47 protein-coding genes and 1 riboswitch (1 of these 48 running past the window's edge) are annotated in these 52,229 nt (G+C 44.6%); of the genes, 33 read left to right on the top strand and 14 right to left on the bottom strand.

Translation table 11 applies throughout. The features are described 5' to 3' along the window. Window positions 1-121 precede the first annotated feature (121 nt). Entirely contained in the window at window positions 122-268 is a 147-nt protein-coding gene (locus K1I44_RS06125) for a hypothetical protein (RefSeq protein ID WP_219985613.1), read from the bottom strand. Window positions 269-357: 89 nt separating this feature from the next. Continuing rightward, complete coding sequence (locus K1I44_RS06120) at window positions 358-948, bottom strand: SCO family protein (protein WP_219985612.1); 591 nt, start codon at window positions 946-948, stop codon at window positions 358-360. 143 nt (window positions 949-1,091) lie between these two features. Between K1I44_RS06120 and K1I44_RS06115 the strand changes: the two genes are divergently transcribed. The 9 genes from K1I44_RS06115 (at window position 1,092) to K1I44_RS06075 (ending at window position 17,030) form a co-directional block, all read left to right on the top strand. After that, window positions 1,092-2,339 (top strand): M48 family metallopeptidase, encoded by a 1,248-nt coding sequence (locus tag K1I44_RS06115; protein ID WP_219985611.1) that lies wholly within the window; start codon window positions 1,092-1,094, stop codon window positions 2,337-2,339. 209 nt (window positions 2,340-2,548) lie between these two features. After that, window positions 2,549-3,835, top strand: a complete 1,287-nt coding sequence (gene aceA / locus K1I44_RS06110) for an isocitrate lyase (RefSeq protein ID WP_219985610.1) — start codon at window positions 2,549-2,551, stop codon at window positions 3,833-3,835. Window positions 3,836-3,932: 97 nt separating this feature from the next. Further along, window positions 3,933-4,451: a competence protein ComK gene (locus K1I44_RS06105; protein ID WP_219985617.1), complete on the top strand. Its 519-nt coding sequence runs from the start codon at window positions 3,933-3,935 to the stop codon at window positions 4,449-4,451. Window positions 4,452-4,517: 66 nt separating this feature from the next. Continuing rightward, window positions 4,518-5,120 carry a TVP38/TMEM64 family protein gene (locus tag K1I44_RS06100; protein WP_219985609.1) on the top strand — a complete coding sequence of 201 codons (603 nt, stop codon included), beginning with the start codon at window positions 4,518-4,520 and terminating at the stop codon, window positions 5,118-5,120. Window positions 5,121-5,135: 15 nt separating this feature from the next. Further along, a complete protein-coding gene (addB, locus tag K1I44_RS06095) occupies window positions 5,136-8,600 on the top strand; it encodes a helicase-exonuclease AddAB subunit AddB (RefSeq protein WP_219985608.1) in 3,465 nt (1,154 codons plus the stop codon). Between the two features lie 4 nt (window positions 8,601-8,604). Continuing rightward, entirely contained in the window at window positions 8,605-12,219 is a 3,615-nt protein-coding gene (gene addA / locus K1I44_RS06090; protein ID WP_219985607.1) for a helicase-exonuclease AddAB subunit AddA, read from the top strand. A 1-nt stretch (window position 12,220) separates the two neighbouring features. After that, a complete protein-coding gene (locus K1I44_RS06085) occupies window positions 12,221-13,384 on the top strand; it encodes an exonuclease SbcCD subunit D (RefSeq protein WP_219985606.1) in 1,164 nt (387 codons plus the stop codon). Next, window positions 13,381-16,740 (top strand): AAA family ATPase, encoded by a 3,360-nt coding sequence (locus K1I44_RS06080; protein ID WP_219985605.1) that lies wholly within the window; start codon window positions 13,381-13,383, stop codon window positions 16,738-16,740. Before K1I44_RS06085 ends, K1I44_RS06080 begins: the two co-directional genes overlap by 4 nt. 11 nt (window positions 16,741-16,751) lie before the next feature. Beyond that, window positions 16,752-17,030 carry an HNH endonuclease gene (locus tag K1I44_RS06075; protein WP_003395554.1) on the top strand — a complete coding sequence of 93 codons (279 nt, stop codon included), beginning with the start codon at window positions 16,752-16,754 and terminating at the stop codon, window positions 17,028-17,030. Here K1I44_RS06075 and K1I44_RS06070 read toward each other — a convergent pair. The 7 genes from K1I44_RS06070 to K1I44_RS06040 all read right to left on the bottom strand — a co-directional run bounded on the left by K1I44_RS06070 (window position 17,027) and on the right by K1I44_RS06040 (window position 19,131). Beyond that, entirely contained in the window at window positions 17,027-17,248 is a 222-nt protein-coding gene (locus K1I44_RS06070; protein ID WP_003395552.1) for a spore germination protein, read from the bottom strand. The genes K1I44_RS06075 and K1I44_RS06070 overlap by 4 nt on opposite strands. Continuing rightward, complete coding sequence (locus tag K1I44_RS06065) at window positions 17,223-17,621, bottom strand: spore germination protein GerPE (RefSeq protein WP_003395550.1); 399 nt, start codon at window positions 17,619-17,621, stop codon at window positions 17,223-17,225. Before K1I44_RS06065 ends, K1I44_RS06070 begins: the two co-directional genes overlap by 26 nt. Continuing rightward, a complete protein-coding gene (locus K1I44_RS06060; protein WP_003395548.1) occupies window positions 17,618-17,815 on the bottom strand; it encodes a hypothetical protein in 198 nt (65 codons plus the stop codon). Before K1I44_RS06060 ends, K1I44_RS06065 begins: the two co-directional genes overlap by 4 nt. After that, window positions 17,812-18,384, bottom strand: a complete 573-nt coding sequence (gerPC, locus tag K1I44_RS06055) for a spore germination protein GerPC (protein WP_219985604.1) — start codon at window positions 18,382-18,384, stop codon at window positions 17,812-17,814. The genes K1I44_RS06060 and gerPC overlap by 4 nt, the downstream gene beginning before the upstream one ends. A 72-nt stretch (window positions 18,385-18,456) precedes the next feature. Continuing rightward, complete coding sequence (locus K1I44_RS06050) at window positions 18,457-18,669, bottom strand: spore germination protein GerPB (protein ID WP_006319008.1); 213 nt, start codon at window positions 18,667-18,669, stop codon at window positions 18,457-18,459. A 12-nt stretch (window positions 18,670-18,681) separates the two neighbouring features. Further along, entirely contained in the window at window positions 18,682-18,903 is a 222-nt protein-coding gene (locus K1I44_RS06045; protein WP_003395542.1) for a spore germination protein, read from the bottom strand. A gap of 3 nt (window positions 18,904-18,906) precedes the next feature. Next, window positions 18,907-19,131, bottom strand: a complete 225-nt coding sequence (locus K1I44_RS06040; RefSeq protein WP_003395540.1) for a spore germination protein — start codon at window positions 19,129-19,131, stop codon at window positions 18,907-18,909. A gap of 139 nt (window positions 19,132-19,270) precedes the next feature. On the opposite strand from K1I44_RS06040, the gene K1I44_RS06035 reads away from it, so the two are divergent. Both K1I44_RS06035 and K1I44_RS06030 read left to right on the top strand, forming a co-directional pair. After that, the gene (locus K1I44_RS06035; RefSeq protein WP_219985603.1) at window positions 19,271-20,863 is read left to right on the top strand and encodes a long-chain-fatty-acid--CoA ligase; all 1,593 of its coding nucleotides are present in this window, start codon (window positions 19,271-19,273) and stop codon (window positions 20,861-20,863) included. A 71-nt stretch (window positions 20,864-20,934) separates the two neighbouring features. After that, entirely contained in the window at window positions 20,935-22,044 is a 1,110-nt protein-coding gene (locus K1I44_RS06030) for a DUF418 domain-containing protein (protein ID WP_219985602.1), read from the top strand. Window positions 22,045-22,049: 5 nt separating this feature from the next. On the opposite strand, the gene K1I44_RS06025 is transcribed toward K1I44_RS06030, so the two are convergent. Then, the gene (locus tag K1I44_RS06025) at window positions 22,050-22,229 is read right to left on the bottom strand and encodes an aspartyl-phosphate phosphatase Spo0E family protein (protein WP_219985616.1); all 180 of its coding nucleotides are present in this window, start codon (window positions 22,227-22,229) and stop codon (window positions 22,050-22,052) included. A 183-nt stretch (window positions 22,230-22,412) separates the two neighbouring features. Between K1I44_RS06025 and K1I44_RS06020 the strand changes: the two genes are divergently transcribed. Beyond that, window positions 22,413-23,276 carry a fumarylacetoacetate hydrolase family protein gene (locus tag K1I44_RS06020; protein WP_003395532.1) on the top strand — a complete coding sequence of 288 codons (864 nt, stop codon included), beginning with the start codon at window positions 22,413-22,415 and terminating at the stop codon, window positions 23,274-23,276. Window positions 23,277-23,298: 22 nt separating this feature from the next. Here the strand turns inward: K1I44_RS06020 and K1I44_RS06015 are convergent, their stop codons facing one another. Next, window positions 23,299-24,489, bottom strand: coding sequence for an ornithine--oxo-acid transaminase (locus K1I44_RS06015; protein WP_003395530.1), 1,191 nt, complete (start codon window positions 24,487-24,489; stop codon window positions 23,299-23,301). Between the two features lie 153 nt (window positions 24,490-24,642). On the opposite strand from K1I44_RS06015, the gene K1I44_RS06010 reads away from it, so the two are divergent. Both K1I44_RS06010 and K1I44_RS06005 read left to right on the top strand, forming a co-directional pair. Beyond that, window positions 24,643-24,999 carry a YisL family protein gene (locus tag K1I44_RS06010; RefSeq protein ID WP_003395528.1) on the top strand — a complete coding sequence of 119 codons (357 nt, stop codon included), beginning with the start codon at window positions 24,643-24,645 and terminating at the stop codon, window positions 24,997-24,999. Between the two features lie 116 nt (window positions 25,000-25,115). Further along, complete coding sequence (locus tag K1I44_RS06005; protein WP_219985601.1) at window positions 25,116-27,059, top strand: EAL domain-containing protein; 1,944 nt, start codon at window positions 25,116-25,118, stop codon at window positions 27,057-27,059. Here the strand turns inward: K1I44_RS06005 and K1I44_RS06000 are convergent. Then, complete coding sequence (locus K1I44_RS06000) at window positions 27,056-27,577, bottom strand: DUF2777 family protein (RefSeq protein WP_003395524.1); 522 nt, start codon at window positions 27,575-27,577, stop codon at window positions 27,056-27,058. The two genes, K1I44_RS06005 and K1I44_RS06000, sit on opposite strands and share 4 nt — an antisense overlap. A gap of 126 nt (window positions 27,578-27,703) precedes the next feature. Here K1I44_RS06000 and asnB point away from each other — a divergent pair, with 126 nt between their 5' ends. From asnB to K1I44_RS05960, 8 genes are all read left to right on the top strand, one after another. Beyond that, the gene (asnB, locus tag K1I44_RS05995; RefSeq protein WP_003395514.1) at window positions 27,704-29,554 is read left to right on the top strand and encodes an asparagine synthase (glutamine-hydrolyzing); all 1,851 of its coding nucleotides are present in this window, start codon (window positions 27,704-27,706) and stop codon (window positions 29,552-29,554) included. 82 nt (window positions 29,555-29,636) lie between these two features. Further along, window positions 29,637-31,157: a phytoene desaturase family protein gene (locus tag K1I44_RS05990; RefSeq protein WP_219985600.1), complete on the top strand. Its 1,521-nt coding sequence runs from the start codon at window positions 29,637-29,639 to the stop codon at window positions 31,155-31,157. Next, on the top strand, window positions 31,157-32,590 hold the full coding sequence (locus K1I44_RS05985; protein WP_219985599.1) for a phytoene desaturase family protein: 1,434 nt from the start codon (window positions 31,157-31,159) through the stop codon (window positions 32,588-32,590). Before K1I44_RS05990 ends, K1I44_RS05985 begins: the two co-directional genes overlap by 1 nt. Further along, entirely contained in the window at window positions 32,581-33,432 is an 852-nt protein-coding gene (locus K1I44_RS05980; protein ID WP_219985598.1) for a phytoene/squalene synthase family protein, read from the top strand. Before K1I44_RS05985 ends, K1I44_RS05980 begins: the two co-directional genes overlap by 10 nt. Next, window positions 33,419-34,144 (top strand): carotenoid biosynthesis protein, encoded by a 726-nt coding sequence (locus tag K1I44_RS05975; protein WP_219985597.1) that lies wholly within the window; start codon window positions 33,419-33,421, stop codon window positions 34,142-34,144. The genes K1I44_RS05980 and K1I44_RS05975 overlap by 14 nt, the downstream gene beginning before the upstream one ends. Beyond that, window positions 34,141-34,806: a lysophospholipid acyltransferase family protein gene (locus K1I44_RS05970; protein WP_219985596.1), complete on the top strand. Its 666-nt coding sequence runs from the start codon at window positions 34,141-34,143 to the stop codon at window positions 34,804-34,806. The genes K1I44_RS05975 and K1I44_RS05970 overlap by 4 nt, the downstream gene beginning before the upstream one ends. Continuing rightward, window positions 34,803-35,885 (top strand): glycosyltransferase family 2 protein, encoded by a 1,083-nt coding sequence (locus tag K1I44_RS05965; RefSeq protein WP_219985595.1) that lies wholly within the window; start codon window positions 34,803-34,805, stop codon window positions 35,883-35,885. The genes K1I44_RS05970 and K1I44_RS05965 overlap by 4 nt, the downstream gene beginning before the upstream one ends. Further along, window positions 35,861-37,327, top strand: coding sequence for a phytoene desaturase family protein (locus K1I44_RS05960; RefSeq protein WP_219985594.1), 1,467 nt, complete (start codon window positions 35,861-35,863; stop codon window positions 37,325-37,327). The genes K1I44_RS05965 and K1I44_RS05960 overlap by 25 nt, the downstream gene beginning before the upstream one ends. Here the strand turns inward: K1I44_RS05960 and K1I44_RS05955 are convergent. Continuing rightward, entirely contained in the window at window positions 37,305-38,648 is a 1,344-nt protein-coding gene (locus tag K1I44_RS05955; protein ID WP_370627965.1) for an MATE family efflux transporter, read from the bottom strand. The two genes, K1I44_RS05960 and K1I44_RS05955, sit on opposite strands and share 23 nt — an antisense overlap. A gap of 122 nt (window positions 38,649-38,770) precedes the next feature. On the opposite strand from K1I44_RS05955, the gene K1I44_RS05950 reads away from it, so the two are divergent. Continuing rightward, entirely contained in the window at window positions 38,771-39,619 is an 849-nt protein-coding gene (locus tag K1I44_RS05950) for a helix-turn-helix domain-containing protein (RefSeq protein ID WP_003395494.1), read from the top strand. On the opposite strand, the gene K1I44_RS05945 is transcribed toward K1I44_RS05950, so the two are convergent. Further along, window positions 39,603-41,366, bottom strand: coding sequence for an alpha-glycosidase (locus K1I44_RS05945; protein ID WP_219985592.1), 1,764 nt, complete (start codon window positions 41,364-41,366; stop codon window positions 39,603-39,605). The two genes, K1I44_RS05950 and K1I44_RS05945, sit on opposite strands and share 17 nt — an antisense overlap. 275 nt (window positions 41,367-41,641) lie before the next feature. On the opposite strand from K1I44_RS05945, the gene K1I44_RS05940 reads away from it, so the two are divergent. The 10 genes from K1I44_RS05940 to K1I44_RS05895 all read left to right on the top strand — a co-directional run. Next, complete coding sequence (locus tag K1I44_RS05940) at window positions 41,642-42,934, top strand: extracellular solute-binding protein (protein WP_219985591.1); 1,293 nt, start codon at window positions 41,642-41,644, stop codon at window positions 42,932-42,934. Between the two features lie 112 nt (window positions 42,935-43,046). Beyond that, entirely contained in the window at window positions 43,047-44,330 is a 1,284-nt protein-coding gene (locus tag K1I44_RS05935) for a carbohydrate ABC transporter permease (protein ID WP_219985590.1), read from the top strand. Between the two features lies 1 nt (window position 44,331). Beyond that, window positions 44,332-45,174, top strand: coding sequence for a sugar ABC transporter permease (locus tag K1I44_RS05930; RefSeq protein ID WP_219985589.1), 843 nt, complete (start codon window positions 44,332-44,334; stop codon window positions 45,172-45,174). A 97-nt stretch (window positions 45,175-45,271) separates the two neighbouring features. Beyond that, complete coding sequence (locus K1I44_RS05925; protein WP_219985588.1) at window positions 45,272-46,789, top strand: alpha-amylase family glycosyl hydrolase; 1,518 nt, start codon at window positions 45,272-45,274, stop codon at window positions 46,787-46,789. 18 nt (window positions 46,790-46,807) lie between these two features. Continuing rightward, the gene (locus K1I44_RS05920; RefSeq protein ID WP_219985587.1) at window positions 46,808-49,135 is read left to right on the top strand and encodes a glycoside hydrolase family 31 protein; all 2,328 of its coding nucleotides are present in this window, start codon (window positions 46,808-46,810) and stop codon (window positions 49,133-49,135) included. 16 nt (window positions 49,136-49,151) lie between these two features. Next, the gene (locus K1I44_RS05915; protein ID WP_003395481.1) at window positions 49,152-50,186 is read left to right on the top strand and encodes a LacI family DNA-binding transcriptional regulator; all 1,035 of its coding nucleotides are present in this window, start codon (window positions 49,152-49,154) and stop codon (window positions 50,184-50,186) included. Between the two features lie 85 nt (window positions 50,187-50,271). Next, window positions 50,272-50,452: riboswitch (cobalamin riboswitch) on the top strand. 181 nt (window positions 50,453-50,633) lie between these two features. Continuing rightward, window positions 50,634-50,999: a (2Fe-2S) ferredoxin domain-containing protein gene (locus K1I44_RS05910; protein WP_219985586.1), complete on the top strand. Its 366-nt coding sequence runs from the start codon at window positions 50,634-50,636 to the stop codon at window positions 50,997-50,999. Then, window positions 50,996-51,748, top strand: a complete 753-nt coding sequence (locus K1I44_RS05905; RefSeq protein WP_219985585.1) for an energy-coupling factor ABC transporter permease — start codon at window positions 50,996-50,998, stop codon at window positions 51,746-51,748. Before K1I44_RS05910 ends, K1I44_RS05905 begins: the two co-directional genes overlap by 4 nt. Further along, the gene (locus tag K1I44_RS05900; RefSeq protein ID WP_004891947.1) at window positions 51,745-52,014 is read left to right on the top strand and encodes an energy-coupling factor ABC transporter substrate-binding protein; all 270 of its coding nucleotides are present in this window, start codon (window positions 51,745-51,747) and stop codon (window positions 52,012-52,014) included. The genes K1I44_RS05905 and K1I44_RS05900 overlap by 4 nt, the downstream gene beginning before the upstream one ends. Further along, a protein-coding gene (locus K1I44_RS05895) for a CbiQ family ECF transporter T component (RefSeq protein WP_219985584.1) crosses the window boundary here: on the top strand, window positions 52,007-52,229 show its start. It continues 488 nt past the right edge of the window; the window shows 223 of its 711 coding nt (coding positions 1-223); it begins with the start codon at window positions 52,007-52,009; its stop codon lies off the right edge, out of view. The genes K1I44_RS05900 and K1I44_RS05895 overlap by 8 nt, the downstream gene beginning before the upstream one ends.

Below are 52,229 nucleotides of genomic sequence, written 5' to 3'. Positions count from 1 at the left end.
AGGGAAAACGCACATACCTACAGGATGAGAGCAAGTAAAAGCGCTTACATATAACGATTTTATAAAACCATATATAACCAAAAAAATCGGTCGAGAAAAAAATCTCCCACAAAGTCTTGACTCAAACATATTTTTCTGTTAGTTGTTTTTCCACTGATAAGGTTTGATACAATAAAAGAGAAACAATACTAATGGTAACTACTGCTACAATCGATGAAAGTAAAAAGGCTGTCCTAAAAATTAAGCTACGGTCTTTCCATTTTTTCATGTATGTTCTCTCCTCTCCTCGCATAGTTCTATCGTCCTACCTTTATCATATTAATGTATTCCATAGTGGTCAGACAAGAGAAAAAGAGGCTACTTCGCCTCCTTTACAATTTCTTTATACACTTTCTCTTTATCAAACCCTTTTTCGCCCATGCCGAATGTGGCGATGACGCGGTTGTTTTCGTCTAAAAAGTAGGTGAGTGTCGTATGGATCAGCATGCCGTTTCCCGGATCGCGGTATAAGAAGTCGAAAGCGTCGGCCACTTTTTTCGTATCTTCTTCGCTACCTCTCAAAAAAATCCATCCTTCGTTATCGCTTTCCACTCCGAACATGTTCGCATACGTTTGCATCACTTGTTGTGTGTCGCGTGTTGGATCAATGGTGATCGTAATAAATTCAACTTTGTCTTTAAACAAACCGTCTTTTTCCAACCGTTCTTTTAACTGTTTCATTTGAAATGACGTGCTTGGACAAATGTCTGGACAGTTTGTGTACACGAACTCTAATAGGCGCACTTTCGGTTCCATGTTACGAAATGAATACGGTTTTCCCCATGCCGTTTCCATCGTCACGTCTTTTGGAAACTCCATTTGATCTTGGCGGTAGTAAGAAAAATAAAATATACCAATACCAATACAAATCGCAAGTAAGCTAAAAAAGCCGATGTATAGTTTTTTCAACGTATATCCCTCCCACTTTCATCATACATAATCAACGTGCCAATGAGGAGAACGGGACGTGACAATTATTTGAATTTTTTCGTTGTTCTAAATGGCGAATGAGAAACTAAACTAGTAGTAACGATGGACAAGGGGGAAGGAAAATGAGAAAAATTGCTTTTTGGACGTTGTTTTTGTATGCGATATATGCGCTGTTTTTCGCATTTTACTTATTTCAATGGACAGACTCATCCATTCCAGCACAATACAAAGGAACGAGCGCAGATCCGGCAACGTTTTTAACGAAAAAAGAGCTGATGCTCGCCGAACAGTTTTCCGAAGTAAAAAACTTTTTATTCTTTTTATCTATTCCGTATGAATGGGTCATTTATATATTTGTGCTGCTGTTTGGCTTATCGGCACGATTTCAACAATGGGCGGAAGCGACGACGAAACGACGATTTATGCAAACGGCCATTTACGTATTTTGGATATCGCTTCTTGTACAAGTCGTCACGTTTCCGCTTAGCTATATAAGCTATTACGTGGCGAAAATGTATCACATTTCTACACAAACGTTTTCAAGTTGGATGCGTGATGAGATCATTGATTTTTGGGTAAATTACGCAATCATGGTTGTCATCGTTTACGTGTTATATATGCTTATGAAAAAATTTGAAAAACGATGGTGGGTGTACGCATGGCTTTGTTCAATTCCGTTTACGCTTTTTTTAACGTTTATTCAACCTGTGTTTATCGATCCGCTTTATAACGATTTTTATCCTTTAAAAAACAAACAGTTAGAAGCAAAAATTTTAGCGTTAGCAGAAAAGGCTAACATCCCTGCGGAACACGTATTTGAAGTAAATATGTCGGAAAAAACGAACGCCCTAAACGCATATGTGACAGGTATCGGAGGCAACTCACGTATCGTGTTGTGGGATACGACGCTTGAACGGTTAAGAGAAGATGAAATTTTATTTATTATGGCGCATGAAATGGCTCACTACGTCATGAAACATATTTACTGGGGGATAGGACTATATATTGCCGTTGCATTGATCGGGCTGTTTTTAACGAATCGATGGATGAAGAGGGCAGTTGAACGGTTTGGCACACTTTTCCGAATAAAAAAATGGAACGACCTTTCTTCTTTACCGGTTTTTTTACTTCTTATTTCGCTATTAAGTTTTGCAGTGAGCCCTGCGATGAATGCGATTTCCCGCTATGAAGAACATGCGGCAGACAAATATGCGATTGAGTTGACGAAAAATAAAGAGGCCGCCATTTCGACGTTTCAAGAACTGACGCGATCAAGTTTAAGTCAAGTGCATCCTCCGTATGTCGTCAAACTATTTCGTTACAGCCATCCAACGATTTTAGAACGAATTATTTTTTTAGAACAGCAGTAAACATATTTTTTTGAAAAAAATTCATAAAAATACTTTCTTTTCTGAAAATTGTGTTATATAATAAAGACGTCAAAAAGAAAATGTGTATTATAACAAAAGGGGTGAAACAAATCATAGCTCGTACATAGAGAAAAGAGCATCACAATGATTTGGGGGTCTTTTGTACGGAAACAGAGGGGTTACAATAAAAAATTAAGGGGGAGAAGGAAATGGCAACATTCGAAGAACGTGTAAAACAATTAGAAGAAAGTTGGCAATTAGATGAACGGTGGAAAGGAATTACGCGCCCATATAGCGCAGCAGATGTCATTAAATTGCGCGGTTCGCTTGACATCGAGTATACGTTAGCTCGTCGTGGGGCAGAAAAACTCTGGCACTTATTAAATACGGAAGACTACGTTCATGCGCTCGGAGCATTAACAGGAAACCAAGCGGTACAACAAGCGAAAGCTGGCTTAAAAGCCATTTATTTAAGCGGTTGGCAAGTCGCAGCCGACGCGAACTTGGCAGGTCATATGTATCCTGACCAAAGCTTATATCCAGCAAACAGCGTGCCGCATGTTGTGAAGCGCATTAACCAAGCGCTGCAACGTGCTGACCAAATTCAATACGTCGAAGGAAAAGAAGATATTGACTATTTCTTGCCGATCGTTGCTGATGCGGAAGCAGGATTTGGCGGACAGTTGAACGTCTTTGAACTAATGAAAGCAATGATTGAGGCAGGAGCGGCCGGTGTACACTTTGAAGACCAATTGTCTTCGGAGAAAAAGTGCGGTCACTTAGGTGGAAAAGTGTTGCTTCCGACACAAACAGCGATTCGCAACTTAATTGCGGCGCGGCTTGCGGCAGACGTCATGGGTGTGCCGACAGTATTAATTGCGCGCACTGACGCGAACGCAGCTGATTTAATTACGAGCGACATTGATCCACGCGACCGAGAGTTCATTACAGGCGAGCGCACGCCAGAAGGTTTCTTCCGTACGCGTGCGGGCTTAGATCAAGCGATTGCGCGCGGATTGGCGTATGCGCCATATGCGGACTTAATTTGGTGCGAAACGAGCGAACCGAACTTAGAAGAAGCGCGTCGTTTTGCGGAAGCGATTCATGAAAAGTTCCCAGGCAAATTGCTCGCGTACAACTGCTCGCCTTCATTTAACTGGAAGAAAAAGTTGGATGACGAAACGATCGCCAACTTCCAAGTGGAACTCGGAAAAATGGGCTACAAATTCCAGTTCGTTACATTGGCAGGCTTCCACGCCCTCAACTACAGCATGTTTATGTTAGCGCACGGCTATCGCGATCGTGGTATGGCCGCTTACTCTGAATTGCAACAAGCAGAGTTCGAAGCGGAAAAATACGGATACACAGCAACGCGCCATCAGCGCGAAGTTGGGACAGGTTACTTTGATGAAGTATCGCTTGTGATTACAGGCGGTGAAGCATCGACCGTTGCGTTAAAAGGTTCAACAGAAGAAGAACAATTTACAGGTGCGTAAAAAACAATCCCTCGCAATAAGCGGGGGATTTTTTATGAATTTTTCGTATAATTATGGTATAATATTGTCGAAATGTGTATATAAGGGAGGGAGCATGATGCTCATCGTTGAGCATCTACATATTACACGTTATACGATGGCGCTTTTTCCGTTCTTTTATGACGAACACATATGGACGAAAGTTTTTGAAGAAGATGGAGAAATCATCGTGAAAAAAAGCCCGATCGAAATTATGGAACAAAGTTGTTTATATTACGGAGCAAGTTTAAAAGGAAGAAGGGAAGGAACGAAACATATGATCGGCATTTCTCATAAAGCGCCGATTGCAGTCGAACCAGCGAACGAAATTTTCTTTTTTCCAACAATCTCCCCAAACGATCCTCAATGTATATGGCTTTCACATTTGCATATCCGTCATCATGAACATATTCAACTAGGAAAAACGCGCGTGATTTTTTCAAACGGTATGGACATAACATTATGTATTTCACACCATTCGTTTGTCAATCAATTGCATCGAACAGCTCAGTTGCGCACAAAAATCAATGAGAGAATTGAAGCGCGTGAACGAAAAATGATGTATTTATTATATTTGCGGGAAAAGGAGTTGTCGTGATAGTTTTCTCTCGTCCTCTAAACTTGTACAATATAAACATCACCACGTGTTAAAAGGGGTTGCGGTATGAGTTTAGAGGAACTAAAACAATGGTTCACGGTTGAACGTATGCTTCATATGTTAGCGGAATATCGTTCATTTGGCGTCATTCCTGGCGCATTGTTGCCGATGGCAGAAGCGTTTTTGCCATTTTTGCCTCTCTTTGTCTTTGTCATGGCAAATGCTGCGGCATTTGGGCTTTGGAAAGGGTTTCTTATTTCATGGATTGGAACGAGCGCTGGCTCGCTGCTTGTCTTTTTTCTCGTGCGAAAACTTGGGAGACAGCGATTTTTCGCTTTTTTACATCGCCACCCGACGATTCGCCGCATGATGCATTGGATCGAGCGTCGTGGATTCGGCCCTCTCTTTTTATTGCTTTGCTTCCCGTTTACGCCATCTGCGGCGGTCAATGTCGTTGCAGGGTTATCGGGAATTAGCATGCAACAATATATGCTTGCCGTATTATTTGGAAAAATGGTGATGGTGTTTATGATTAGCTTTATCGGCTATGACGTGGTGGCGCTCGCCCGTCAGCCGCTGCGCACCGTTTTCGTCGCTGTTGCTATTTTTCTTCTTTGGTACATTGGAAAAAAAGTTGAACAACGCCTTGCGTTGCACGATGGAAAATAAGAAAGGATGAACGATATGGCTGTACGCTTCATCATCGGGCGCTCGGGGAGCGGAAAAACGACGATATGTTTAAAAGAAATGATCGATCAGCTAGTACATGAACCAGATGGCGACCCGATCATTTACATTGTTCCTGAACAAATGACGTTCCAGTCGGAATACACGTTAATGAATGCGAACGTTAAAGGGATGATTCGCGCTCAAGTGCTCAGTTTCACTCGTCTTGCTTGGCGCGTCTTGCAAGAAACAGGCGGCATGAGCCGCCATCATTTAACGCAAACAGGCGTACATATGTTGCTAAGGAAAATTGTAGAACAACAAAAAGAACAGCTGACGTTATTTAAAAAGGCAGCAGATAAACGCGGCTTCATTGACCAGCTTGAACAGATGTTAACCGAATATAAACGATACTGCGTGACGCCAGAGGCATTAAAACAGACGGAACAACAGTTGCGCCGACATGCGACAGGTAACGAAGCTGTGCTCGCTGACAAACTTAAAGATACGGCGCTAATTTTTGAACAATTTGAACAACATATGGCGCATCATTACGTTGATTCTGAAGATTACTTGCGCTTGCTTGCTGAAAAAATTCGCCACTCTTCTTATATGAAGCGAGCGCGCATTTATATTGATGGTTTTTATGAATTTACGCCGCAAGAATATATGGTGCTTGAACAGCTATTCATTCATTGTTCCCATGTGACGGTTGCCCTTACGTTAGACGCTCCGTATGAGGAGCTGCCAAACGATTTGCACGTATTTCGCAGCACGTGGCGAACGTACGCTCAATTGCGTGAAATGGCGCTACAAAACGGGGTGGCGATTGAACGGGTGGATCAGTTGCATGAAAATGTCCGCCATCGCCATGAAGAGCTTCGTCATCTCGAAGCATGTTATGACGCGCGTCCGATTTGTAGGTGGGAAAAACAAACGGAAGCGATCGTCATTGGCGAAGCGACAAACCGTCGAGCAGAAATGGAAGGAATTGCTCGTGAAATCATTCGTCTTGTGCGTGATGAAGGATATCGTTATCGCGATATCGCTTTAGTTATTCGAAACGTCGCCGATTATCGCGATGTGCTTCAAACGGTGTTTACTGATTATCGCATTCCGTATTTTATTGATGAAAAAGAATGGATGGTTCATCATCCGTTTATGGAATGGTTGCGTGCAAGTGTAGAGGCAGTTCGAACAAATTTTCGTTACGAAGCGGTTTTTCGCGCTGTGAAAACGGATTTGTTTTTCGACCTTCAAGATGATGTCCACACGATGCGCATGGCGATGGATCAGCTTGAAAACTATGTGCTCGCTTCCGGTATTCAAGGGGAAAAATGGGCAGAACATTGGACGTATCGACGGTATAAAGGAATTGAAGGGATACAAACGCCGCAAACGGACGAAGAAAAACGATATGAGCAACAGCTAAACGAATGGCGTAAGGTAGTCATTTCTCCACTATTGTCGCTACAAAAGCGGTTAAAACAAGCAAAAACAGGGCGGGAGCGATGCGAAGCGCTATACGTATACGCTGAGCAGCTTCATATTCCACAAAAGTTAGAACGGTTGCGCGATGAAGCGGAAGCGCGCGGGGATTTGTCGCTTGCTCGTCATCATGAGCAAGTATGGCAAGCGTTTATTGATTTGCTCGATCAATATGTTGACATATTAGGCGATGAAAAACTGTCGCTTGACACGTTTGTAACCATCATCGAAACCGGATTAGAAAGCTTACAGTTTTCCCTTGTGCCTCCGGCAACCGATCAAGTGCTAGTCGCCCATTTTGACCGTTCGCGTCTCTCGAATATTCGCTGTACGTTTCTTGTCGGCGTCAACGAAGGAGTCATTCCGATGCGTAAAAACGATGATGGCATGTTGTCGGAAATGGATCGTGAGCTGTTGCATCATTATTCGTTGCGCGTTGCCCCAACGAGTCGCGATCGGTTGCTTGATGAGCCGTTTTTGCTTTATTTAGCGCTCGTTAGCCCATCTGAGCGACTATATGTGACGTATGCTTTGTGTGACGAACAAGAGAAAACGTTGCTTCCGTCCATGTTTATTAAACGGTTAATAGAAATGTTTCCGCACGTGCAAAAAAGGCAGTGGGGAGCGGATCCGTTTTTCCTTTCAGCCGACGAACAGTTGATGTATGTGACGAACGACATCGCAACGCTCGGTCCGCTCATGCAGCAGCTTGAAGCATGGAAGAGACAGTATGCGATCACACCGATCTGGTGGGACGTGTACAATGCGTATGTCAATCATGAGCAATGGAAACATCGTTTAGCCGTTGTCGTGCCGTCGCTCTTTTATGAAAATCGTGCCAAACCGTTAAATAAACAGCTGGCAAAAGCGTTGTATGGACAAAAAGTGAAAGCGAGCATTTCGCGCATGGAGACGTTTAATCGGTGCCCGTTCGCTCATTTTGTTGCGCACGGACTAAAGTTGAAAGAGCGAAATGTTTTCCAATTAAAAGCGCCTGATATGGGGCAACTATTTCATGAAGCGTTGAAAGTTATTGCTGATCGTCTCCGAAAAGAACAATTATCATGGAGTGAATTATCGAAACAGCAATGTGAACAAATGTCGTATGAAGCGGTTGAACAAATTGCCCCGTCCATTCAACAAGAAGTGTTGTTAAGCACCCATCGCTATCGCTATATGAAGAAAAAATTGCAAGCGATTATGGCGAAAGCGACGACTGTATTGAGCGAACATGCAAAAAGGAGCGGATTTGTACCGATTGGCGTTGAATTGGCGTTCGGTGAAGGGGGAGTGCTTCCGCCGCTTTCGTTTACGCTATCAGACGGAACGGTGTTGCAGTTTGTCGGACGCATTGATCGCATCGACCAAGCGACGAGCGAGCAACGTGTGCTCCTTCGCATTATCGACTATAAGTCAAAACAAAAAACGCTCGATTTAACGGAAGTGTATTACGGATTATCGCTACAAATGTTAGCATACTTAGATATCGTGCTTGAATATGCTCATCAGCTCGTTGGTACGTCAGCGTTTCCAGCTGGTGTGCTGTACTTTCCGATTCATAACCCGACGATGAAAGTAAATGAATGGCTTGAGGAACATGAGCTAGAGAAGAAGTTTTTAGAGCAATTTAAAATGGGTGGCTACGTTTTAGCGGATGAGCAAGCCGTTCGGCTTATGGATGAAACAGTGGAAGAAGGAAAGAGCTCGCTCATCATTCCTGTTCGCTTGAACAAAAACGGCACGTTTGCCCAACATTCAAAAGTGTTAACGGAGCAACAGTTTACGATGTTAAGACAGCACGTGCGCCGCTTGATCGTTGACGTGGGGGAACAGATGATACAAGGGGTGACGCATATTGCGCCGTATAAACAAAAAGATAAAACAGCATGCCAATATTGTGAGTTTCGCGACGTATGTCAATTTGATGACGGAGTCGATGCAGAACAATATCGCGTGTTAACACCGAAACATATCGATGAATGGTTAAAGGAGTGATTATGTGATTCCGCCAAAACGCCCAGAAAGTCAATGGACGGACGAACAATGGCAAGCGATTTATGCAACTGGCCAACATACGCTCGTTGCCGCCGCAGCAGGATCAGGAAAAACAGCGGTGCTTGTCGAGCGCATCATCCAAAAAATATTGCATAAAGATCGGCCGATCGATGTTGATCGCTTGCTTGTTGTGACGTTTACGAATGCGGCGGCAGCCGAAATGCGTCAGCGCATTGGGGAAGCGTTAGAGAAGGCGCTTGAAAACGAACCGCATTCCCTCCATTTGCGAAGACAGCTAAGCTTATTGCAAAAAGCAGCCATTTCAACTATTCATTCGTTTTGTTTAGATGTCATTCGAAAATATTGTTACATCATTGGCATCGATCCCGTGTTTCGCATTGCAGATGAGGGGGAAATGGCGCTATTAAAAGAAGAAGTGTTAGAAACATTATTTGAACAATATTATGCAGAAAATGACGAAGCATTTTTAGCTGTTGTCGATCGATATACGAGCGATCGAACAGACGCTGATTTACAGACGCTTATTTTACGATTATATGAATTTTCACGTTCGCATCCGAACCCGGACGAATGGCTGCAACAAATCGTTCATATGTACGATGTGAAAGAGGAAACGAATATTGAACATTTACCGTATATCCATTATTTGTTCGAAGCGATCGATTTGACGTTTGAAGAAGCGGAAGGAAAACTGGGGCAAGCGTTACAAAAAACGAAAGAGGCAGGCGGACCTGATTATTTGCACGATACGCTCGTTAGCGACCAACAAGTCATTGCTAAGTTAAAAGAAGCGCGTCATAAGTCGTGGAAAAAGCTACATGAAACGTTGAAAGGCGTATCATGGGCGAGGGCAGCATCAAAACCGCGAGGCGGAGCATACGACGAACAGCTTGTTGATGATGTAAAAAAGCTGCGCGATCAAGTAAAAAAAGAAATAACAAGTTTAAAAGAAGAGTTGTTTTCGTTCCAACCGGCGACATATGTCCGTCATTTACGTGAAATGAAGCCGATTGTCACAACGATCGTTCAAATGGTGCAACGATTTGCAGAGCAATTGCAAGCGAAAAAAGATGAAAAAGGCATCGTTGACTTTTCAGATTTAGAACATTACTGTTTGCGTATTTTACGCGACCATTCCGAATCGGAGCTTAAGCCGTCGGAAGCGGCTCTGTCGTATCGCGCTCAATTTGCCGAAGTGCTCGTTGACGAATATCAAGATACAAACATGGTACAAGAGTCGATTTTACAGCTCGTTTGTCATGATGACAACATGTTTATGGTCGGTGACGTGAAGCAGTCCATTTACGGCTTTCGCCTTGCCGAACCGTCGCTCTTTTTACAAAAATACGATCGGTTTACGAAAGATGGTGAAGGTGGACTTCGCATTGATTTAGCGAAAAACTTCCGCAGTCGAAAAGAAATATTGGACGGAACGAACTTTATTTTTCGACAACTGATGACGGAAAAGGTTGGCGAGATGCGGTATGACGATGATGCCGCGCTTCGTTTTGGCGCGCGCGATTATCCGGAAAAGCAAATGCCTGTCGAATGTGTATGGATCAACAAAGCGAAAGAGGAAAGCGACGAAGAAGAACAAGAAGATGTAACAGCAGCTCAATTTGAAGCGCGTTGGATAGCAAAAAAAATAAAGGAGCTGCTTGATGAGCCGTTTTTCATTTATGACCGGCGTTTAAAAAGAGAGCGCCGCCTTATGTACCGCGACATCGTCATTTTATGTCGCTCGATGTCTTCCGCTTCAGCGATGTTAGAAGAATTTCGAAAACAACACATTCCTGTCTATGCGGAGCTGTCGACAGGCTACTTTTCAGCGACGGAAGTGGCGATGATGTTGTCGCTTTTAAAAGTGATTGATAATCCGTATCAAGACATTCCGCTTGCGGCAGTGTTGCGCTCTCCAATGGTTGGCTTAAGCGAAAACGATTTAGCGCGCATTCGGCTAGCGAAAAAGGACGGAGCTTTTTATGAGGCGTTGCTCGCTTTTGTAGAGCAGTCAACCGGCGATGATCTTGATAAAAAAGTGCGACGTTGGTTAGAGCAATTGTTTCAATGGCGTACGGCAGCAAGACAAAAGCCGCTTGCCGATTTCATTTGGCAATTGTATCGAGAAACGAACTTTTACGATTACGTCGGCGGGATGCCTGGAGGCAAACAGCGGCAGGCGAACTTGCGCGCATTATACGATCGTGCGAAACAGTACGAACAAACGTCGTTTCGTGGTATTTTCCGCTTTTTACGTTTTATTGAGCGTTTGAAAGAGCGTGAAGATGATTTCGGGGCTGCTCGTTCGCTGACAGAGCAAGAAGATGTTGTGCGCATGATGACGGTTCATAAAAGTAAAGGGCTTGAGTTTCCCGTCGTCTTTTTAGCAGGTGCCGCAAAGCCGTTTAATATGCAAGATTTGCGAGGCGATTATATATTAGATAAAGATCTCGGGTTAGGCATGCGCTTCGTTCACCCGACATGGCGCGTCAGCTATCCGACGATTGCACAATTGGCGATGAAGAAAAAAATGAAACTTCAGTTGCTTGCGGAAGAAATGCGTATTTTATACGTTGCGATGACGCGCGCGAAAGAAAAATTGTATATCGTATGTACGACAAAAAATATCGACGAAGAAAAGAAAAAATGGCAAGAAGTCGCTTACGTACCGACGTGGGAATTGCCAGCTTATATCGTTGCGAAAGCAAAAAGCTATGCCGATTGGATCGGTTATGCGCTCAGCCGTCATCCCCAAGGCATATGTTCATCCGCGACGGTACTTGACGATCCATCGTTATGGAACATTCATGTTGTGCCTGCACATTCCATCGAGCAAGAAAGCGATCAAGTGATCGAGCATCGTAACATCGTCGAAGCGATCCGGCAACTGCAGCCTGTTATGATTGCGAGCGAGTATAAGGAAGAAGTAAACCGACGCCTTTCCTGGACGTATGCGTATGAACAAGCAACGGTGCTGCGGGCAAAACAAAGCGTGTCCGAGTTGAAGCGTCAGCGCGACATATACGGGGGACATGCGGAACAGCCATTTCGTAAAGAAATCGTTGACCGACCGCGCTTTTTACAAGCGAAAGCGATGACGCCAGCGGAGCGAGGGACGATGATGCACCTTGTCATGCAACATGTTGATGTCACAAAAGAAGTGACGGTTGATACGGTGCGGGAGCAAATCGCGCGCATGGTAAACGGTGAATGGTTAACGGAAGAACAGGCAACGGTTATTGATGTAGAAAGCATCGTCGCTTTTTTCCACACTCCGATTGGTAAACGAATGCAACGTGCGACTCGGCTTGAACGAGAAGTGCCGTTTTATTTTGCGCACGAGGTAGAGGGGGAAATCGTTGTCGTTCAAGGGGTCATTGACTGCATATTTGAAGATGAACACGGCCTCGTTTTAATTGACTACAAAACAGATCGCGTGTCGTGGATGCATGATCCGCAAGAGCAATTAAAACGGAGATATAAAGGACAATTAGCTTTATACCGTGAAGCGATTGAAGCGATTTGGAAAAAGAAAGTAACCGAAACGTACGTGTACGCTTTTGATGGGGCGCTACTTGTACCGATGGAGGGGGATTGATGTGCGCATTTTGCATACAGCTGATTGGCATTTAGGGAAAACACTTGAAGGGCGAAGCCGCCTTCACGAGCAAGCAGAGGTCATTGATGAGATCGTCGAAATGGTAGAAAAAGAAAAAATCGATGTCGTATTGCTTGCTGGGGATGCATTTGATACGGTTAACCCGCCTGCTGATGCAGAAACTCTTTTTTATGACGCACTTTCGCGCTTAAGCGATTACGGACGTCGTCAAGTGGTCGTTATCGCAGGAAACCATGACCATCCGGGACGTTTAAGCGCCGCTGCGCCGATTGCGAAGCGGCATGCGATTACGTTGCTAGGCTTTCCGACGGATCAAGTGCAACAAATACATGTTCCGTCGTGCGATGAAACGTTAATGATCGGGGCGCTTCCGTATCCGTCAGAGTCGCGGCTAAATGAATTGTTAGCAGAAGAATGTGATGAAACGTTGTTGCGTGCACGATATGATGAACGTATTCGCGCTATTTTTTCGAAAATGAACGAATCGTTTCGTGACGATGCGGTAAACATTGCGATGAGCCATTTATATGTGGCAGGAGGGGCAACATGCGACTCCGAGCGTCCGATTGAACTTGGTGGGGCGTATACGGTGTCGCCAGTGAGTTTCCCTCAGCGAGCACAATATGTGGCGCTCGGTCATTTACATCGTCCGCAAGATGTGAAGCACGCGACGATGCCTGCACGTTATTCCGGTTCGCCGCTCGCTTATAGTTTTTCAGAAGCGGGATATAGTAAATCGGTTACGATCGTTGACGTTCATCCACGCTGTGCGCCGAATGTTCGTGAGTGCTTTTTGTCAAAAGGTCGTCCGCTCGTGAAATGGAAAGCGACAGAAGGCTTGGCGCAAGTGTATCGTTGGATGGAAGAAGGTCGCGATCATACCGCGTGGATTGACTTAGAAATTGATGTTGAGCAGTCGTTAACATTAGAGGACATTCACCAGCTGCGCAAATTGTGTGATCGGTTTGTCCACATTCGTCCGAATTATACAAAGAAACAAGAAGTCGTGCGTGAAATGCGCACCGATGTGCCGATTGACGTATTGTTTACGCGCTTTTATGAACGGCAAACAGGCGGGGGGAAGCCGTCTGATGAACTCGTTCAATTATTTTTGCAGCTCGTTGCCGAGGAGGATGAACGATGAAGCCGATTCGTTTAACGATTGCCGGATTGCATAGCTTTCGACAAAAAGAAACGATTGATTTTGAACGGCTATGTGAAGGCGGATTGTTTGGCATTTTTGGTCCGACTGGAAGCGGAAAGTCATCTATTTTAGATGCAATGACGCTCGCTTTATATGGAAATGTAGAACGAGCGGCTAACCAAACGAATGGAATTATGAACCATGCAGAACATGAGCTGTTCGTTTCGTTTACGTTCGAACTGCAAAATAAAGAAGGGATCAAACGATACACGGTTGAACGCTCGTTTAAGCGTGCAGATGCGCTGCGCATTCGTTCTGTTGTAAGCCGCCTCATTGAAGAAAGAACAGAGCGCATCGTTATCGCAGATAAAGCGAGGCTTGTGGATGAGCAAGTAAAGCAGCTGCTCGGTTTGGAAATGAAAGATTTCACAAGAGCTGTCGTGTTGCCGCAAGGGAAATTTGCAGAATTTTTATCGCTTAAAGGTTCGGAACGGCGTCAAATGTTGCAACGGTTATTCCATCTTGAACGATACGGGGACGAATTAAATAAAAAGTTGAAACATAAGTTAGCTGAAGCGTCAGCGAAGCTAGAAGCGATAAAAGGGGAACAAGCAGGGCTTGGCGATGCGTCAAAAGAGCAAGTAGAAAAGCAAAAACAGGCGTTGGCAGAACGAAAAGCGGCACTTGAGCAGGCGCAGCGAGCATGGCGCGACATGCATGAACGATACGAAAAAGAAAAGCAACAATGGCAATGGCAACGGGAAAAAGAAAACGTTGAACAGCAGCTATTGAAGTGGCGCGAACAAGAAGAAAAGATAAAACAGCTAGAACAAATGTACGAACGAAGCAAAGAAGCAGAGCGGCTTATGCCGTACATTGAACAAGTTCAACGAGGCGAAAAGGAAGTTCATTTTTGGAAGGAAAAAGAACATGAACTTGCTGTTCAACTGCAAAACGTGAGTGCGATGTATGAACGAGCAAGTAAACAGTATGAACAATTGCGCGCGAAAAAAAATGAAGATGAGCCGAAGTGGCTACAAAAACAAGAGCAGCTCAAGCAAGCGCTACAAACATTTGCGCGCATGCGGACGCTCGAACAAGAACAGGCGAACCGGCGCGCTAGTTTGCTAGAAATGGAGCAACGAGAACAGCAAGCGCGTGAAATGGTTGAAACATGCATGAAAGAGTATACGACGTGGAGCGTGAAACAAGCGGAGTTAAAACAGCAGCTGGAAGAAAAAAAAGTAGACGTACATGTAAAAGAAAAGCTCGAACGGGCGTGCGAAACAAAAAAGCATATACAATTGCAATGGCAAGCGCTCGAAGAAATGAAAAAGGAAATAGACGAGAAGCAGAAAACATACGAAGCGCTCAGGCGAGCATATGACGAAGAAAAGAAGCGCACACAACAGCACGAAGCTCATTTGACAACTCACTTCCGCCATGTCGAATCGCTATATGATCGCGTATGTGAACGAGAAAAGGAAGCGATCGCGCTCGTCTACAAATGGAAGGAAGAAAAAAAAGAAAGCGAAGCGGCACGTTTATATGATCTCGCTGCGACGTTAGCGGAACGTTTGCAAGATGGACACCCTTGCCCTGTTTGCGGCTCTATCCATCATCCGAAGCGGGCAAAGCGCAAACATGTAGCGCCTGATGAAGAAGCGCTTGAGCAAATCGAACGTTCGATTCAAACGGGCGAACAGCTCGTTATTGCTATACGGCAAGTCAAAATGCAAGTCGAGCAACTTGCTGAACTGATGGCGCGTCAGCCGTTGCCGCCGCGCGCCGATGTCGAAAAGGTGAAGCGAGAAGTTGAAGAAACACCGCTTTCTTCTTTGAAAGATATTGAGGTAGAAGCAAAAGCGTTACAACAAGATTATATAGCTTGCCGCGATCGTATGTATCGCTACATCGAGCAATGGAACGAACAAAAGAAAAAAGAACAGCAATACGCGTATCAAATCGAAACGATTCGGCAACAAATCGTTGAACAGACGGACAAGTATACAGAGCGACAAACGCGCCTAGAAGAAGAAAAAAAGATATGGCACGAAACATATCCAGACGTGTCGTTTGAACAAGTAGATGCGATGCTTCACGAGCTTCGTGAGCGCGAGCGCGAGGCGCAACATTTACAGCAGCGCATTGAAAAAAGCGTTACGGTGTTAGACGACAAACGCGCTGAACTCGAGCGATGGAAAGAGGCGCATCAAACGATTGCGAAGCAGAAGGCGGAACGAATGGCGGAGTGGAATATGCAACAACAACAATACGAACAATATAAGCAAACGCTCCCGGAAGGAATGAATGAAGCGGACGTACAACAACAGCTCATTCATATTGAACAGGCCATTCGACAGCTAAAACAAGAAGAAGAAGAGGCGTACGCTCGCTGGACGTCATTGCAACAACAACTGCAAACGTTACAGGCAGAAAAACAAGCAGCAACGGTCGCTTTGCAAGAAGGAGAGAAGCGGAGACAAGAAGCTGCGCGCACGTTCGCTGAACAATTGCAAGCAAGCCCATGGAAATCGATTGACGAAGTGCTTGCTTCCCGTTTAGAAGAACAAACGAAACAACAAATAGCTCACCAAATACAACAATATAAAGATGTCGTGACGAAGTTAAACAACGAATGGCAACGATTAAACGAAGCGCTCGCTGGCGTCACGATGACCGAGCAGCAATGGGAAGAAACGGTGCGTCAGTACGAAGAGATGAAGCGACAAGTAGATGAACATATGCGTCAGCTCGGTTCGCTCGAAGCGATTGTCGCTGATTTAGAAGCGAAGCATGTCCGCTTTGAACAATTGCAGCGAGAGCGCATGCAAGTGGAGAAGCTCGTCAATCAATATGAAGAGCTACAAAGAGTGTTGCGCGGCAATAGCTTTGTCGAATTTATCGCGGAAGAGCAGCTTGCTCATGTGACGCGCTATGCGTCGGAGCGGCTTGGGGAGCTGACGAGACAGCGCTATGCCATTGAATTAGATTCGGAAGGCGGTTTTGTCATTCGTGACGATGCAAACGGTGGTGTACGTCGTCCTGTCACGACGTTATCTGGAGGGGAGACGTTTTTAACGTCATTATCGTTGGCGTTAGCGCTATCGGCGCAAATTCAATTGCGCGGAGAATATCCGCTTCAATTTTTCTTCTTAGATGAAGGGTTTGGTACGCTTGACCAAGAGTTGTTAGATGTTGTTATGACGGCGCTCGAACGTTTACGGGCAGAAAATATGGCCATTGGCGTCATTAGCCACGTGCAAGAACTGCATGCGCGCATGCCGAAACGTCTAATTGTAAAACCGGCAGAACCGTCCGGAAAAGGGACGACCGTTCAGCTTGAACTCATGTAAAGGAGAAGGACATGAAAGGAATGTGCGAGCTTTGCGAAAGAGATGACGTCGTGTTAACCGTTCATCATCTCATACCGAGAGAGTATGGTGGCACGAAAACGGCAAAGTTATGCATCCCGTGCCATAAACAAATTCACGCGATATATACGAACGAGGAATTAGCGAGCCGCTTATATACGATTGAACGTCTACAACATGATGAACAAATCGCATCGTTTATACGGTGGATTCGAAAGCAGCCGGCTGAACGGCTTCCAAAAATAAAAAAGGCGAAGCATCGAAAGCGTTAAGCGTTGCCGACAATGTTTTGATCGAACGCATCGCAATCGAGCGTATTTGTTAAGCTAATGCCGTTGTTGGCGATAATAAAGTTTCCAGTATTAAATGCTCCGGATCCGCCGAACGTTTTAGATGAAACTTTCGGTGAAACGTACAGCGTATCGCCAACTTGCATAACTGCGCCGCTGGCGACGAGGTTAATTTTAATTGGACCGACGAGCGCTGGCATCTCGTCCCCTCCTTTCTGAAAGTTGGCGAATATGTTTCACTCGTGAATCTCCCTCCACTTTTCTTGTTGAGCCGATGTGCACGACAGAAGTGGAAGATACCCCGATGATGCGGATAGAATGGACGGCGATGACGGGGCAATCGTGCAATGTACGACGATACAAAGGCTCTTGATCGACAGGTGGAAGCGGAATTCGTTTTGTGTATATTGGAAAGATGAGCGGGAATTCGCTGCTGTCGACATATTCAAATTGCCGTTGAACCGCAAGCGCTCTCGCTGAAAGATGAATTTCTTGACTGTCTCCAATTTGCACGACCGAGCTGAAGGAGACGGCGTTTGCTCTCAACAAGTGGACGATGGAAAGGCGACTCATCGCTTTTCCTCATTTTTTTTATCGTTTTGTTTTTGCGGAAACGGTCCGATAATTAACGATTCTGGCGGTGTGTCAAACGCAGAAGCTAATTGAATGGCTTCGCTATCGCCAATGAGTACGAGCGAGGCGCTCGCCACTCCCCCGATCGCAATATGGCCGACAGAAAGGTGATGATTGACAACTGTCATATTCATTCGTTCGTCTCCTCCCGTGGTAAATGTTTTAAAAATGTTTCAATCGAATATTCAATGTCGCGCTTTAAGTAAGCGATGAATTGTTCTTCGCTTCGCTCTTGTTCGTTATATTGTTGTAAATAAAAATGAATGCGATCATCGATTTGACGTTCAATGTCTTGCAAAATAAATTGGCGGTATGTTGGATCGAGCGAACGGTTATACGTTTGTTCCATACGGGCGATAATATTTTCGCCTTCTTCTTGTAAATAAGCATGAACAGCTGCCTGAATGTTGCGGAAAATGGGTGTCGGTTGCGGAATGATCGTTGTGCTCTTTGGAACGGCAAAATCTTCAATTGTATCTTCATTGAATGTCGCAGGATTTAGCCCGATATTTAACGTTCCCTCTAACGTTTCCACTTTTAGCTGGTCAAAATGATATTCGATTTTTTCTATTGTTGTGCGCGGCTTTTTTTTTAATTCATCATATTGTTGTTGTAAATGATATACCGCTTTTTCGAGCGATTGCATTTTTTGTTGCTGCCATTTTAAGTACGCTTCTAGCTGTTTAAAGTAGTCTTGCCACATGTGTTTCGCCTCCTTCTTTGCCCACCTTGTTATTTATTAATGTATGGTCGGGCAAAAAGAAGTAGCACTGTTTTATACAGGAGATTGAAGGGGAACAAATGGCCCTTCTTCCCCTTGAATGTTTATTTTTGCTTCAGGGGCTGGTTGTGTAAATTGTCCGGTGTTGCTCAACGTGGCGAGCGGTTGTACTTTTCCAGTCGTTCCGATTTGCAGGACAGACGAGTTCGTCAGTGAGCCGATTTTTAATTGGTGAATGGAAATCGTCTGTTGAATGTAAAAGTTCATCGTTTCACCTCGCTAGGCGTTTCCGATAATATTTCCGTCCGAAATATCACGGTCATTTGTATTTGTATGGCTATATTGGTTATAAATGCGCAAGCCATCTCCAGTATTGAACGAGCCAGCTCCAGCAAATGTTTTCGCAACGCTATACGGGGAAATCGCAAATACATCGCCGATATGAAAAACACCGCCGCTTCCGATGCTGTTAATTTGAACCGCTCCAACGATTGCGGGCATCGGCTATCCCTTGCTTTTTACGTTGCTGTCAGATACATCTGGGTCGATGCTGTTCGTGAAGCTAACAAATGTGTTTGTTTGTAAAAAGTCCCCTGTATTTCCACCGCCAGCGCCCGAAAAAGACTTCGATGCGCTCTTTGGAGCAATTTGCAACGTATCACCGAAATTCACTGTCCCTTCGCTGCTGACGTTTGTAATTTTAATTGGTCCTGCGATATACGAAGGCATGCTCATCGTCCTTTCCTTCATTCTTTTCCTTGTTTAAATCATATGAAGAGAGAAAAAGAAATGTGCTCCACAAAAAGAAAGATGTGTTATAATATTTCTGAAAAATAATAATTTTTAGACATAATAAGGGGGAGTGGGGATGAACGTACCGTTGTTATTAACTCATTTTTTAGATCGCGCCGTCTCACTTTACGGAGAAAAAATTGGCGTCATTAGCGAAGGGAGATCGTTTACATATCGCGAACTAAGCGAGCGCGTGAATCAGTTATCGCACGGGTTGAGCGATTTAGGAATAAAAAAGGGCGACCGTGTCGCATATTTAGCACCAAACACATTAGAAATGCTTGAAGGATTTTATGGTGTGTTTCAAACAGGGGCTGTGATGGTACCGCTGAACATTCGCCTAAAGCCAGATGATTACGTATTTATTTTAAATCATAGCGAGAGTAAAGTATTGTTTGTTGATTATGAACTGTACCATTTAATCGCGCCAGTAAAAGAGCAATTGCAAACGATTGAGCATATCATCGTGCACGGCAAAACGGACGACATTTATGAAATCGCTTACGATGCATGGCTTGCGCAATATTCGTCGTCACCGTTTGAACGTCCAGACATCGATGAAAACGACGTATGTAGTTTGTTATATACGAGCGGAACGACAGGAAATCCAAAAGGAGTCATGCTGACACATCGCAACAACTATTTGCATGCGTTAAGCACGATGCATCATTTGCGCGTATCGGACCGCGATGTGTATTTGCACATTTTGCCGATGTTTCACGTAAACGGTTGGGGGGCGCCATTTTATTATACAGCGAACGGGGCGACGCACATTTGTTTGCGTAAAGCGCTTCCTGAAGTCATTTTTCAGTATGTGAATCAATACAAAGTGACCGTTATGCATATGGCGCCAACTGTGCTCAACTCATTATTGCAATATTATGAGCAGCACGTGCCGACGATTGAACATAATGTACGTGTCGTTATCGCAGGCTCCGCGCCGCCACCAGCATTTGTGACTCGCGTGGAGAAAGAGTTAGGCTGGGAGTTTATTCAAGTGTATGGGATGACAGAATCGTCACCGCTAAGTACCGTTTCTACCGTTCGTTCTCATTTGCAACATTTGCCGCTTAGCGATCAATATCGCATGAAAGCAAAAGCAGGATATGCGATGATCGGTTGTGAAGTGAAAGTCGTCAATGAGCATGGAGAAGAAGTACCGCGCGATGGCAAAACGATTGGGGAAGTAATTGTGCGCAGCAACGGCGTGATGGCGGGATATTGGAAAAATCATGAGGCGACGATGGAGACGATTCGCAATGGATGGTTGCATACGGGCGATATGGCGACGGTCGACGCATATGGAAATATCGATATCGTTGATCGAAAAAAAGATATTATTATTAGCGGTGGGGAAAATATTTCATCCATTGAAGTTGAAGGGGTGTTGTACGAGCATCCTGCTGTGTTAGAGGCAGCAGTAATCGCAGTTCCGCATGAAAAGTGGGGCGAAACACCGCATGCCTTCGTTGTCGTCAGACCGGGAAAAGAGGTGACGGAACAAGAACTCATCGCTTTCTCGCGCGAAAAGCTTGCCCATTTTAAAGCAATTACAGGTGTAACATTCGTTCAAGAGTTGCCAAAAACGGCATCAGGAAAAATCCAAAAAGTACATTTACGTAACGAATATTGGCAATCGCTTGGCAAGACGGGACGATACGTCAATTAATAGGAAAGAGCCGCTGTCAATTGACAGTCGGCTTTTTTTCTTTTACGCTGAAATGGAAAAGGAGGGAGATTATGCGTATTTCGACGATTGATGCGGTGCGCGGTTTTGCGTTGTTTGGCATTTTGCTTGTGAACATTCTTGATTTTTCGCTTCCGACGATGTATGTCGACGCGTCGATGTTTGCGAAAGATACGCTTGATCGCTTGTTGCTTGCATGCGTTGATTTGTTTGCTCAAGCAAGTTTTTATCCGCTTTTTTCGATGCTGTTTGGCTGGGGAGCGTTTATGATGCTTGACAAAGGTGGGGAGCAGTTTCGATTGATTTTTTTGCGGCGGCTGCTTGCATTGTTGCTTTTTGGATGTGTACATGCATTTTTCATTTGGCATGGCGATATTTTAATTGGCTATGCGGTCGTTGGCTTTTTCCTTTTTTTATTTGTGCGAGCGAGCGCAAAAACGTTGCGTCGTTGGGCGCTTTCCCTTTGGATTGGATGGGCAGGCGGGTCAACCGTTCTTATGTGGCTGATGTGGAAAGTAAGCGGCGATGTCGATTTTTCAGAGCCGGCGCTAGCAAAGCAAGCGATCGCAAATTATCAACAAGGCACGTGGGAACAAGTTTTTATGCAACGGGCAGCTGATTGGCTATACGTCAATTCTTTTACACAAGCATTTATTTTTATTTTAACGATTTTGCCGTTTTTTTTGTTCGGAGCGTATATCGCGAAAGAAAAATGGTTTTATGACGTAAAAACGCATCGTGCAACGATACAAAAGTGGTGCATCGGCTCATTGCTCGTTGGCATCGTTTTTAAATCATTGCCGTATGTACAAAAAAATATTGTAACCGAGTATGCTCAAGATATGATTGGAGGTCCTGCGCTCGCTTTGTTTTATTTGACTGCGTTTTCGTTTGTAGCAACGAATATCGTTCATTTTTTTGCACCTGTTGGCAAAATGGCGCTTACGAACTATCTCACTCAATCGCTCATTTGTACGTTTATTTTTTATTCTTACGGCTTCGGCTTATATGGAAAAGTAACGCCGAAACAAGCACTTGCTGTTGCTGTCGCCGTGTATGTCGTTCAAATGTGTTGGAGTCATTGGTGGTTTAAAAAACATACGATCGGACCGTTGGAGCGCATTTGGCGATGGATGACGTATGGAAAAAAGAAAACGACATGAACGGATCATGTCGCACAAGGCTTGTCCTCTTTTTCGTTATGGAAAAGCACGGCTTCTTTTAAATGTTTGTTTAACAATTCGTCGAGCTCTTGGCTGCATTGGATCGTTTCTTTCGCAGAAAAACCGTACATTTGCGCCAATTCAATTAATTGTCGTCTTTTCTTTTCGATGAGGGAAAGAGACATAAGATTCACCAACATTTTTCATTTTCGTCAACAGCATGTAAACAGCTGTATGTATAAACTATTATACATATTCTGAAGAAAAAGGAAATAGTATAATGTGCTGAAAAATATTTTTTTACACAGGAGTTGACACATGAAAGAGAGAAAATAATGATGTTCGATCATATGGAAGGGGATGAGGACATGAAATTTGTTACAGCGTATGCGGGATCTGATGTGTTTGTTGGAGTTGTACATGAAAACGTGATCGTCCATTTATCGAGGGCAGATGAAACGATACCGAATACGATGATCGAATGTGTAGAACTTGGTGAATCGTTTATTGAAAAAGTGGAACGTGTGCTTCAAAACGTGCATCCGGAGTGGACGTATGCGCTTTGCGACGTACAGCTTCTTGCTCCGATTCCGCGTCCGACGAAAAATATTTTTTGTATCGGGAAAAATTATGCGGATCATGCGCAAGAAATGGGAAGTGAGGCTGATCGGGAAAATATGATCGTATTTTCAAAAGCGCCAACGGCGGTCATCGGGCATGAGGCAGACATTTTACGCCATGCGGATGTGACCGATCAGCTCGATTATGAAGGAGAGCTTGCGATTGTTATTGGGAAAAAAGGGAAAGCGATCCCGAAAGAACAGGCGCTCCATTATGTGTTTGGTTATACAATTATAAACGATGTAACAGCGCGCGATTTACAAGAAAGACATAAACAATATTTGCTCGGCAAAAGTTTAGATACATCATGTCCGATGGGACCTTGGATCGTTCATCGTTCCGCTATTTCGGATGCGCATGCGTTACATATCGAAACGAAAGTCAATGGTGAAGTGAGACAATCGGCAACGACGGCACAATTTATTTTTGACATTCCGACGATAATCGCAACATTGTCGAAAGGGATGACGTTAGAGCCGGGCGACATTATTGCGACAGGAACGCCAGCGGGCGTTGGGAAAGGGATGACGCCTCCGCGCTTTTTACAGTCGGGTGATGTGATTGAAATAACGATTGAACAAATTGGAACGTTGCGCAATCGGGTAAAGTAAAAAGCTGGGATACCCCAGCTTTTTACTGTTCAAACACTTTTTTTACTTTTTCGATTGCCCAGTCGAGCTCTTCTTTCGTAATGACGAGCGGTGGTGCGAAACGAATGACTGTATCGTGCGTTTCTTTACATAATAGTCCTTCTTGTTGTAGTTTTTCGCAGTACGGACGGGCAGGTACGTGCAGTTCGACGCCGATGAACAATCCTCGTCCACGCACTTCTTTAATGTCAGGATGATTGATTTCGCGTAGTTTTTCTTGGAAATATTGTCCGAGTTCGAATGAGCGTTCTGGCAATTTTTCTTCTACAATTACATCTAGTGCAGCGATCGATACTGCGCAAGCAAGCGGGTTACCGCCGAATGTTGATCCGTGCGATCCCGGATTAAATACGCCAAGAATGTCTCGGTTTGCCGCAACGCACGAAATTGGGAATACACCGCCACCGAGCGCTTTGCCGAGAATGTACATATCTGGTTCGACGTCTTCCCAATCGCACGCAAACATTTTACCAGATCGACCAAGCCCTGATTGAATTTCGTCGGCGATATATAACACGTTATGTTGTTTACATACGTCATATGCGGCTTTCAAAAATCCTTCTGGTGGAATGTTAATGCCGGCTTCCCCTTGAATCGGTTCAAAAATAAAAGCGGCAGTATGCGGTGTGATCGCTTGTTTGAGCGCTTCGACATCTCCAAACGGAATGACCTTAATGCCCGGAAGCATTGGACCGAATCCGCGTTTATATTCTGGATTGGATGACATCGATACAGCTGTCATCGTCCGTCCGTGAAAGTTATCTTCACAAACGATAATTTCCGCTTGATCTGCTGGAACGCCTTTTACGTCATACGCCCAGCGGCGCGCCGCTTTCACTGCTGTTTCTACCGCTTCGGCACCTGTGTTCATCGGCAAAACCATTTCTTTTTTCGTTAGCTTTGCGACTTTTTCATACCACGGACCGAGCTGATCGTTATGGAACGCTCGGGAAGTTAACGTAATTTTATTCGCTTGATCAATAAGCGCCTGCACGATGCGCGGATGGCGATGACCTTGGTTGACCGCTGAGTAAGCGCTTAACATATCCATATAACGATTGCCTTCTGGATCTTCTACCCATACTCCTTCGCCTTTAGATAAGACGACTGGAAGTGGATGATAGTTGTTTGCCCCGTATTTTTCTGTTAGCTCGATGATTTGTGTTGTTTTCAAGTTGATCCCTCCTATTTGGATGCTCACATATATAACATACTTGAAGTGAATATAGAAAGTAAATAGAAAAGGTGAGCGTTTTCTTTTTCAATTGTCCGATCGACGTGCTATTATAGTGTCATATATGAAATGGATGAAGAAAGGAGAATGACGATGACACATGCACATATTACAACGTGGGTCGTTGCGCTCATTTTATTTGTCGTGGCGATTGCGTTGCAAGCGAAAGGGCATGAAAAAACAAAAATGGTGCATATGATGTTGCGCTTATTTTACGTATTAATTATTGCAACAGGTGCATGGATCTTACATACTATGTCTTCATTTCCGGCTCTTTATATCGTCAAAGTTGTTGTCGGTTTATGGGTAATCGGAGCGATGGAAATGATTCTCGTCCGGACGGCAAAAGGAAAAAATACGAACGTGCTTTGGCTTCAATTTATTGCTGCGTTTGTCGTTGCGCTATATCTCGGATTTAAGTTGCCGTTTGGCTTTTCTTTCTTTTCGTAAAGTTGGCATATTCGCCAACTTTTATCTTTTTCTACCATATAAAAATGTGCTATAATGTAAAATGATTAAAAATTCTAAAAAAAGAAAAAGAGAAAGAAAGAGTGGGAAAAAAGGGGATGAAATTATTTCAAACGGCTTGTAAAACGTTTGCCGATTGGGAACGGTGGGTGAGCGACTATCGTTTATATGAGTACGAGCAACTAACGCTTTTCGTTTCTTCGCTCTCTCCTTCGTTTCGCATGCAGTTGAACCGATACGTACAACAACATTTGCCCCAAGCGCAGCTGTTTCCGATGATTGGGGATGCATCGGAATGTGCAGTCATTTGCGCCCTCGTTTTCGATCATCGTTGTGATGATACGGATGACATACGCCAAAAGATGAAAATATCTGAACAGTATTATCGCTCATTATTTGAACATAACCCAGACATTGTATATTCAACGGATTTAGAAGGTAACTTCACAAGCGTCAACCCTGCGTTCGAACGAGTTTTCGGATATAAAGCAGAAGAAATTTTGCATACAAACTCGCTTAGCTATATTAAAAAAGAGGATATTCCGCGCGTGCGCCGCTATTTTTATCGCGCATTAAAAGGGAAAGTACAGCAATACAATTTGGAAATTCCAGCGAAATCGGGGGAAGTATATTTATTTCAAATAAAAAACGTCCCGATTATTGTTGACGGAAAGAAGGTTGGCATTTACGGCATCGGGCGCGACATTACTGAACAAAAGCGCGCGGAAGAACATATTCAATATATTGCCTATCACGATATAGACACAGGGTTGCCGAATCGGCTGCAATTTACAAATATCGTGAAAAACGCCATCGACAAAGCGAAAGAAACAGGCGATACGCTTGCGGTTTTATTTATTGATATGGATCGCTTTAAAATGGTGAACGATACGATCGGTCATTACGGTGGGGATGAAATATTAAAACAATTGGCAGAGAGAATAAAAAACGTCTTGCCGAAAGGTGCGCACATCGGTCGTTTCGGTGGAGATAAATTTAGCTTACTGTTCACAAAACAAGTCGATGTACAGACAGTTGTCGATTGGGCAAAAAAGCTGCTGCAACATATTTCCATTCCAATCGTGTACGAAGAAAAAGAGTTTTTTTTAAGCGCAAGCATCGGAGTGAGCTTTTATCCAACAGACGGCATCGATGCGCAGTCGCTGTTAAAACATGCGGATACGGCCGTCAATCGCGCGAAACAAAAAGGCGGCAACGGCGTGAAGTTATACGCTACAAAAATGAACGAACAAGTGCTTCATCGCCTAGAACTTGAGCGATATTTGCGGAAAGCGCTCGAAAAACAAGAGTGTTTTCTCGTCTATCAGCCGCTTCTTGATTTAATGACGGGAAAAATTATCGGGAGCGAAGCGCTATTGCGCTGGAAACACCCGAAAATCGGATTTGTGTCTCCGCTTGAATTTATTCCGATTGCAGAGGAAATCGGATTCATTCATGAGCTCGGGCGTTGGGTGTTAACGGAAGCGTGTACGCAAACGAGAAAGTGGCACGATCTCGGTTTTGATTCGCTTATGATTTCTGTCAACGTCTCAGCAACCCAATTTCAACATGCGACATTTTTTGAAGATGTGCAGCAAGCGCTGAAGCAGTCGCAGCTTCCCGCTCATTGTTTACATTTAGAACTTACAGAAAGCTCGATGTTACGAAATATGTATTACAGTATTCACGTGATGAAAAAGCTTCAACAGCTTGGCGTGCATGTGTCTATTGATGATTTTGGCACAGGTTACTCCTCTTTAAGTTATTTAAAAGATTTGCCGATCAATACGTTAAAAATTGACCGGTCGTTCATTTACCAACTTCATCAAGATCGTTCGGACATTGCGATTGTGAAATCAATCATTACGATGGGGCACGGCTTGCGCCTAAAAGTTGTCGCGGAAGGCGTCGAAACGGCTGAGCAAATGAAGTTATTAAAACGATTAAAATGTCATTATGCCCAAGGGTATGCGATTTTTAAACCGCTTCCGGCCGAGCAATTTGAGCGTCAAGTATTACAAGGAAGCAAATCGATGATTTAACAGTCCAGTTGCACGCCAATGACTTTTTTTCCTGTTTGCAACGTAAGTTCAAAGCGATGTTGCTTTTCATCAAAATAATGTTGGACGTTGCACATGTCGAGCGAGTTATCGAACATAAGGAAATTCACCCCTTTTTCAGCAAACAACATATAATTGTAACAATACAAACAGTCGTACACCGAGAAATTCCACTCGTTTATTAAATGAATGAAATGAAAAAACGCGTGATCAGGTAGCTGAGAGAGCCATTGTTCGTATGCGTGCGGCAACGGCTTTACGTAGCGAAGACGATCACCGTTTTTTAATGTATATCGTTCAGTCACGTACACATCTCCATCTTCGCCAAGCCACCCTTTGATCCATTGACCGAAGCGAAACAGTTCCACTTCTTCTGGCAAATGTGCGAGCTCATGCGCTTCATCTTCTTCGTCAAAAAACACCCATTGTTCATTTACTTGTTCGACGACACCGTATATATAAGCACGTTTTTGTGCGCGCAATGATTTGAGGCGATCCATTGTCATTCAGCTCCTTTTGTGTCAATTCCTTTCGTACGCCATTATAGACAACTCATCATTTATATAAACGATGCATAAAATAAAAGCATGCTTCACACTTGTTCACAACAGAAGGGAATGATTGACGTGTGCGGAATTACCGGATGGGTTCATTTTGAGCGTCAGTTGCGCCAAGAAAGAGATGTTGTTCTCAACATGGCCAATACGCTTTCATTTAGAGGACCTGATGATACAAATGTTTGGTTGGACGATCATGTCGCATTTGGGCATAAGCGGCTTGTTGTCGTCGATCCAGCAGGCGGTGTACAGCCGATGACGCGAATGAAAAACGGCTATCGCTATACAGTTTGTTATAATGGGGAGCTTTACAATACGGAAGATATTCGGAAAGAGCTATTGAAAAAAGGATATACGTTTCAAGGGCATTCCGATACGGAAGTGTTGCTTACAGCATATATGGAATGGCGGGAACAATGTGTCGATCATTTCAACGGCATTTTTGCATTTGCTGTTTGGGACGATGAGCGACGCCATTTATTTTTAGCGCGCGACCGATTAGGTGTCAAGCCGCTTTTTTACCGCCATGAACAAGGAGAGTTTTTATTTGCATCGGAAATCAAAGCAATTTTATCACATCCGAACGTCCGAGCGGAAATTGACCGCGAAAGCTTGTGCGAAATTTTAGCGCTTGGACCGTCGCGTACACCAGGACATGGCGTGTTTCGGACGATTCATGAGCTACGTCCGGCGCATGCGATGATTGTCGCAAAAGATGGTGTGCGACAGTGGCGGTATTGGAATGTAACGAGCGCACCGCACGTTCATTCGTTTCATGAGACGGTTGAACATCTTCGGACATTGCTGACAGATGCGATTACGCGCCAACTCGTTTCCGATGTACCTGTTTGTACGTTTTTATCCGGGGGAGTAGACTCGAGCGCTATTACGGCGATTGCTGCCAAGTCGTTTGAAAAAGACGGAAAAGGAGCACTTCATACGTATTCGATTGACTATGAGGAGAATGAACAATATTTTACAGCAAACGTCTTCCAACCAAATAGCGATGGTCCATGGATTAAACAAATGAGCGATGCGTTTCAAACCGTTCATCATACGTGCGTCATTTCTCAACAACAGCTAGCCGACTATTTGACGGAAGCGATGATTGCGCGCGATTTACCGGGGATGGCTGATATCGATTCGTCGCTTCTTTGGTTTTGTCAACAAATTAAACAACAGTTTGTTGTTAGTCTCTCTGGAGAATGTGCTGACGAAATTTTTGGCGGCTATCCTTGGTTCCATAGGAAAGAAGATTTAGAGCGAGACGGATTTCCGTGGATGCGGTCGTTAAATGAACGGTTTCAACTTTTAAACGAAACTTGGCGCGAAAAACTTCCGCTCCATGATTATGCGTATATGAGGTATAAAGAAACGCTTCGTGAAGTTCCTCACGCAGATGGAGAAAGCGGAGAAGAAAAACGTCGCCGCGAACTATTTTATTTAAATATGATTTGGTTTATGACGACGTTGTTAGATCGAAAAGACCGCATGAGCATGGCGGCGAGTTTGGAAGTGCGCGTGCCGTTTGCTGATCATCGCCTCGTGGAGTACGTATGGAACATTCCGTGGGAGATGAAAATGTATAACAATCGCGAAAAAGGGATTTTGCGCAAAGCGCTCGAAGGATTGTTGCCTCATGACGTATTATATCGGAAAAAAAGCCCGTATCCGAAAACGCATCATCCGCGCTATACAGAAATCGTAGCCGGACGTTTACAAACGATTTTAGCGGATCGCTCATCCGTTTTATACGAGCTGTTTGATTCACAGCAATTGCAACAATTAGTCGAAACAAAAGGACAATCGTTCCGCATTCCATGGTTTGGTCAGCTTATGTCTGGACCGCAACTTTTAGCATATCTCATTCAATTTCACGAATGGTTCGAGCATTACCGTATCGATTTACAGGACAGCTAAAAAAAGGCTGTCTTTTTTCTTTTTTGTTTTCTATATATGTTGTATAATGTTTGTATAACTTTTGTTCAATAGGAGTGATTGTGTGAAAAAAGTGATCGTTGTTGGGGCAGGACCGGGGGGACTTGCTGCGGGGATGTTGCTCGCTTCAAAAGGATACGATGTAACGGTATTTGAAAAACAGCCGTACGTCGGAGGAAGAAACGGACGACTAAATATCGGAGCGTACAAATTTGATATCGGTCCGACGTTTTTAAGCATGCCCCATATTATTGAAGAGCTATTTGCTGCTTCTGGAAGAAATATTCACGATTACGTGCAGCTTGTTGAACTCGATCCGATGTATGAACTTGTTTTTCGTGATGTCACTTTGCAAATGACGATGAATCGAAAGCGGATGAAAGAGCAAATTGCTCACTTATTCCCAGGAAACGAAGATGGCTATGAGCGGTTTATGAATGAAAACGAACGAAAGTTACAGGCGCTCGCCCCGATTTTACAAAGTAAAATGGATCGATTATACCATTATTTGCGCCCGACCGTGTTAAAAGCGCTGCCGCAGTTGACGTTGTCACAATCACTATATGATATATTAAGCCGATATTTTGATGATGAACGTCTCCGTCTCGCTTTTACGTTTCAGGCGAAATATTTAGGTATGTCGCCATGGGAATGCCCGGGTGCATTTTCCATCTTATCGTATATGGAACATGCATACGGTATGTATCATGTGATCGGTGGATTAAATGAAATACCGAAAGCGATGGCGCGCATCGTTGAAGAATATGGCGGGAAAGTGCATGTGAACACGGGGGTGCGAAAGCTTTGGCTTGATGGCCGTACGGTAAAAGGTGTCATATTGGAAAACGGGGAGTACGTCGCAGCGGATGAAGTCATTATGAACGCCGATTTTGCTTATGCGATGACAAATCTTGTTGATGACGGTGTATTAAAAAAATATCGAAAAGAAAAATTGCAAAAAAAGAAATATTCATGTTCGACGTTTATGATGTATGTCGGTTTGAACAAGCCGGTCGACCTTGCTCATCATACGATTATTTTTGCAGATGATTATAAGCGAAACGTCGACGAAATTACGAAAGAAAAAATTGTTCCGCATGACCCGTCCATTTATGTTCAACATGCGGCTGTGACCGATCCGACCGTTGCCCCGGAAGGAAAAAGCGCTCTTTACATTTTAGCGCCTGTACCGAACAATACGAGCGGAATCGATTGGGAAAAAGAAAAAGAACCGTTTCGCCAAAAGCTATGGGACACGTTAAATAAAAAATTAGGTTGGGGACGTATGGAACAACATATTGTATGTGAAAAGATCATTACTCCGCATGATTGGGAAAACGATATATTCGTTTATGAAGGAGCGACATTTAACTTAGGGCATCAACTGTCACAAATGATGGTTTTTCGTCCGCATAATGAATTTGAAGAGTTACACCATTGTTGGCTCGTCGGGGGCGGGACGCATCCAGGAAGCGGTTTACCGACGATTTTTGAATCGGCACGCATTACAGCAAACGGCATATTGCAATCGCATCGCCAACCGCCTATTCCTGTCGGCGCTTTGCCGAAGCGGAGGGAAGCGTAATGAACGTTGCGATTGTCGGCGGGGGAGTCGGAGGAATGATGACGGCGTTATTGCTTGCGAAGCGTGGGGTGCATGTCACCATTTTTGAAAAAAACGAACGGCTTGGCGGCCGGCTTTCATTTATTGAGCGCGACGGCTTTCGTATTGATGCAGGCCCAACGATCGTATTATTGCCAGAGAAGTTGCGCGCTTTCCTTTCCGACGTCGGAATTGAAGAAGATGAGTATGAACTTGTTTCATGTGATCCGATGTATACGATTCATTTTGCGGATGGGACATCGTATACAAAATATAGCGATGAAAAAAAGCAACGGGAAGAAATTCGCCGCGTGTTTCCAGGGGAAGAAGAGCGGTTTGTGCGGTTTATGCGCGATATGAATATGTATTTTACAACGGGCGAACGCCTTATTTTAACGAAATCATTTTTAAACAAAAAAACATTTTTTACGAAAGAAACGTTAGCACTTCTTTCGCGTATGCGCGCCTATCAATCTGTGAAAACGAACGTAAGCCGCTATTTTCAAGACGAGCGCTTGCAGCTTGCTTATTCGCTCCAAACGTTATATATTGGCGGCAATCCATATGCGACGCCATCGCTTTATTCACTCGTCTCATTTAGTGAGCATGCCCACGGTGTGCATTACGTAAAAGGTGGATATGCGAGCCTCGTGTCGCTACTTGCAAAAAAGTTACAACAAGCAGGTGTTACCGTCCATGTTCAAGCGCCGGTCGAGCGGTATCGGGTGAACGGTGCTAAAGTGGAAGCGCTCGAAGTGCATGGAAAAGAACATCGATTTGACGCGGTCATCATGAATATAGATGAACCGACGATGATGACGAAAAAGCGGGCGTGGCAGCCTTCATCGAGCTGTGTTCTTTTATATATCGGATTAGGAAAGATGTATGACGCGCCAATCCATCAATTTTTTTTACCGCCTTCTTTTCAACAACATATGGAAGATGTATTTGTTCGTCAAGTTGTGCCAAGCGACCCGTCATTTTACACGTTTTATCCGTCCGCGCTTGATCGCTCGTTAGCGCCTGAAGGAAAAAGCGTGCTTTATGTACTCATTCCTGTTCCGGCTAGCCGAGACATTGATTGGACGAAGCAACAAGACTGGCTAGAGCGCATGGTCGATGAAGTCGAGAAACGGGCGTTTCCGAATATGAAACAGGCGATCGAATGGATGCATGTGCGCACCCCGCACGATGCATGGCAAGAAGGGTTATACGGTGGCGGCATGTTTGGCATCGCACCGACGTTATTTCAATCTGGACCGTTTCGCCCACAAGTGAAATCGTCCCTTTATGAAAACGTATATGGCGTCGGGGCGTCCGTTCATCCGGGAGGCGGAGTGCCGATTGTGATGCAAGGAGCAAAGCTATGTACGGAACAATTATTGCGTGATTGGAGTGAGCAAAGATGGAGTTAAAGCAAGCGTACGCGCGCTGTGAAGCGGTGGCGGCACATCATTCAAAAACGTTTTATCGGGCATTTTCGCTTTTACCGTTACACGATCGCCGCGCGATTTGGGCCATTTATGCGTTTTGTCGCCGCGTCGACGACATTGTCGATGAGGGAGCGCATCCGAAAGAACAGTTACAGCAGTTTGAAGCGGAATGGAAGTCGTTTTTAGCTGGGGATGAGCACGACGATTTTATGTGGGTGGCACTTCGCGACGTTTTTTCACGTTATGAGATGGACGTTGAACCGTTTTGGCATATGATTGAAGGGCAAACGATGGATTTAACCGTCCATCGTTATGAGACGTTTTCGCAGTTGCTTCGTTATTGTTATTGTGTCGCAAGCACCGTTGGATTAATGTTGTTGCCGATTTTAGCACCGAATCATCGAAATGAGTTAAAAGAAAGTGCGATTGCGCTTGGTGAGGCGATGCAGTTGACAAACATTTTACGAGACGTCGGGGAAGATATGGAACGCGGCCGCATTTATTTACCGCGCGAATGGATGGAGTTGTATGGAGTGAGTGAACAACAGCTCGCGTACGGTGAAGTGACGAACGCATTTATTCACTTATGGGAACAGATTGCGGAGGAGGCGGAAAAGCGGTATGCGTTAGCTGAGCAAACGTTTTCATTATACCCTTTATCTGCTCGTCTCGCTGTGAAAGGGGCAGCGACGATGTATCGAAGCATTTTGCAAGTTGTGCGCGAGCAACGATACGACGTCTTTACGAAGCGGGCGTTCGTGTCAGCAGAACGAAAACAGGTGCTGTTGCAACAAATAGGGGGCGAAAGCGTTGAAGTGGGATGATCGATTTTATCGCCTGTTCCTCATTTGGTACGGTTGTGGCATTGTGCTCGTCGGCTTTCGTCTTCTTCCCCCTTGGTTAGAGTGGGCAAACGTCGTCTTTTTAATGTTAGCTGGAATGATTGGTGCCCAGTTTTTTGTAGAGCGGTACGGGCGAAGCGGCGTTGTGGCGGTCGTTGCCACTTTTATCGGCACGATCGCGGTAGAGTACGTTGGCGCAACGTACGGGTGGATTTTCGGGTCGTACGATTATACGAATCAATTTGGAATGACGGTGTTCGGGGTGCCGATGGCGATCGGTTTTGCTTGGCTCGCTGTTATCGGTTCGACGCACGCGCTCGCTTTACACTTTGTTGCGCGTGCGCGTCCGTTATTTCTCGCTATCGTTGGCGCTGCTTTTGCCGTCGTCCTCGATTTAGCGATCGATCCGGTGGCGCATGTGAAACGATATTGGCTTTGGGAAGGCACGAGCATATATTACAACATTCCGCTTCAAAATTTTGTTGGCTGGTTCGTCGTAGCGTTTGTCATTCATTTCATATTGTTTGCCCTCTCGGCGCGCGAGGCGCGTTCGGAAAAAAGAGCGGCGACTTTGTTTTTTCTTTTGGAAGGAATGTTTTTATTTTTAGCGTTTATGGAAAAATTGTACGTTGCTTTTTTCCTCGGTTTATTGATTAGTTCATTCATGTTTTGGAAATGGAGACGAGCAGTATGATTGAAGCGAAAAAAAGTGGTGCGTTTGAATGGATGTTTTCCATTTTTAACACATGGTTATTGCGCACATCGTTTCACCGCTTATATATTCGCGGACATATTGTGCGTACACCGGCGCTATATGTAGCGAATCATAGCTCATGGTGGGACGGATTGGTTGCATTTCAATTGAGCCGCTTTGTGTTTCAACAAAATAGTTATGCGATGATGACGGAGGAAGGGTTACGTGCGTATCCGTTTTTCCGTAAGCTCGGTGGATTTTCCATTGATCGCAAGCGACGAACAGAAGTGATGGCATCGCTTAATTATGCCGTTGCTTTATTGCGCGACGGGAAAAGCGTTTGGATTTTTCCACAAGGAGAAGAACAACATGTTGAAAAACGTCCGCTCCAGTTTTTTACCGGTATTTTGTATGTAGCGGAACGCGCGAATGTACCGATTGTTCCGCTTGCGTTTTACCATAGTTTGCGCCATCATCGCAAGCCAGAGTGGTTTATTCATGTCGGTGATGCGCTCGCGATTTCCGATTTGGCTGGAAAAAGTCGTAAAGAGAAAACGGAAGCGCTTGAACGTTTATGTACAGAGCAACTTGATGACGTAAGACGCTCGGTCATTCAAGAGCAACTTCACTCGTTTACGCGTTGGGACGGAGGGGTGTTATGAGCGCGGTGCTCATCATTTTTTTCGTTTGGACGATCGTGAATTCGTTGTTTCTTATTTCGCTTCCGAAACGTCCGGACATAACGGATCTTCCGCTTGTAAGCGTGCTCGTGCCGCTGCGCAATGAAGAGCGGAATGTAGCGCGCCTCGTACGCTCGCTGAAGCGCTTGACGTATTCGCGCCTTGAGTTTTTGCTTCTCGATGATCAGTCGACAGACGGAACGGAAGCGTTGTTGCGTCAAAAGACAGCTGGCGATCATCGTTTTACAATCGTTCGCGGAAAGGCGCTTCCTGACGGGTGGGTAGGAAAAGTGCATGCGTGTCACCAACTGGCTGAACGGGCGAAAGGAACGTATTTGTTTTTTATTGATGCAGATGTGCAATTGAAGCCGATGGCCATCGAAAAACTGTTGGCCGTTGCGAAAACGTATGATGCAAAACTCGTCACCGGATTTCCGTCGTTTCATCCGCGTTCGCTCCCGCTCGTTGGCAAATGGCTCGTGCCGCTACAACATTTTTTCGTTTTATTTCACTTACCGCTTGCTTTAGCGAACTATACGATGATGCGCTCAACAACCGCTGCCCATGGTGCATGTTTATTTTTTGAGCGAGCGGCGTACGAAGCAATCGGGGGCCATGCGGCAGTAAAAAACGAGCTTGTCGAGGACGTCATGATTGCGCGCAAAATGAAAGCGCATCGGCATCGTGTCATCATCGCGAACGTAAGCACCGATGTCGTCTGTTATATGTATGAAACGAATAAAGAAGTATGGGAAGGTTTTTTGAAAAATGTGTATATCGGATTAAATCGTTCGCCCTTTCTCGTTTTTGTCCTTTCGATGTTTTACGGAGTATTTTACGTTACACCGCTTGTGCTTGCTCCGTTGTCACTCATATATGGATGGACGTATGCGGCGCCGCTCCTCATCATTGTTGCGCAAAAAGCGTATGTTGAATGGAAAACGGAGCGGTCATGTTCGACATGTTATTGGATGCCGGTGAGCGCGCTTGCGTTTGTTGTGCTCATGTATGCGTCAATGCGAGCGAAACGTTATGAATGGAAGGGGAGAACGTACACGTGAAAAAAGTCGTTATTATTGGCGGGGGGCTCGGTGGATTATCTGCCGCAGTGACGCTTGCTCACCGTGGAGTAGACGTACAATTGTTTGAGAAAAATAGCCATTTTGGTGGAAAGCTTATGCCGGTGCAACTCGGAAGCTATTATTTTGATTTTGGGCCAAATACGATTACGATGCCGCACGTGTTTCGTCACGTCATCGAGCAAACGGGAGCACGCGTCGAAGATTACTTGACGTTTCACAAATTAGCGGTGCATACGAAAAACGTATATGAGGACGGAACGACGTTTTTTCTTTCAAGCGATCGCGACAATATGAAGCGGCAGCTCATGGAGATCGATTCAGTCGGGGCGATGCGGTATGATGACTTTTTAAGTGAAGTTGAACGGCTATACGAGCTAGCGAAGACGCACTTTTTCCCGCGCATGTTTCGTTCGTTTGTCGATTATATGTCCCCTTCGTTAGCGCTTGCTTTATGGAAGGCGCGTCCGTTAGAGACGCTCCATCATTTTTTTCAACGTTATTTTACGAGTGAATATGTTATTCAAGCGTACGATCGCTATGCGACGTACATCGGCTCATCTCCTTATAAGGCGCCAGCGACGTTTGCGATGATCGCTTATTTAGAGATGGTCGATGGAGTATATTACGTTGACGGCGGCAACGCCCGTATCGCCCAAACGTTTGCTCACTTGGCGCAAAAAGCAGGAGCTCGGCTTCATCTAAACCGGACAGTGAAGCGAGTCATTGTCAAAAACGGAAAAGTGACCGGGGTTGAGCTTGCTGATGGAGAGAAGGTAGAAGCGGACGTTGTTATTATGAACGCTGATTTGTTGCAAGCGTATCGTGAGCTTGTCGATGGAAGCGACCGGTCGTTTCAACGTGCTGAACCGTCGATATCGGCTTTTGTTATGTTAGTTGGAACAGAAGACACGTATGATCATTTGGCCCACCATAACGTCTTTTTTGCTAAACATTATAAGCAAGAGTTTGCACATTTGTTTGCAGGACGTTATAGCGATGAGCCGACGATATACGTTTGCGCCCCGCCATTTGCAGAGAGAGGGTCATCGTTATTTATTTTAGTAAATGCACCGCCACTAACAGAAGATGGGCGCATGCAAGTCGATGAACAAGCGTATAAGCAACTCGTATACGAACGGCTTCGGTCATATGGGCTAAACATTGTGCCGAAAGTGGAAAAAATTATCACTCCTCTTCATATTGCGGAACAATTTGGAGCATATCGTGGGGCGTTGTATGGAATAGCGTCAAATCGACGACGCGATACGTTTTTGCGCCCGTCCAACGCGTGTAAACGGGTGAAAGGGCTATATTTTGTTGGTGGGACGACCCACCCGGGAGGCGGGTCGCCGATGGTTGTTATTAGCGGACAAAATATCGCGAACTATTTGCTTGGCGCTAAGCTGTCGCTTCCTTTTTGATGAACGATTTCGTGCGCCATACGTTTGATTTCCAGCGCCAATAGACGAGCAGTCCGCGCAGCCATTCGTCCGCGGTAAACGCGAGCCAAATACCTACTAAACCGAGATCGAGCTGAATGCCGAGCACGTAAGCGAGCGGGACGCTCACTCCCCACATGGAAGCGATGCCGATGTATACCGGAAATTTCACATCGCCAGCTGCACGGAGGGAGTTAATAATGACAAGGTTGAAAGAGCGCCCCGGCTCAAGAATCATCGTCAACAAAATAAGCGTTCCGCCTGCTTCAATCATACGTTTGTTGCTTGTAAAAATAGAAAATAGATGATCGGAAAAAAGAGAAAACAAGGCGGCAGCTGTAAACGAAATGATGACGGCGAGCCGCAAACTTTTTAAACAGCGAGCATACGCTTCGTTAAAACGTTGTGCCCCGACGAGATGCCCGACGATAATTTGCGTCCCTTGCCCGATCGCGACGCTAAATAAAAAAATGAACATCATTAAGTTTTGTGTATATACTCTTGTCGTTAACGCTTCTGTGCCGAGAAGAGTAATAAAATACGTGATGACAAGTTGCGACGTATTGTAAGCGACATGCTCTCCGGCTGATGGAATGCCGATTTTTAATAATTGTTTGACGTAAACAAATGAAAGCGCCTCTTTTGACAAAAGCGGGAGCGGATGCGAGAGACGTTTCATGATGAGAAAAAATCCAACGACAAGCCCGATCATTCGGCTGACGGTCGTTGACCATGCGACGCCTTCTACCCCTAAAACAGGCAAGCCAAACGGCCCGAACAATACGAAATAGTTGCCGATAATATTTAATATATTCACTCCGATGGTGACGTTCATAATATCTTTCGTAAAACCGTGGCTGCGCAAAATCGCCCCAATCGTCATAATAACCGCTTGCACAAATGAAAAACCACCGACAATGCGCAAGTAGGCGTGCGCATCAGCCATGAGTTCGGACGGAACGTTCATAAGTTGAAGGAGCCAGTTACCCCCGACAACAAGCGCAACGCTTAACATGAGACCAAATAATACATTCGCCCAAATCGAAACAGCGCCAATACGGGACGCTGTTTTTTCATCGTTTGCCCCGGCGTATTGTGCAATTAAAATAGACGTGCCGGTTGCGACAAAACCGAACATAACAACGACCATAAATAACAACTGGTTCGCGACGCCGACTGCCGCCACCGCTTCATCGGCATATTGGCTGAGCATAAACGTATCGGCGTTGCCTGTTAACATGTGAAGCGTTAATTCAATAAAAATGGGCCAAGTGAGCGCAAATAACGAAAGCTTTTTTGCCAAAGAAGACAACCCCTTTACGATTTCCGACTTACAAACTGTTTTCAGTTTAACGGATTGCTATAATGGAAAAAAGGGAAAAAGACGATTACTTTTGTACATTTCCGACTTGAAGGAGGGGGCTTATGTATATATCGTTTTCCGTTCCGCCATTTCCCGTTTTTATTAAAGGTGGCGAGGCGATGTTTCGCAAAGGAATGAAACATTTTCGGCGCACGTTTTCAGTATTTGACTTTTTGTATGTACAAAAAGGAACGTTACATATGACGGAACAAAAGGAAACGTTCGTTGTTCGTGAAGGAGAATACGTCATTTTATGCCCAGGTTTTGAACATTATGGGCATGAGCCGTGCGAGGAAGATACGCATTTTATTTGGATTCATTTTTCATTGCCACAGTATGATCGAGTGGAAAAAGAGCCGTATGGCTGGGGCGATATTATTGAGAGAGAGGCTACATATGTCGATTATGCGCAATATCGTTTGTTTATTCCGCAATATGGAAAGTTGAAACAAGCGGGGATGGAGTCAATGCTTCAACATATCGTCCGCGAGCAACAAACGCCGGACCATTCGTTAACGCAACAGTTGCTATTTGCTCAATGGATCGTTCAGCTGCAAAAACAAACGCTCCATATTCCGACAGCTGCCGAGCATGTATGTGCAGAAGCGATGGAATATATTCATCAACATTACGGAGAGCCATTTAACATGGAGCATCTCGCTTATGCACTTCGCCTTCATCCAGATTACATTTCTCGCTGCATGCAAAAGACGATTGGAATGAGTGCGTTGCAATATGTGAACGACTATCGGATCAACATTGCGAAAAAAAAATTAGCCGCGACGAACGAAACGATCGCGGCTATTGCGAAACAAGTTGGGTTTGAAGACGGCGCTTATTTTTCACGCGTATTTAAAAAAATCGAAGGGATGACACCGGGCGAATATCGCCGATTTATACAGCGGACGTAGATTGGACACGAAGCATCCGAAAGCCGTACGGTTCAATTGTTATCGTTTGCTCCGTTACGCACTCGTTCGTCCAAACGTTTGTGACTGCTTTGTTTGTTATAGAAAATGGAACGTTCCATTCAAGCGGCGTTTCCGCATTGTTTAACACGCAAACGATCGTTTCGTCGTCATACGTTTTCGCATAGGCGATATGGTTCGTCTCGTCGTTTGCTTCTAATATGTGAAACTCTCCGCTTCGCAAGGCGCGATATTGTTTGCGCAACGCAATGAGCGTTTGTACGTGCGTAAATAAATCGCGGTCTTGCTTTTCTTTTTCCCATACCATGCATTTGCGACAAAGCGGATCTTGCCCGCCTGTTAAGCCGATTTCATCTCCGTAGTAAATGCACGGAGAACCGCTGAAAGAAAGTTGGAACACGAACATGAGCTTTACTTTTTCTTTTCGTTCGTCGCACGTAGTTAATATGCGCGGTGTATCGTGGCTGCCGAGCAAATTAAAGGCGACTTCATTGACGTTTTGCGGATAGCTATGCAACACGTTTGTCATCGTATCGGCAAACTCGTTTGCGCGCACGTTCCCTTTCGCAAAATAATTGAGCGCTCCGTTTGTAAACGGGTAGTTCATGACGGCATCGAATTGATCTCCGCGCAACCACGGCATCGCATCGTGCCAAATTTCACCGAGAATGTACACATCCGGTTTGATCGCCTTCACCGCTTGGCGAAACTCGCGCCAAAATTGATGATCGACTTCGTTCGCGACGTCTAAACGCCAGCCGTCAATATCAAATTCGCGAATCCAATATGTTGCGACATCTAGTAAATATTGCTTCACTTCTCGGTTTTCCGTATTTAATTTCGGCATTTCTGGCACGAACGCGAACGTATCGTAGTTTGGAATCGGTTCTGTTTGAAGCGGAAACTCACGAACATGAAACCAATCTTTATAGCGTGACTTCTCACCGTTTTTTAATACGTCTTGAAATGGAGCGAAGTAATAGCCGCTATGGTTAAATACTGCATCAAGCATGACGCGAATGCCTTTTTTATGGCACTCCTCAACGAGCCGTTTAAACGTTTGTTTATCGCCAAATTGCGGATCGATTTCGAAATAGTCAATCGTATCGTATTTATGATTTGATGGCGCTTTAAAAATAGGAGTGAAATAAATACCGTTAATCCCAAGTTCAACAAGATAGTCTAAATGGTCGATGATGCCTTCAAAATCGCCGCCAAAAAAGCTTGTAGTCGTCGGTTCAACGCTTCCCCATGGGAGCGTATTTGGCGGGTTTAAGCGCGGATTACCGTTTGCGAACCGTTCAGGGAAGATTTGATACCATACCGTATCTTTCACCCAAGCAGGCGCGCAAAAGACGTCCGCATGATTTAAAAACGGAAAACAAAAGTAGTAGGCAGTATCGTCTGTTGGTGCTTCTTGATAAAATCCTTTTTCTGTATAAATGAGCACTTCGTTTTTCGCATGTAGTTCAAAGCCGTACCGCAAGCGACGATAAGGTGGAGCAACGGCGATGAACCAATAATCAAATAAAGCATCTGTTCCGCTTTTTTGCATCGGTTGTTTGTCCCATTGCCATGCGCCATCTTTCCATACGTATGGATCGCCAAACAGTAAATATACAGCGTCAGCGTCATCTTTTTTTGTACGGAGACGAATATGTAACGTTTGTTCATCGTATGCATAAGCAAACGCATCTTTTGGACGATGGTAAATCGCTTCTTTCAACATGTTTCAACCACTCCTCTCATTTTTATCGCGCAATCGATTGCGCTTTTTATCACATATTGAGGTGCTCTTGATGCGATCGTTTAAGGAAGCGCATACAATACTTATGTCAAGCGTAAAATGAAAGATAGTAAAAAGTCAACATTCATTCAAAAAAAGATGAAAAAAATAGTTGTCAAAACGAAAAATGATTGTATAATGAAGATAAAGGTTGTGCAATCGTTTTCGCAAAAATGAAAGCGTTTGTACGTATTGCTTAAAACACAGGAGGGGTCGAAATGAAAAAGACGGTATCCATTTTTTCATCGCTTGCGTTGCTTGCAGGTGTGATGGCAGGTTGTGGTCCACAAGATGAGGCAAAGCCAAAAGAAAATGAAAATGAAGGAAAAACGGAAGTATCCGAAGACGGCATGCCGCCAAAACCAGAAAAGCTTGTCGTTTGGGAAGACGTGAAGCGTGGCGTGGCGTTAGAGCCGGCGATTAAAGCGTTCGAAGAAAAGTACGGCATCAAAGTAGAGTACAAAGAAGTTGAAATGGCGACGAAACAACGCGACCAACTTCGTTTAGACGGTCCAGCAGGCACGGGTCCTGACGTCATTACTGTTCCACATGACCAAATCGGTCAGCTCGTGACGGAAGGATTAATTCGTGAAATTCAAGTCGACCAAGCTGTATTAGATACGTTTACAGAATCTTCAATTGCGGCGCAAATGTATGATGGAAAGTTATACGGACTTCCAAAAGCAGTAGAAACTCCTGTATTTATTTATAACAAAAAATTAATGGACAAAGCGCCAGAGACGATGGATGAGCTATATCAGTTCTCAAAAGAGTTTACAAAAGGCGACCAATACGGTTTCTTAGCGCTTTGGGATAACTTCTATTTTGCGCACGGCGTCATTGCTGGTATGGGCGGCTACGTATTTAAAAACAACAACGGTGCGTTAGATCGCAATGACATCGGTTTAAATAACGAAGGTGCAGTAAAAGGGACAGAATACATTCAACAATGGTATAAAGAATTGTTCCCGAAAGGTATTATCGGTGAAAACGGCGGTTCAGCGATGGACGGTTTATTCAACGAAGGAAAAGCGGCATCTGTCATGAACGGTCCGTGGGCGTTCCAAGGTATGCGTGATGCAGGCATTGATATCGGTGTAGCGCCAATGCCGAAACTGCCAAATGGCGAGCCTGTAAAAACATTTATGGGTGTAAAAGGATGGCACGTATCAGCGTTCTCGAAACATCCTGAATGGGCAACAAAATTCATTGAGTTTATTACAAACGAGGAAAATGCGAAAAAACGCTTTGAGTTAACGCGCGAAATTCCGCCAGTGAAATCGCTCATTAACGATCCGTTAATCGCAGAAGATGAAGGAGCAAAAGCCGTTGCGATCCAATCTCAATATGCGATTCCGATGCCAAACATTCCAGAAATGGCGGAAGTATGGGGTCCGATGGCGACAGCGCTTCAACTTGTAGCAAACCAAAAAGCAGAGCCAAAACAAGCGCTTGATGAAGCTGTAAAAACAATTAAAACGAACATTGAAACGAACCATCCAAGCAAGTAAGCAACGAGCGGTACCTCTCTTGTAGAGGTACTGCTTCAACTTTCTATTGTTTGTTTACTTATTCACATTCAAGTGCGCTCCTCGCCATCGTTTTAGAAAGGAGACAAAATCAATGGAAACACCAATGTACCAATCAAATCATCGGAAAATTGCCCTCGGTTTATCGCTTATTCCGGGATTTGGACAACTATATAATCGTCAATACGTGAAAGGCATTTCGTTTTTCATTTTAGCTGCTTCGTTTTTGATCGTTTTTAAAGATTTATTAAATATGGGATGGTGGGGCATCTTTACGCTCGGTGAAGTCGTCGGACGTGACCATTCCATTTTCTTGCTTGTTGAAGGAATTTTAGCCGTTATTATTTCCGTGTTTGGGTTCGGTTTTTATGCGTTTAACTTGCGCGATGCTTATAAAAATGGGCAAAAGCGTGATTTAGGGTTGAAAATTAGCTCGTTGCGCGAGCAATATCGCGCGCTCGTTGACAACGGCTTTCCATATTTAATGATCTCGCCAGGTTTTATTTTGCTTGTGTTCGTCGTTATTTTCCCGATTATTTTCGTCGTCTTATTGGCGTTTACGAACTATGACTTATACCATTCTCCACCAGCCAAACTCGTTGACTGGGTCGGATTCCAAAACTTTATTGATTTAGTCAAGCTCGATCTTTGGAGAAAAACGTTTATTAACGTCCTCGCATGGACGATCGTTTGGACGTTCGGGGCAACGACGTTACAAATTGCGCTCGGTATTTTCTTAGCGATTATCGTAAACCAAAAAGACTTAAAAGGAAAAGCGATTATTCGGACGATTTTCATTTTACCTTGGGCTGTTCCTGCGTTCGTGACAATTCTCGTATTTTCCGGCATGTTTAACGAGTCGTTTGGTGTGATTAATAAAACGATTTTAGCATCGTTAGGCATTGGGCCGATCGAGTGGATGACTGATCCGTTTTGGACGAAAGTCGCGCTCATTCTCATTCAAACGTGGCTCGGCTTCCCGTTCGTCTTTGCAATGACGACAGGGGTATTGCAAGCGATTCCGAACGAATTGTACGAGGCGGCAACAGTCGATGGTGCTTCAAGTTGGCAAAAGTTTACGAAAATTACTCTTCCGCTCGTGTTGTATGCGACAGCGCCAATTTTAATTACGCAATATACGTTTAACTTCAACAACTTTAACATCATTTACTTATTTAACGGCGGCGGTCCTGCGGTGTCGGGGCAAAATGCGGGAGCGACTGACATTTTAATTTCGTGGATTTATCGTTTAACGATGACATCTGCCCAATACTCGAAAGCAGCTGCCATTACGTTATTGCTTTCACTCGTTGTCGTATCAGTAGCGCTATGGCAATTTAGAAGAACAAAATCATTTAAAGAAGAGGATATGATGTAATATGGATATGAAAAGACAAAAACTCATTCGGCTTACGTTGTCGTATGCAGTCATTTTGGCGATGACGATCGTTATCGTCTATCCGCTTCTTTGGGTCGTCGGCTCGTCATTTAACCCAGGACAAAGTTTATCAGGATCGAAAATGATTCCAGATAACGCAACGCTTGCCCATTATAAAAAGCTGTTTGATACGTCGCAAAGCGATTATCTCATTTGGTATTGGAACTCGTTAAAAATTGCGACATTGACGATGATTTTTTCGGTTATTTTAGTTAGTTTAACGGCGTATTCGTTTTCACGTTACCGCTTTATTGGACGCCAAAATGGGTTAATGACGTTTTTAATTTTGCAAATGATTCCAAACTTTGCGGCGCTCATTGCGATTTTCATTTTAGCGCTTTTAACAGGGTTAGTTGATACGCATTTAGGATTAATTCTCGTATACGTCGGCGGTGCCATTCCGATGAATACGTGGCTGATGAAAGGGTATTTAGATACGATTCCGAAAGAGCTTGATGAATCAGCGAAAATTGACGGGGCAGGGCATTTGCGCATTTTTTTCCAAATCGTTTTACCGCTTGCGAAACCAATTATTGCGGTCGTGGCGCTCTTTACGTTTATCGCACCGTTTGGCGATTTCATTTTAGCGAGCGTGTTGCTGCGTAGCAAAGAAAAATATACGCTAGCGGTCGGATTGTACGATTTAGTGGCGAAGCAGTTCGGCAGCGAATTTACAACGTTTGCGGCAGGTTCTGTATTAATTGCTGTGCCGATCGCTATTCTCTTCCTTTCATTCCAAAAGTATTTCGTCTCTGGCTTGACGGCGGGTGGAACAAAAGGATGAGAAACGGAAGGAAAGAATCGTTTAGGTTCTTTCCTTTCTTACTATTTCGAGATATATTAACATAAGAAGCTTTGGAATGAATGGGGAGTGAAATGAAATGAAACGTGTATTTCGTGCGCTACTTGTTTTTATTTTGTTGTTGTCCGTGGCGACGCCAGCAAGTGCGAAAGCGGAGCGAACATGGCAAGATGAACGCATTTATTTTATTATGGTTGACCGATTTAATAATGGGAATCCGAAAAATGACTACGACGTCGATGTGCACGATCCGAAAGCGTATCACGGTGGCGATTTGCAAGGGGTTATTGACAAGCTCGACTACATAAAGGATATGGGCTTTACAGCCATTTGGCTTACCCCCATTTTTGCAAACGAAAAAGGCGGCTATCATGGCTATTGGATTGAAGATTTTTATAAAGTGGAAGAACATTTTGGGACGCTGGATGATTTAAAGCGGCTTGTAAAAGAAGCGCATAAACGAGATATGAAAGTCATTTTAGATTTTGTCGTCAATCATACAGGCTACAACCACCCGTGGCTGAACGATCCTGCAAAAAAAGATTGGTTTCATGAGAAAAAAGACATTTTCAACTGGGCCGATCAACAGGAAGTTGAAAACGGCTGGCTGTTTGGCCTTCCAGATTTAGCGCAAGAAAATCCGGAAGTGAAAGCGTATTTATTCGATGTCGCGAAATGGTGGATTCAAGAAACGGACATTGACGGATATCGTTTAGATACGGTTAAACATGTGCCGAAATGGTTTTGGGAAGAGTTTGCGAAAGAAGTGAAATCAGTGAAGGAAGACTTTTTTTTGCTTGGCGAAGTATGGCACGATGATCCGCGTTACGTAGCGCAATATGGGAAGCTTGGCATTGATGCATTAATTGATTTTCCATTTTATAAAGAAGCATCAACCATTTTTTCAAACGTCGATCAATCGCTCGAACCGCTGTATAACGTTTGGAAGCGCAACGTGGCGTTTTATGACGACCCGTATTTGCTCGGAACGTTTTTAGATAATCATGATACCGTTCGCTTTACCCGTTTAGCGTTACAAAATCGTATCAATCCGATAACGCGTTTAAAGCTCGGATTGACATATTTGTTTGCAGCGCCGGGCATTCCAATCATGTACTATGGAACAGAAATTGCGCTTGATGGCGGGGAAGATCCAGATAACCGCCGCTTAATGAATTTCCGTACCGATAAAGAGCTTATTGACTATGTGACAAAGCTCGGTGAATTGCGTGAAAAATTGCCGTCGCTTCGTCGTGGCGATTTTGAATTGCTGTATGAACAAGGCGGCATGGCTGTGTTTAAACGGACGTATGAAAAGGAAACAACGGTCATCGCCATTAACAACACGTCAAAAACGCAAAAAGTGACGTTCACTGACGAACTAGAACAAGGAAAAGAGTTGCGAGGCTTGCTTGCTGGCGATTTAGTCCGCAGCAAAGATGGCAAGTATGATATCATTTTAGATCGCGAAACAGCGGAAATTTACGTGCTGGCGCCAAAAACAGGATTAAACATTCCGTTTATTGCGGCGCTTGTGGCGGTGTACGCTTCGTTTGGACTGTTTTTATATTTAGCGCGAAAACGGAAGCGATCATAACGATAGGGGGCGGCATGTATGCTAGAGGATACGAGCTTTGCGATTCGGCCGACAAATGGGACGAATGAAACAGATGTGTGGCAATCGGTTGGCGATGTGCAAAAAATTGAAGAAAAAAAGCAAATCGTTTCATTTACGTGCGAGGGGGCATCGGGTAAAATTTATTTTTATCGCGACGATATCGTTCGGATCACGATCGATCCGTTTGCTCAAAAGTACGCTTCCGTTAGTCCAGCGGTCGTGGCAGCGCCAGAGAAAGTGGCGATGCATGTGCAGGAAGTGGAAAATGGTTGGGAGCTGAAGACGAATGCGTTGACGGTCGTGATCGAACGACGCCCGTTTCGTATAACGGTTTATGATCGAGAAGGGACGGTGCTTGTACGCGATGTCGAGCCGGTTCGTTTTCAAGCGAAAGGACGCATACGCTGTGCGCACGCCCTCGCTCCGACCGATGTCGTGTACGGCTTAGGTGAAAAAACAGGAGTGTTAAATAAACGCGGAGCGGTATGGAAGATGTGGAATACAGATGTGTATGCTCCGCACAATTTAGAAACGGATCCGCTATACCAGTCGCATCCGTATATGATGGTGTTAAAAGACGGACATGCACACGGCGTCTTTTTCGATCATACGTATGAAACGACGTTTGACTTGCGGCATGAATCGTTTTATACGTTCACGTCAGAAGGTGGTGCGCTCGACTATTACGTGTTTGCTGGACCGCATCCAAAAGATGTGTTGACGCAATATACGCATCTCGTTGGCCGCATGCCGCTGCCGCCAAAGTGGGCGCTCGGTTATCATCAGTCGCGTTATAGTTATGAAACGGAACAAGAAGTGCGTGAATTAATTGATACATTTCGCACAAAACATATTCCGCTTGATGCGATATATTTAGATATTCATTATATGGACGAATATCGTGTATTTACGTTCGATCAAAATCGGTTTCCACACCCGAAATCGCTCGTTCAATACGCAAGCGAACAGGGGGTTCGTATCGTTCCAATCGTTGATCCGGGCGTGAAAGTCGATGCAGAGTACGATACGTATCGCGATGGCGTGCAAAAAGATTATTTTTGTAAATATGCAGACGGAACGTTGTTTAAAGGAGACGTTTGGCCAGGGACGAGCGTGTTTCCTGATTTTTTGAAGAAAAAAGTGCGCAAATGGTGGGGAGAACAACATGCGTTTTACACGAGCATCGGCATTGAAGGCATTTGGAACGATATGAATGAGCCGTCTGTGTTTAACGAAACGAAAACGATGGACGATCAAGTCGTTCATGATGGATGGAAAACGCATCGTCAAGTGCATAACATATACGGAATGATGATGACGGAAGCGACGTACAACGGATTGAAAAAGCAACTGAAAGGGAAGCGTCCATTTGTGTTAACGCGCGCCGGTTTTTCAGGCATTCACCGGTATGCTGCCGTGTGGACAGGAGATAACCGTAGCTTTTGGGAACATCTTGAACTATCGTTGCCGATGTGTTTAAATTTAGGATTATCTGCTGTTGCATGTTGTGGAGCGGATGTGGGCGGCTTCGCTCACGATGCTCATGGGGAATTGCTTGTTCGTTGGACGCAAGTCGGCGCTTTTTTCCCATATTTCCGCAATCATTGTGCGATTGGTTTCGCCCGTCAAGAACCGTGGGCGTTCGGTGAAACATATGAACAGATAGTGAAGCGATATATTGAGTTGCGCTACGAGTGGCTTCCACATTTGTACACGTTATGTTTTGAAGCATACCAAACAGGTGTGCCGATGATGCGCCCGCTCATGTTAGAATATCCGGACGATGCTGAGACGTGGAACATATCCGATCAGTTTATGGTTGGCGAACAAGTGATGGTCGCACCGATCGTTCGCCCATATACGAAGCATCGCATCGTTTATTTTCCAGAAGGACGCTGGATCGATTATTGGACGAAAGAGCGATTTGAAGGTGGAAGAAGGTACATCGTTGAAGCGCCGCTCGATCGGTTGCCGATATTTGTAAAAGAAGGGGCGATGATTGCCCACGCCGAAGTAAAACAATCGACGTCCATTGCGGACGAACAGTTGACGTTGTATGTGTATACGATGGAGGAAGGAACATCATCATATACGTTATACGATGATGACGGCACAACGTTTGCGTACGAAAAAGGAGAGTATGTGAACATGCACATTCGTGCGGTATTTTCACACGATACAGTTCATTTTCACGTCGAAGCGGAAGGGACGTATCAACCGCCGTGGCGTATGCGTGTCGTGTTTGTTGGACATGTGCCGTCAACGGTAATAGTCAACGGTGAACAAAGATTTGTCGATGAAGCGACAAACACGTTTGTTTTGTAAGAGATGGGGGATTTTTATGACAGTAACGATTAAAGATGTAGCGAAACGAGCGAACGTGGCACCATCGACCGTTTCGCGCGTCATTGCTGACAGTCCGCGCATTAGTGAAAAGACGAAGAAAAAAGTGCGCGAAGCGATGAAAGAGCTCGGCTATCATCCGAATTTTATCGCCCGCAGTTTAGCAAATAAATCGACGCAAGTGATCGGCTTAATTATGCCAAGCTCAGCCGATAAAGCGTTTCAAAACCCGTTTTTCCCAGAAGTCATTCGCGGCATTAGCAAAGCGGTGCATGATCGACAATATGCGTTGCAGTTGTCGACAGGGGAGACGGAAGCGGAAATTTATGAAGGCGTCGTCCATATGGTGCAAGGAAAACGCGTCGATGGGGTCATTTTGCTGTATTCGCGCGCGAACGATAAAATTATGGCGTATTTACAAAAAGAAGACGTGCCGTTTGTCGTCATCGGTAAACCGCATAAAAAAGCGGAGCAAATTACGCACGTTGATAACGATAACGTTCGCGCCGCGCGCGAGGCGACGGAATATTTAATTGAGCTCGGTCATGAACGCATCGCTTTTGTCGGAGGAAATGTAAATCTCATCGTGACGATGGATCGTTTGCGCGGATATGAAAAAGCATTGAAATCGGCTAGTCTTTCGTATCGAAAAGATTACATCGTGCATGAAGAATTTTTAAAAGAAGGCGGCCAAGAGGCGATGAAAGGGTTGCTTTCATTGAAAGAACCGCCAACTGCGCTCGTTGTCGCCGACGATTTGATGGCGCTCGGTGTGTTAAATACGCTTGCGGAAATGGGGTTAAGCGTACCAGCCGATTTGTCGATCGTGAGCTTTAACAACGTGCTTTTATCAGAAATTTCCCGTCCGCCATTAACATCGGTAGACATTAACATTTTCCAGCTCGGCTTTGAAGCAGCAAGAAATTTAATTCAACAAATCGAAAACCCGAATGAGCCAATTAAACGCATCATTATTCCGCATACGCTCGTCAAACGGTTTTCGTGCGATTATTACAAAGCACCTTCTGAATAGGAAGGTGCTCTTTTTTTATAAACAGGCTAGGCGAGAAGAAAAAAATGGTGTATTATATTCTTAACATTTACGCTCTTTGAAAAATATATACGATGAGCAAGTACGGTGCATACGTCCGTATGCTTAAAAGGGAAGAACGGTGCAAAGCCGTCGCGGTACCCGCCACTGTGATGGGGAGTTTCGTTGCAATATGCCACTGATTTTTGGGAAGGCGCAACGAAATGATGAACCTAAGCCAGGAGACCTGCCTGCTTGCGATACGTCGGCTGCCTACGGGAATATAGGTGGACGTGCGGAGACGATGGAAAGCAACGGTTGTGAATACATGATAAGAAATCGCCATAAGAGATACAACGGTTGTGAATGCATGATTGTTTGAATATTTCGTTTTTTTCTGCACCTCTACCTAGAGGTGCTTTTTTATTTTGGAAAAAAGGGGCGACATATATGGCAACATGGAATTTACAAGGAACGACACATCACGTGCTTATTTGCAACGGAGGAAGCTGCATGAGAAAAGGAGGAGAAGAGGTGACGCAAGCGATTCGCGATGAAATTGATCGGTTGCAGTTACATGGGCGCGTTCATACGACGCGTACACGATGCAACGGTCGCTGCGAAGATGCATGTGTCGTCATCGTTTATCCAGAAGGTGTTTGGTATCGTACGATTGATGAACAAATAGGGAGGGACATTGTACGCAATCATGTACGTGACGGGAACATATTGCGCGATTACGTCACGTATACGTATGAACATACAGAATTTGTTATGCCCGAACATAGCGTTGCGACAAGGGGGAAAGAAAAATGAAGCGAAACGCATGGTGGATCGTTTGTACATGCTTGACTGTCTACGTTTTATTTGCGCTTTCACCTTCAGTATATGCGATGCACATTATGGAAGGATTTTTACCTTGGCATTGGGCGCTCGTTTGGTGGTTGTTATTTTTGCCATTTTTCTTCGTCGGTTTACGGACGATGACGCGCATCGTAAAACAACAGCCGGAAATGAAAATGTTGCTTGCGCTAGCGACCGCATTTACATTCGTTCTTTCCGCTTTAAAAATTCCATCTGTCACAGGAAGCAGCTCGCATCCGACAGGGACAGGCCTCGGTGCGCTGTTATTTGGGCCGTTCGTCATGACGGTCATCGGTACGGCTGTGTTAATGTTTCAAGCATTATTGCTTGCGCATGGTGGATTGACAACGCTCGGTGCAAATGCGTTTTCGATGGCGGTTATCGGTCCGTTTGTAGCGTACGTGTTGTTTGTTGCATGCCAAAAGCTTCGCATTTCGATGCGCCTTTCTGTTTTTGTGGCGGCGATGTTTGCCAATTTAGCTACGTATGTGATGACATCGATACAACTTGCGCTAGCATTTCCAGACGCAACAGGCGGGGTATGGGGGGCGTTCTTAAAGTTTGCTTCTATTTTTGCTGTCACTCAAATACCGCTTGCAATTACCGAAGGGCTTCTGACTGTTGTTGTGTGGAATTTTTTACATACGTACACGAAACAAGAATTAAATATATTGCAACAGAAAGGGGCGTCTGTTGAATGAACAATCGACTATTGCTTTTCCTTGCCGCACTTTTGATCGTTTTGCCGCTCGTCGTTGTAAAACATACGGAGTTTGCTGGGGCGGATGCGCTTGCGGAGGAGATGATTCAACAACTTGCGCCCAATTATGAACCGTGGTTCGATGTGTTTTTTGAACCGCCCGGCGGGGAAGTAGAAACGTTGCTATTTTCATTGCAGGCGGCAATTGGAGCGGGAGTGATTGGCTACATTATCGGCTTGTATAGAGGGCGAAAACGAAATGGTTAGCTGGCTTGACGAATGGGCGTATCGCAATCAGCTTTCGAAACTTCGGGCGACATTTAAACTGACATTTTCATTTATTTTGCTTATATGGGCGATGATTGGAACGAATGCTGGTCGTTTTTTCATTGTTGGATGGATGCTTACTTGGCTTATTGTTTATGCACGCTTACCATGGCATGTTTGTTTGCGTGTTTGTTTGCTTATGGCGCTCGTTATTC

Origin of the sequence: Anoxybacillus sp. ST4, from assembly GCF_019448545.1 — a bacterium.
GTDB lineage: Bacteria > Bacillota > Bacilli > Bacillales > Anoxybacillaceae > Anoxybacillus > Anoxybacillus pushchinoensis.
The sequence above is the reverse complement of the archived record's forward strand: the minus strand, read 5'-3'. Positions and strand labels throughout refer to the sequence as shown.

Coding starts and splice junctions, on each gene's coding strand:
- K1I44_RS06125 (WP_219985613.1), bottom strand. CDS start 268: ATGAAAAAATGGAAAGACCGTAGCTTAATTTTTAGGACAGCCTTTTTA.
- K1I44_RS06115 (WP_219985611.1), top strand. CDS start 1,092: ATGAGAAAAATTGCTTTTTGGACGTTGTTTTTGTATGCGATATATGCG.
- aceA (WP_219985610.1), top strand. CDS start 2,549: ATGGCAACATTCGAAGAACGTGTAAAACAATTAGAAGAAAGTTGGCAA.
- K1I44_RS06105 (WP_219985617.1), top strand. CDS start 3,933: ATGCTCATCGTTGAGCATCTACATATTACACGTTATACGATGGCGCTT.
- K1I44_RS06100 (WP_219985609.1), top strand. CDS start 4,518: ATGAGTTTAGAGGAACTAAAACAATGGTTCACGGTTGAACGTATGCTT.
- addB (WP_219985608.1), top strand. CDS start 5,136: ATGGCTGTACGCTTCATCATCGGGCGCTCGGGGAGCGGAAAAACGACG.
- K1I44_RS06080 (WP_219985605.1), top strand. CDS start 13,381: ATGAAGCCGATTCGTTTAACGATTGCCGGATTGCATAGCTTTCGACAA.
- K1I44_RS06075 (WP_003395554.1), top strand. CDS start 16,752: ATGAAAGGAATGTGCGAGCTTTGCGAAAGAGATGACGTCGTGTTAACC.
- K1I44_RS06070 (WP_003395552.1), bottom strand. CDS start 17,248: ATGCCAGCGCTCGTCGGTCCAATTAAAATTAACCTCGTCGCCAGCGGC.
- K1I44_RS06065 (WP_003395550.1), bottom strand. CDS start 17,621: ATGAGTCGCCTTTCCATCGTCCACTTGTTGAGAGCAAACGCCGTCTCC.
- K1I44_RS06060 (WP_003395548.1), bottom strand. CDS start 17,815: ATGAATATGACAGTTGTCAATCATCACCTTTCTGTCGGCCATATTGCG.
- gerPC (WP_219985604.1), bottom strand. CDS start 18,384: ATGTGGCAAGACTACTTTAAACAGCTAGAAGCGTACTTAAAATGGCAG.
- K1I44_RS06050 (WP_006319008.1), bottom strand. CDS start 18,669: ATGAACTTTTACATTCAACAGACGATTTCCATTCACCAATTAAAAATC.
- K1I44_RS06045 (WP_003395542.1), bottom strand. CDS start 18,903: ATGCCCGCAATCGTTGGAGCGGTTCAAATTAACAGCATCGGAAGCGGC.
- K1I44_RS06040 (WP_003395540.1), bottom strand. CDS start 19,131: ATGCCTTCGTATATCGCAGGACCAATTAAAATTACAAACGTCAGCAGC.
- K1I44_RS06035 (WP_219985603.1), top strand. CDS start 19,271: ATGAACGTACCGTTGTTATTAACTCATTTTTTAGATCGCGCCGTCTCA.
- K1I44_RS06030 (WP_219985602.1), top strand. CDS start 20,935: ATGCGTATTTCGACGATTGATGCGGTGCGCGGTTTTGCGTTGTTTGGC.
- K1I44_RS06025 (WP_219985616.1), bottom strand. CDS start 22,229: ATGTCTCTTTCCCTCATCGAAAAGAAAAGACGACAATTAATTGAATTG.
- K1I44_RS06020 (WP_003395532.1), top strand. CDS start 22,413: ATGAAATTTGTTACAGCGTATGCGGGATCTGATGTGTTTGTTGGAGTT.
- K1I44_RS06010 (WP_003395528.1), top strand. CDS start 24,643: ATGACACATGCACATATTACAACGTGGGTCGTTGCGCTCATTTTATTT.
- K1I44_RS06005 (WP_219985601.1), top strand. CDS start 25,116: ATGAAATTATTTCAAACGGCTTGTAAAACGTTTGCCGATTGGGAACGG.
- K1I44_RS06000 (WP_003395524.1), bottom strand. CDS start 27,577: ATGGATCGCCTCAAATCATTGCGCGCACAAAAACGTGCTTATATATAC.
- K1I44_RS05985 (WP_219985599.1), top strand. CDS start 31,157: ATGAACGTTGCGATTGTCGGCGGGGGAGTCGGAGGAATGATGACGGCG.
- K1I44_RS05980 (WP_219985598.1), top strand. CDS start 32,581: ATGGAGTTAAAGCAAGCGTACGCGCGCTGTGAAGCGGTGGCGGCACAT.
- K1I44_RS05970 (WP_219985596.1), top strand. CDS start 34,141: ATGATTGAAGCGAAAAAAAGTGGTGCGTTTGAATGGATGTTTTCCATT.
- K1I44_RS05965 (WP_219985595.1), top strand. CDS start 34,803: ATGAGCGCGGTGCTCATCATTTTTTTCGTTTGGACGATCGTGAATTCG.
- K1I44_RS05960 (WP_219985594.1), top strand. CDS start 35,861: ATGGAAGGGGAGAACGTACACGTGAAAAAAGTCGTTATTATTGGCGGG.
- K1I44_RS05950 (WP_003395494.1), top strand. CDS start 38,771: ATGTATATATCGTTTTCCGTTCCGCCATTTCCCGTTTTTATTAAAGGT.
- K1I44_RS05945 (WP_219985592.1), bottom strand. CDS start 41,366: ATGTTGAAAGAAGCGATTTACCATCGTCCAAAAGATGCGTTTGCTTAT.
- K1I44_RS05940 (WP_219985591.1), top strand. CDS start 41,642: ATGAAAAAGACGGTATCCATTTTTTCATCGCTTGCGTTGCTTGCAGGT.
- K1I44_RS05935 (WP_219985590.1), top strand. CDS start 43,047: ATGGAAACACCAATGTACCAATCAAATCATCGGAAAATTGCCCTCGGT.
- K1I44_RS05930 (WP_219985589.1), top strand. CDS start 44,332: ATGGATATGAAAAGACAAAAACTCATTCGGCTTACGTTGTCGTATGCA.
- K1I44_RS05925 (WP_219985588.1), top strand. CDS start 45,272: ATGAAACGTGTATTTCGTGCGCTACTTGTTTTTATTTTGTTGTTGTCC.
- K1I44_RS05920 (WP_219985587.1), top strand. CDS start 46,808: ATGCTAGAGGATACGAGCTTTGCGATTCGGCCGACAAATGGGACGAAT.
- K1I44_RS05915 (WP_003395481.1), top strand. CDS start 49,152: ATGACAGTAACGATTAAAGATGTAGCGAAACGAGCGAACGTGGCACCA.
- K1I44_RS05910 (WP_219985586.1), top strand. CDS start 50,634: ATGGCAACATGGAATTTACAAGGAACGACACATCACGTGCTTATTTGC.
- K1I44_RS05905 (WP_219985585.1), top strand. CDS start 50,996: ATGAAGCGAAACGCATGGTGGATCGTTTGTACATGCTTGACTGTCTAC.
- K1I44_RS05900 (WP_004891947.1), top strand. CDS start 51,745: ATGAACAATCGACTATTGCTTTTCCTTGCCGCACTTTTGATCGTTTTG.